Source organism: Pseudomonas sp. IB20 (assembly GCF_009707325.1).
In the GTDB taxonomy this organism is placed as follows: Bacteria; Pseudomonadota; Gammaproteobacteria; order Pseudomonadales; family Pseudomonadaceae; genus Aquipseudomonas.
The window spans coordinates 5,138,190-5,195,220 of the sequence record NZ_CP046103.1 but is presented as its reverse complement, the minus strand read 5'-3'; the positions used below and the strand labels follow the sequence as shown (position 1 = coordinate 5,195,220).

General features: G+C 61.9%; 48 protein-coding genes and 3 pseudogenes (2 of these 51 only partly in view). 21 read left to right on the top strand and 30 right to left on the bottom strand.

The window, feature by feature from the left end; all coding sequences use genetic code 11:
• The 11 genes and pseudogenes from GJU48_RS24300 to tssA all read right to left on the bottom strand — a co-directional run.
• A pseudogene (locus tag GJU48_RS24300) lies at positions 1-1,059 on the bottom strand (RHS repeat-associated core domain-containing protein) (its annotated part extends 2,975 nt beyond the left edge of the window); the annotation flags it as partial.
• Between the two features lie 12 nt (positions 1,060-1,071).
• The gene (locus GJU48_RS24295; protein ID WP_094953197.1) at positions 1,072-1,506 is read right to left on the bottom strand and encodes a DcrB-related protein; all 435 of its coding nucleotides are present in this window, start codon (positions 1,504-1,506) and stop codon (positions 1,072-1,074) included.
• 15 nt (positions 1,507-1,521) lie between these two features.
• The gene (locus tag GJU48_RS24290; RefSeq protein WP_094953196.1) at positions 1,522-3,462 is read right to left on the bottom strand and encodes a type VI secretion system Vgr family protein; all 1,941 of its coding nucleotides are present in this window, start codon (positions 3,460-3,462) and stop codon (positions 1,522-1,524) included.
• A gap of 170 nt (positions 3,463-3,632) precedes the next feature.
• Positions 3,633-6,311, bottom strand: coding sequence for a type VI secretion system ATPase TssH (gene tssH, locus GJU48_RS24285; protein ID WP_094953195.1), 2,679 nt, complete (start codon positions 6,309-6,311; stop codon positions 3,633-3,635).
• A complete protein-coding gene (gene tssG, locus GJU48_RS24280; RefSeq protein ID WP_094953193.1) occupies positions 6,304-7,347 on the bottom strand; it encodes a type VI secretion system baseplate subunit TssG in 1,044 nt (347 codons plus the stop codon). The genes tssH and tssG overlap by 8 nt, the downstream gene beginning before the upstream one ends.
• Entirely contained in the window at positions 7,311-9,170 is a 1,860-nt protein-coding gene (gene tssF / locus GJU48_RS24275) for a type VI secretion system baseplate subunit TssF (protein ID WP_094953191.1), read from the bottom strand. The genes tssG and tssF overlap by 37 nt, the downstream gene beginning before the upstream one ends.
• Positions 9,167-9,682: a type VI secretion system baseplate subunit TssE gene (tssE, locus tag GJU48_RS24270; protein ID WP_005792513.1), complete on the bottom strand. Its 516-nt coding sequence runs from the start codon at positions 9,680-9,682 to the stop codon at positions 9,167-9,169. The genes tssF and tssE overlap by 4 nt, the downstream gene beginning before the upstream one ends.
• A gap of 93 nt (positions 9,683-9,775) precedes the next feature.
• On the bottom strand, positions 9,776-10,264 hold the full coding sequence (locus GJU48_RS24265) for an Hcp family type VI secretion system effector (RefSeq protein WP_078739799.1): 489 nt from the start codon (positions 10,262-10,264) through the stop codon (positions 9,776-9,778).
• 162 nt (positions 10,265-10,426) lie between these two features.
• Positions 10,427-11,923 carry a type VI secretion system contractile sheath large subunit gene (tssC, locus tag GJU48_RS24260; RefSeq protein WP_094953189.1) on the bottom strand — a complete coding sequence of 499 codons (1,497 nt, stop codon included), beginning with the start codon at positions 11,921-11,923 and terminating at the stop codon, positions 10,427-10,429.
• A 2-nt stretch (positions 11,924-11,925) separates the two neighbouring features.
• Positions 11,926-12,432, bottom strand: a complete 507-nt coding sequence (gene tssB / locus GJU48_RS24255) for a type VI secretion system contractile sheath small subunit (protein WP_010168268.1) — start codon at positions 12,430-12,432, stop codon at positions 11,926-11,928.
• Positions 12,433-12,486: 54 nt separating this feature from the next.
• Positions 12,487-13,497: a type VI secretion system protein TssA gene (gene tssA / locus GJU48_RS24250; protein ID WP_155296087.1), complete on the bottom strand. Its 1,011-nt coding sequence runs from the start codon at positions 13,495-13,497 to the stop codon at positions 12,487-12,489.
• 403 nt (positions 13,498-13,900) lie between these two features.
• On the opposite strand from tssA, the pseudogene tagH reads away from it, so the two are divergent.
• From tagH to GJU48_RS24185, 13 genes and pseudogenes are all read left to right on the top strand, one after another.
• Positions 13,901-15,224, top strand: a pseudogene (gene tagH, locus GJU48_RS24245) (type VI secretion system-associated FHA domain protein TagH).
• Between the two features lie 56 nt (positions 15,225-15,280).
• Positions 15,281-15,790: a type VI secretion system lipoprotein TssJ gene (tssJ, locus tag GJU48_RS24240; RefSeq protein WP_094948686.1), complete on the top strand. Its 510-nt coding sequence runs from the start codon at positions 15,281-15,283 to the stop codon at positions 15,788-15,790.
• Between the two features lie 18 nt (positions 15,791-15,808).
• On the top strand, positions 15,809-17,143 hold the full coding sequence (gene tssK / locus GJU48_RS24235; RefSeq protein ID WP_094948687.1) for a type VI secretion system baseplate subunit TssK: 1,335 nt from the start codon (positions 15,809-15,811) through the stop codon (positions 17,141-17,143).
• A gap of 6 nt (positions 17,144-17,149) precedes the next feature.
• Positions 17,150-18,439: a DotU family type VI secretion system protein gene (locus tag GJU48_RS24230; RefSeq protein WP_094948688.1), complete on the top strand. Its 1,290-nt coding sequence runs from the start codon at positions 17,150-17,152 to the stop codon at positions 18,437-18,439.
• A complete protein-coding gene (tssM, locus tag GJU48_RS24225) occupies positions 18,436-21,936 on the top strand; it encodes a type VI secretion system membrane subunit TssM (protein ID WP_094948689.1) in 3,501 nt (1,166 codons plus the stop codon). The genes GJU48_RS24230 and tssM overlap by 4 nt, the downstream gene beginning before the upstream one ends.
• Positions 21,933-22,586 (top strand): type VI secretion system-associated protein TagF, encoded by a 654-nt coding sequence (tagF, locus tag GJU48_RS24220; protein ID WP_094948690.1) that lies wholly within the window; start codon positions 21,933-21,935, stop codon positions 22,584-22,586. The genes tssM and tagF overlap by 4 nt, the downstream gene beginning before the upstream one ends.
• Positions 22,587-23,306: a PP2C family protein-serine/threonine phosphatase gene (locus tag GJU48_RS24215; protein WP_094948691.1), complete on the top strand. Its 720-nt coding sequence runs from the start codon at positions 22,587-22,589 to the stop codon at positions 23,304-23,306.
• Positions 23,303-26,287 (top strand): serine/threonine-protein kinase, encoded by a 2,985-nt coding sequence (locus GJU48_RS24210; protein WP_094948692.1) that lies wholly within the window; start codon positions 23,303-23,305, stop codon positions 26,285-26,287. Before GJU48_RS24215 ends, GJU48_RS24210 begins: the two co-directional genes overlap by 4 nt.
• Positions 26,287-26,991, top strand: coding sequence for an ABC transporter ATP-binding protein (locus tag GJU48_RS24205; RefSeq protein WP_094948693.1), 705 nt, complete (start codon positions 26,287-26,289; stop codon positions 26,989-26,991). The genes GJU48_RS24210 and GJU48_RS24205 overlap by 1 nt, the downstream gene beginning before the upstream one ends.
• On the top strand, positions 26,991-28,175 hold the full coding sequence (locus GJU48_RS24200) for an ABC transporter permease family protein (protein ID WP_094948694.1): 1,185 nt from the start codon (positions 26,991-26,993) through the stop codon (positions 28,173-28,175). Before GJU48_RS24205 ends, GJU48_RS24200 begins: the two co-directional genes overlap by 1 nt.
• Complete coding sequence (locus GJU48_RS24195; protein ID WP_094948695.1) at positions 28,168-29,880, top strand: formylglycine-generating enzyme family protein; 1,713 nt, start codon at positions 28,168-28,170, stop codon at positions 29,878-29,880. Before GJU48_RS24200 ends, GJU48_RS24195 begins: the two co-directional genes overlap by 8 nt.
• Positions 29,881-29,964: 84 nt before the next feature.
• Positions 29,965-30,888: a type VI secretion system-associated lipoprotein TagQ gene (tagQ, locus tag GJU48_RS24190; RefSeq protein ID WP_094948696.1), complete on the top strand. Its 924-nt coding sequence runs from the start codon at positions 29,965-29,967 to the stop codon at positions 30,886-30,888.
• A gap of 124 nt (positions 30,889-31,012) precedes the next feature.
• Positions 31,013-31,393 carry a helicase gene (locus tag GJU48_RS24185; protein ID WP_094948697.1) on the top strand — a complete coding sequence of 127 codons (381 nt, stop codon included), beginning with the start codon at positions 31,013-31,015 and terminating at the stop codon, positions 31,391-31,393.
• A 141-nt stretch (positions 31,394-31,534) separates the two neighbouring features.
• Here the strand turns inward: GJU48_RS24185 and GJU48_RS24180 are convergent, their stop codons facing one another.
• From GJU48_RS24180 to exbB, 6 genes are all read right to left on the bottom strand, one after another.
• Entirely contained in the window at positions 31,535-32,929 is a 1,395-nt protein-coding gene (locus GJU48_RS24180) for an aminoacyl-tRNA deacylase and HDOD domain-containing protein (RefSeq protein WP_094948698.1), read from the bottom strand.
• A gap of 77 nt (positions 32,930-33,006) precedes the next feature.
• A complete protein-coding gene (recG, locus tag GJU48_RS24175) occupies positions 33,007-35,082 on the bottom strand; it encodes an ATP-dependent DNA helicase RecG (protein ID WP_094948832.1) in 2,076 nt (691 codons plus the stop codon).
• Between the two features lie 8 nt (positions 35,083-35,090).
• Positions 35,091-36,011: a hydrogen peroxide-inducible genes activator gene (locus GJU48_RS24170; protein WP_094948699.1), complete on the bottom strand. Its 921-nt coding sequence runs from the start codon at positions 36,009-36,011 to the stop codon at positions 35,091-35,093.
• A 302-nt stretch (positions 36,012-36,313) separates the two neighbouring features.
• Positions 36,314-37,063, bottom strand: a complete 750-nt coding sequence (locus tag GJU48_RS24165; protein WP_094948700.1) for an energy transducer TonB family protein — start codon at positions 37,061-37,063, stop codon at positions 36,314-36,316.
• Positions 37,060-37,485: a TonB system transport protein ExbD gene (gene exbD / locus GJU48_RS24160; protein ID WP_094948701.1), complete on the bottom strand. Its 426-nt coding sequence runs from the start codon at positions 37,483-37,485 to the stop codon at positions 37,060-37,062. The genes GJU48_RS24165 and exbD overlap by 4 nt, the downstream gene beginning before the upstream one ends.
• A gap of 6 nt (positions 37,486-37,491) precedes the next feature.
• Positions 37,492-38,472, bottom strand: coding sequence for a tonB-system energizer ExbB (exbB, locus tag GJU48_RS24155; protein ID WP_094948702.1), 981 nt, complete (start codon positions 38,470-38,472; stop codon positions 37,492-37,494).
• Positions 38,473-38,660: 188 nt separating this feature from the next.
• On the opposite strand from exbB, the gene GJU48_RS24150 reads away from it, so the two are divergent.
• On the top strand, positions 38,661-39,512 hold the full coding sequence (locus tag GJU48_RS24150) for an SDR family oxidoreductase (RefSeq protein ID WP_094948703.1): 852 nt from the start codon (positions 38,661-38,663) through the stop codon (positions 39,510-39,512).
• A gap of 123 nt (positions 39,513-39,635) precedes the next feature.
• Here the strand turns inward: GJU48_RS24150 and GJU48_RS24145 are convergent, their stop codons facing one another.
• The 6 genes from GJU48_RS24145 to GJU48_RS24120 all read right to left on the bottom strand — a co-directional run bounded on the left by GJU48_RS24145 (position 39,636) and on the right by GJU48_RS24120 (position 44,946).
• Positions 39,636-40,379 (bottom strand): hypothetical protein, encoded by a 744-nt coding sequence (locus GJU48_RS24145; RefSeq protein ID WP_094948704.1) that lies wholly within the window; start codon positions 40,377-40,379, stop codon positions 39,636-39,638.
• 56 nt (positions 40,380-40,435) lie between these two features.
• Entirely contained in the window at positions 40,436-40,816 is a 381-nt protein-coding gene (locus tag GJU48_RS24140) for a RidA family protein (protein WP_003176922.1), read from the bottom strand.
• A 38-nt stretch (positions 40,817-40,854) separates the two neighbouring features.
• Positions 40,855-42,960 carry a bifunctional GTP diphosphokinase/guanosine-3',5'-bis pyrophosphate 3'-pyrophosphohydrolase gene (gene spoT, locus GJU48_RS24135; RefSeq protein ID WP_017735756.1) on the bottom strand — a complete coding sequence of 702 codons (2,106 nt, stop codon included), beginning with the start codon at positions 42,958-42,960 and terminating at the stop codon, positions 40,855-40,857.
• Between the two features lie 60 nt (positions 42,961-43,020).
• Positions 43,021-43,284 carry a DNA-directed RNA polymerase subunit omega gene (rpoZ, locus tag GJU48_RS24130; protein ID WP_003176920.1) on the bottom strand — a complete coding sequence of 88 codons (264 nt, stop codon included), beginning with the start codon at positions 43,282-43,284 and terminating at the stop codon, positions 43,021-43,023.
• Positions 43,285-43,451: 167 nt separating this feature from the next.
• On the bottom strand, positions 43,452-44,072 hold the full coding sequence (gene gmk, locus GJU48_RS24125; RefSeq protein ID WP_010168203.1) for a guanylate kinase: 621 nt from the start codon (positions 44,070-44,072) through the stop codon (positions 43,452-43,454).
• A gap of 10 nt (positions 44,073-44,082) precedes the next feature.
• Entirely contained in the window at positions 44,083-44,946 is an 864-nt protein-coding gene (locus GJU48_RS24120; RefSeq protein WP_094948705.1) for a YicC/YloC family endoribonuclease, read from the bottom strand.
• Positions 44,947-45,163: 217 nt separating this feature from the next.
• Between GJU48_RS24120 and rph the strand changes: the two genes are divergently transcribed.
• Together rph and GJU48_RS24110 are read left to right on the top strand one after the other, a co-directional pair.
• Positions 45,164-45,886, top strand: a complete 723-nt coding sequence (gene rph, locus GJU48_RS24115; RefSeq protein ID WP_094948706.1) for a ribonuclease PH — start codon at positions 45,164-45,166, stop codon at positions 45,884-45,886.
• A 22-nt stretch (positions 45,887-45,908) separates the two neighbouring features.
• Complete coding sequence (locus GJU48_RS24110) at positions 45,909-46,277, top strand: DUF4870 domain-containing protein (RefSeq protein WP_094948707.1); 369 nt, start codon at positions 45,909-45,911, stop codon at positions 46,275-46,277.
• 58 nt (positions 46,278-46,335) lie between these two features.
• Here GJU48_RS24110 and GJU48_RS24105 read toward each other — a convergent pair whose 3' ends face one another.
• Positions 46,336-47,115 carry an exodeoxyribonuclease III gene (locus GJU48_RS24105; RefSeq protein ID WP_003195493.1) on the bottom strand — a complete coding sequence of 260 codons (780 nt, stop codon included), beginning with the start codon at positions 47,113-47,115 and terminating at the stop codon, positions 46,336-46,338.
• An 82-nt stretch (positions 47,116-47,197) separates the two neighbouring features.
• Between GJU48_RS24105 and pyrE the strand changes: the two genes are divergently transcribed.
• On the top strand, positions 47,198-47,842 hold the full coding sequence (pyrE, locus tag GJU48_RS24100; protein WP_063033848.1) for an orotate phosphoribosyltransferase: 645 nt from the start codon (positions 47,198-47,200) through the stop codon (positions 47,840-47,842).
• A 156-nt stretch (positions 47,843-47,998) separates the two neighbouring features.
• Here pyrE and argB read toward each other — a convergent pair whose 3' ends face one another.
• The 4 genes and pseudogenes from argB to coaBC form a co-directional block, all read right to left on the bottom strand.
• Positions 47,999-48,904, bottom strand: coding sequence for an acetylglutamate kinase (gene argB / locus GJU48_RS24095; protein ID WP_015886532.1), 906 nt, complete (start codon positions 48,902-48,904; stop codon positions 47,999-48,001).
• Positions 48,905-48,923: 19 nt separating this feature from the next.
• A pseudogene (locus GJU48_RS24090) lies at positions 48,924-50,321 on the bottom strand (phosphomannomutase/phosphoglucomutase); the annotation flags it as partial.
• 264 nt (positions 50,322-50,585) lie between these two features.
• Positions 50,586-51,041, bottom strand: a complete 456-nt coding sequence (gene dut / locus GJU48_RS24085; RefSeq protein WP_016975923.1) for a dUTP diphosphatase — start codon at positions 51,039-51,041, stop codon at positions 50,586-50,588.
• A 5-nt stretch (positions 51,042-51,046) separates the two neighbouring features.
• A complete protein-coding gene (gene coaBC / locus GJU48_RS24080; RefSeq protein ID WP_048723622.1) occupies positions 51,047-52,255 on the bottom strand; it encodes a bifunctional phosphopantothenoylcysteine decarboxylase/phosphopantothenate--cysteine ligase CoaBC in 1,209 nt (402 codons plus the stop codon).
• Between the two features lie 143 nt (positions 52,256-52,398).
• On the opposite strand from coaBC, the gene radC reads away from it, so the two are divergent.
• Positions 52,399-53,073, top strand: a complete 675-nt coding sequence (gene radC, locus GJU48_RS24075) for a RadC family protein (protein WP_094948710.1) — start codon at positions 52,399-52,401, stop codon at positions 53,071-53,073.
• Positions 53,074-53,103: 30 nt separating this feature from the next.
• On the opposite strand, the gene GJU48_RS24070 is transcribed toward radC, so the two are convergent.
• Complete coding sequence (locus GJU48_RS24070; protein WP_094948711.1) at positions 53,104-54,696, bottom strand: ABC transporter substrate-binding protein; 1,593 nt, start codon at positions 54,694-54,696, stop codon at positions 53,104-53,106.
• 458 nt (positions 54,697-55,154) lie between these two features.
• On the opposite strand from GJU48_RS24070, the gene rpmB reads away from it, so the two are divergent.
• Both rpmB and rpmG read left to right on the top strand, forming a co-directional pair.
• Entirely contained in the window at positions 55,155-55,388 is a 234-nt protein-coding gene (rpmB, locus tag GJU48_RS24065; protein WP_003176907.1) for a 50S ribosomal protein L28, read from the top strand.
• Between the two features lie 11 nt (positions 55,389-55,399).
• A complete protein-coding gene (gene rpmG / locus GJU48_RS24060) occupies positions 55,400-55,555 on the top strand; it encodes a 50S ribosomal protein L33 (RefSeq protein WP_003176906.1) in 156 nt (51 codons plus the stop codon).
• Between the two features lie 66 nt (positions 55,556-55,621).
• Here the strand turns inward: rpmG and GJU48_RS24055 are convergent, their stop codons facing one another.
• On the bottom strand, positions 55,622-55,984 hold the full coding sequence (locus tag GJU48_RS24055; protein WP_094948712.1) for a cupin domain-containing protein: 363 nt from the start codon (positions 55,982-55,984) through the stop codon (positions 55,622-55,624).
• Positions 55,985-56,214: 230 nt separating this feature from the next.
• Between GJU48_RS24055 and GJU48_RS24050 the strand changes: the two genes are divergently transcribed.
• On the top strand, positions 56,215-57,031 hold the 5' portion of the coding sequence (locus GJU48_RS24050) for an aldehyde dehydrogenase (protein ID WP_094948713.1). Its footprint extends 677 nt past the window's final position; 817 of the gene's 1,494 nt are visible here — the first part of the coding sequence; the start codon lies at positions 56,215-56,217; its stop codon lies beyond the right edge, outside the window.

Here is a 57,031-nt window from a genome sequence, read left to right as displayed (position 1 = left end):
GACGCACACTTCGTAGGGCACGCTCCACCCGGCGCCAAACAAGCTGCCTTGGCGTTCGTCGCGGCTGTTGTAGAAGCGTTGCCAGTCAATTGGGAAGATGCCGGGCAGCACGAAATCCAGTTCCTCGACATCGCCGAGTATCTTCGCGCCCGTCGCAGCATGTACCGGGTTCGACGAACCCATCGCGGCATTGGCCGCAGCCCCCATGGCACTGCTGATGGCCATTGAGGTGGCACCGCTGACCAACATGCACGGAAGCTTGCTGAAAAATTTTCCCTTGCCACCCTTGAGCATCAACAACGCCGTGACCGCCAACCCAACACCCGGCGTTTTGCCGCTGCGAATCTCACGCACCACCACCGAGCCGCCGCCGATGGTCACGTTGGAGGAAATCAGCCCCGACGACACCACTGTTGCATCGCACGTACTGCGGTCACCGCTGCGCACCGCCGGTTGGCCATTGACCGTGACCTTTTCCGAACCTTCTGCGAGAAACTGCGGCGGCATCGGCGGGTGCTTCATGCACACGACCAGGTCCAGCGGTTTAGGCACGGCGCCCGGCGCGGGCGTCGCGACGGTGGGGCGCCACATTTGCGAGAAGAAACCCTCGGCCATATCCAGGTAACTGGGTTCCGGTTCAGGCTTAGGCGCTTCCAGCTCGGTGCCAGCCGGCGTGACATGGGAGCTGATCGCCCCGGCGGCACGGGCGGCGGGGATGTTGTTGGTGAGCGTATTGGTGGAACCGGTGAGAATGTTCGCTTGCACCGTGGGCGGAAACAGGGCGTTGCTGAAGCCGTCGCATATCTTGGTCAGCCCTTTGTCCGCTCCGCTCTTGCTCATGGCGAGGCCGACAATCGTGCCAACCACCGCGCCCAGTAGGAAGCAGCCGAGGCCGCCGGTGGCCACGGTAATGCCGGTGGCCGCGACCACGGCAGCCGTTGCCACGGCAGTGATCGCAATATTGGCCGCCACTTCCAGCACACCACCGAGGATGTCCGCCATCATCGAAGTGTGGGAAAGCGCATCGCCCATCCGGGCCGCCCATAACGCGTCAGACATGTAGGCAGCTCATCAAGAAATAGCGTCGAACGACAGCGAGTTCTTAATCATCGCCCAATGCCCCGCCTCAGCATCCCCAAGCTTGTCCGCCTTCACATAACTCAAGGCGAGCATCTTGCGCGTACCTGGCAACACCAGGGCCAACTGGTACTGGAACACTTTGTCGTTGCCCTTGTTGAACTGGCTGCGCAGCTCAATCCCTTCCACCTCTTGGGCGGCGCCCAAACGCACGGTAACGCTCGGCTGGCAGCGTAAATCCTGCACCTGTTTTTCCAGGCGCTTGAGCTGGTCGTCGAAGTTGCTGTGCAGGGTTTCGCCTTCGCTGAGGAAGCTACGGCTGATGATCAAGGACGTGCCAAGTTCGGGGAACTTTAGGATATTGATCGACGCGTCCTGCAGCTCGCCCTCAGGCAGTTGAAACTGGAATTCGTTGATTCGGTACGTCATGGCAAGCAGGTCTCGTCAGGAGCTTTTAGGCGTGGGGAATGCGGCTTTGATGTTGGCGTCGATGCTGGTTTTCATGCCCTGGCCATCGGGCGTTGCGCCGGGGCCGCCGCCGTTGTTCAGGTGCAGGACGCCGCCGGTATTGAATTCGGCATCGCCGCTGGCGTGGAAGCTGATATTGACGCCGCTCAGGTTGATCTGCCCGCTGGCGTTCAACTCCAGAATGCTTTTACCGCAGACCAGGCGCAGGTTTTCGCCCACTTCAATCACGTAGCTCTGGCTGACGCTGTCGGTTTTCCTCTGGCCCACAGAAAGGATGTCTTCGTGCTTGACGATGCGCACACGGTTATTCCCAATCGTCACCGTCTCGTTATGCCCAATACTCTTATTGCGGTCATGCCCGACGGAGTGGCTTTCATCCACCTCCACCACGATGTCCTGATTCCTCTCGGCATGGATATACAACTGCTCCAGCCCCTTCTTGTCCTCCATGCGGATTTCATTGAAGTTGGCCGGCGTACCGCCCTTGCTCGAACGGCTTTTCATCCCGCTCTGGGTGGCGTTTTCCGGCAGGTCGTAGGGCACGGTCTGCTCGGCGTTGTACACCCGGCCGGTGATGATCGGCCGGTCGGGATCGCCCTCAAGGAAGCTCACAATCACTTCCTGGCCGATACGCGGAATCTGCATCGAGCCCCAGTTCTTCCCGGCCCAGGATTGCGACACGCGAATCCAGCACGAGCTGTTTTCGTTGGATTGGTCGTGGCGGTCCCAATAGAAGTGCACCTTCACGCGGCCATACTGGTCGGTCCAGATTTCTTCGCCTTTGGGGCCGACCACCAAGGCGGTTTGCGGGCCTTTGACGATGGGCCGGTGTGTATTCGCCAGCGGGCGGAAGCTTTGCTGGGCGTCGATGCAGGTCAGGCTGCTTTCGAACTGCGCCGAGCCCGAGCCGCCGCCACTTTCCAGGCTTTCCTGAACGATGTAGTAGCGACAGCCGACGATCAGGTATTCGCGGTTCTGGTCCTGGCGGCTGAAGCCGGTAAGGCTGAACAAGTGGCCGGAGCCGAGGCCACGGGCGTTGCCGCTGAACTCGATCTGCTCATGCAGGGTTTGCAGGGCTTCGATGCGGGTGCGTGCGTAGTGTTCGCCGTCTTCACTTTGAACATACGTGCCGGGGTAGTCGTACAGCGGGTAGTCGCCGGCGGTGTGCGGGCGCGGCATTGCCGAGCGTACGTCGATACTGGCGCTGGGGCGTTGGAAGTCGTAGTCATTGAGCTCCAGCGAGCCCGGCTGTACTTCGTGCGCCAGGTGCCAGTTGTGCATATGGTCGCGTTCGCGCTGCTGCTCGTCCTTGGGGTAGTACGGAATCGACGCGTAGCCCGGCACCGTGGTGTGGGCGCCGTAGGCGTCGGCCAGCACCAGCACATGGCGGTCCTGTTCATGGCGGAAGAAGTAGTAGATGCCTTCCTGTTCCATCAAGCGGCTGACGAAATCGAAGCTGGTTTCGCGGTACTGCACGCAGTATTCCCACTCGCGGTACGGCCGGCTCAGGGCGTCTTCGAAATCGGAAAAGCCCAGGTCGCGGAACACTTGCTTGATGATCTGCGGGATGCTCAGGTTCTGGAAAATCCGGCAGTCCGAGGTGCGGCTGAGCAACCAGAACCACGGCCTCAAGGTCACCTGGTAACTGGCGAACTGGCCCTGGTCGATGTTCTGACTGCACCGCGCGACGATGCCGTGGAAGTGCCGCTCGCTACCGTCCGCCAACTGCACGCCGACGCTCATCGGCTTGCCGAGCAACTGGTTGAGGTCGATGTTGGCGTCCAGCGAGGTCAGTTGCAGCTCATAGTTGAACAACCTGCCCAGCTCTTCACCGCCGCCCATTTCATTGAGCAACAGCACATCCGGCCCCAGAGGGCTGGTGATCTTGGCCAGGCGTGAGGCTTGGTTGAATAGCATCGGGCGTCTCGTAAATGACTTAATAACTGAAGAAACCGAATCCAAATGTGGGAGCTGGCTTGCCTGCGATGGCGGTGGATCAATCAACATCAATACTGAATGTCAGATCATAATGTCAGATCGCTATCGCAGGCAAGCCAGCTCCCACATTGACCGTATTCCAACAGTCGTTATTCGGCGTCGCTGAAGTCGTAGTGCAATTCATTATCCCGGCTGCTGATACGCACACCCGCCAGCGCCTTACCTTCGAGCATGCGCGTGAGGAACTCACGGCTCATGTCTGGCAGCAGGCTGTTGGTGAGGATGGTGTCGATCATGCGCCCGCCGCTTTCGGTTTCGGTGCAGCGCGAGACGATCAAATCGACCACCGCGTCGTCGTAGTCGAAGGCAACTTTGTGCGTAGTTTCCACGCGCTTTTTGATGCGGTTGAGCTGCAGGCGGGTAATCGCTTTGAGCATCTCATCGCTGAGCGGGTAGTAAGGAATCGTGACCAAACGGCCGAGCAGCGCCGGTGGGAAAATCTCCAGCAGTGGTTGGCGCAGTGCCTTGGCGATTTCTTCCGGCTCAGGGATATTCGCCGGGTCTTTGCAGACCTGGGAAATCAGCTCAGTACCGGCGTTGGTGGTCAGCAGGATCAGGGTGTTTTTGAAGTCGATCACCCGGCCTTCGCCGTCCTCCATCACGCCCTTATCGAATACTTGGAAGAAGATTTCATGCACGTCCGGGTGGGCTTTTTCCACCTCGTCCAGCAGCACCACGCTGTAGGGTTTGCGCCGTACCGCTTCGGTCAGCACGCCGCCTTCGCCGTAGCCGATATAGCCCGGTGGCGCGCCCTTGAGGGTCGACACGGTGTGGGCTTCCTGGAACTCGCTCATGTTGATGGTGATCACGTTCTGCTCACCGCCGTACATGGCCTCGGCCAGCGCCAGCGCGGTTTCGGTCTTGCCCACACCCGATGTGCCGGCCAGCATGAACACGCCAATCGGCTTGCTCGGGTTGTCGAGCCCGGCGCGGGAGGTCTGAATACGCTTGGCGATCATCTGCAGGGCATGGTCCTGGCCGATGATGCGTTTTTTCAGGTGCTGGTCGAGGTTGAGCACCGTCTCCAGTTCGTTGCGCGCCATGCGGCCCACTGGGATGCCGGTCCAGTCGGCGACCACCGAGGCCACCGCCTGGTAATCCACGGTCGGCAGGATCAGCGGGGTTTCGCCTTGCAAGGTGGTGAGGCGTTCTTGCAGGTCGACCAGTTGCGCGCGCAATTCGTCGCTCTCGTTGCTACCCGCATCGCTGTCCACAACACCGGCTTTCTCGCGCAAGGTCGCGCGGGTGGCGAGCAGCTCGTCTACCAGTGTTTTTTCTTCGGCCCAACGGCTTTCCAGGGTTGCCAGGCGTTCACGCTCGGCACTCAGCAAAGCTTCGCTATTGGTCTGGCGTGCGCCGATGGCGATGCCGATGGCATGCTCGCGGGCGATGATTTGCAGTTCGGTTTCCAGCGCTTCGATGCGACGGCGGCTGTCGTCCACTTCGGCCGGCACTGCGTGCAGGCTGATGGCGACGCGGGCGCAGGCGGTGTCCAGCAGGCTCACGGATTTATCCGGCAGCTGGCGCGCAGGAATGTATCGGTGCGACAGCTTCACCGAGGCTTCCAGGGCTTCATCGAGGATCTGCACTTGATGGTGTTTTTCCATGGTCGACGCCACGCCTCGCATCATCAACAGCGCCTTGTCTTCCGACGGCTCCGCCACCTGCACGACTTGGAAGCGGCGGGTCAGGGCCGGGTCTTTTTCGATGTGTTTTTTGTACTCGGCCCACGTCGTGGCAGCCACGGTGCGCAACGTACCGCGCGCCAAGGCTGGCTTGAGCAGGTTGGCCGCATCGCCCGTCCCGGCGGCGCCACCGGCACCCACCAGCGTGTGGGCTTCGTCGATAAACAGGATGATCGGCTTGGGCGAGGCTTGGACGTCTTCAATGACCTGACGCAGGCGCTGCTCAAACTCGCCTTTCATGCTGGCGCCAGCTTGCAGCAGGCCCACGTCGAGGCTGCGCAGCTCCACGTCTTTGAGCGCGGGCGGCACGTCGCCGGCGACGATGCGCAGGGCGAAACCTTCAACCACGGCAGTCTTGCCCACACCGGCTTCACCGGTGAGGATCGGGTTGTTCTGACGACGACGCATGAGGATATCCACCAGTTGGCGAATTTCTTCATCACGGCCGACGATGGGGTCGAGTTTGCCGCTGCGCGCCTGTTCGGTCAGGTCAACGGTAAAGCGCTTGAGCGCTTCCTGCTTGCCCATCGCGCTCGGCGCCATCGCGCCGCTGGCTTCGCCGGGCACGGCACCGGCGTTGAAGCCGTCACTGGCACTCAACGCATTCTCGGGCGAGTCGCCGACGTATTCGTCAAAGCGTTCGCTCAGGGCTTCGGCCTTGATCTTGTCGAATTCGGCAGACAAACCCAGCAACGCATGGCGCAGGCTCGGGGTCTTCAGAATGCCCAACACCAGGTAGCCTGTGCGCACCTGGCTTTCGCCAAACATCAGGCTGCCGTAGACCCAGCCGCGCTCCACGGCTTCTTCCACATGGGACGACAGGTCGGTGATCGACGTCGAACCACGCGGCAGGCGGTCCAGGGCCTCGGTCAAGTCACGGGCCAGGCGCGCCGGCTCCACGTTGAACTGGCGAATGATGCGGTGCAGGTCCGAGTCCTGCAGTTGCAGCAATTGGTGAAACCAGTGGGCCAGTTCCACGTACGGGTTGCCCCGCAACTTGCAGAACACGGTGGCGGCTTCGATGGCCTTGTAGGCCACGCTGTTGAGTTTGCCGAACAGTGCAGCGCGACTGATTTCACCCATGCTCTGGATTCCTTGAGGTGGTGGCGTGGTCGGCGTAATGCCGAGCCAGGATTAGGTCGTTGGCGTCATGCTCGGGTTGGCCGAGCCAGGTGTTGAAGCCCAGGCGGAACTGGCCATTGAGCTGCAGCGCCGGTACTTCGGGTTGTTGCAAAACCAGGTTCAAGTCCCAGTCCAATTCATGGCCCAGGTACTCGGCCACCCACGCCACCAGCTCGTTGAACGGCTGGCTGCCGGGCAGCATGCCCATGTAGTCATCCAGCTTGAGCGGGCCTAAGCGGATGCGGAATTTATGCTGGCGATCCCACACGTGGCTGCCCAGGCAAAAGTCCACGCCCAGTTGGTTGGCGCTGACACTCACGCGGCTGCGCTCGGGCAACTCCAGCCATTGGCCGACGTATTCTTCGATTTCCACCGGCAGGCCGAAGTACTCGCCGAGAATCGCCTTCAGGCCGTCCGGGTAACGGGTTTGCGCCGACAGGTGGCCGCTGTAATGCAGCTTCGCCGTGTCGGGAATCAGCCCCTGGTTGAGCAGGCTCGGCATGCCCCGGCCGCTCAGGGCGGCGAGGCGCGCCGACCAATAATCGTCATCCGGGCGATCGTGGCTGACCGTCGGCCGCGCTTCGGCCCAGGCCCGGTAAAAAAGGCTGAGCAGGCGGTGGTGGAACACATCCAAAAACTGTTTGCTGGTGCTGTCGGCGTTGTTGCGCTGACGCTCGCGCACGTACTCGGTGATGTGCAGCGGCAACGGGCCGTTGGGGCCGCCTAGGCCGAAGAAGAACTGCTCCAGCCGCGCGGGTTTGCCGTCGCTGCCGGGGTCGACCGAGGCCAGCGTGGCCGGGGCGAAGGTGCAATCCGCCTGTTGCCCCAGGCGCAGCGGGTCATCTGCCAGGCGCAGGGAATGGCCCAGGCGCGGCAGCTGCGGCGCTTCGCACTCGATACGGCGCAGCGCCTGGAAGAAATCGTATTCCCAGGGCTGCTGATGCATCGCATCCAGTGTGTTCACAGGGTCGGACGACGCCCGGGCTTGGCTTTCCATCGCATGATCTCGCCGCGTTCGGTGGTACGGATCACCGTCTCGGTAAAACTGTTGATCGACACGTAGCGTGCCAGGAAGCGCTCCAGCACCGCACCGAGCAGAAACACGCCGGTGCCGCGAAACGCGTTTTCATCGAATTCCAGGGTGATTTCCAGGCCACGGCCAAACACAATCGGGCCGGGCATCGGCAGGCGACGGGTCACGGCTTTACTGCTGACTTCGCGCAGGCCTTCGATTTGCAATTGCAGCGCCGCGTCGTTGCTGTCGCCATACAGGCGCAACAGTTCGCGCAAGGCGCCGGCGCCCTGGCCTTGTTCGCTCAGCGACAGGTAGTTGAGCGACAACTGGCTGATCAGGCGCCAAGCCTTGGCATCGTGGGCGTGGCTGGCGCGCGGGCGGCTCGGCCCGGCGACGCAGCGCACCGACAACACCGGCGCGCTGTCGGCCAAGGTGAAGTCGGTCTTGCCGCTGCCTACGCTCATGAACAGCGGCAAATCGCGGTTGGTGCACAGCGCCGTCACGCCGAGTTGGCGCAGGTCGTGGCGGTACGGCGCTTGCTGGCTGTCGACCAGGCTGACAAAGGTTTCGCTGCCCACATAAGTGGAGCGCGGGCCATTGCGGCGCTGGTCGCTGGACAACACGCGGGGCTCGCGGCGCAGCGTGTAGTAAGCCTGATCGCGCCCATAGCGTGACGGGTCGCGCACCGCATAGAACGGCAGGAACGGCTGCTCCGGCCCGGTGCCATGGCCGGCGATGCCGCTTAGCGAGTGAATCTCAAAATCCATCGGCCGTGTGCGGTCGGCGATCACATGGTGTTCGTTGACGCGGTCGGACAAATGAATACGGTCCACGCGTTTGGGGAACAGGTTGATCGCCGGGGTGCAGAACGGCATGAACTGCGCCGCGCCGACACTGCCTTCCAGGCTCGGCTCGTGGCGGTCGAACAGCACGATTAGCTCCAGCTCCTGGCCGTCGCAACGTTTGACTGCGCGGCTCAGCTCGGCAAATTCGACGAACAGGAAACGGTGGGGCAGGGCGAAGTATTCCTGCAACAGCCGATAGCCCTGGAACGCGCGGGCCACCACCGGCATAGCCGCGTCGGCGTCGTCAAAGCCCTTGGAACGCAGGGCGTCTTGCGGCAGGCGCTCGACCCAATCACCGCCGGGCTTGCGCGCAAACACCGCGCAGGCATTGCCCAGCAGTTGTTCGTAGAGGCGGAACGGCTGTTCATCCGCGCCGCTGAGGTACAGCGGCAGGCTGTCGAGGTTGAGGCTGTTGAACGGCAATTCGGCGCCGGTGCGCAGGGTCAGGCGCAAGCCGGCCTTGGCTTTCGGCTCGCTGGCGGCCAGGCGGCCGAGCACGGCGGCGGGGTTGCCGAAGTACTCGGCGCCGCTGACCTGCAACGGCCACAACGTCACCGGGTGTGCGGTGCGGTACTCGCAGCAGGTCTGGGTTTCGCGGCCCAGCGCGGCACGCAAGACGGTGTCGCGCGGCAGCGGAAAGCCGCTGGCCAGGGAGCCTTCGTCGGGGTCGGTCTGCAATTGCACCACGGTCATCGATGGCGTGGGCGCCAGGTAGTGCGGGTAAGCGATTTCCAGCAGGTTGTGGGTGAAGGTCGGGTACTCGGCGTCGAGCTTGAGTTGCACGCGGGCGGTGAGGTAGGCAAAACCTTCGAGCAGGCGTTCGACGTACGGGTCGGCGCAGTCCATACCGGACAAGGTCAGCCGACTGGCGATCTTCGGGTATTCCTTGGCGAACTCGGCGGCGCTTTCGCGCACGTGGTGCAGTTCCTGGTTGTACAGCTCCAGCAGGCGTGGGTTCATGGGCGCCTCCGCTGGTCGGCATTCACTACGCGCACATGGCCGGATTCCAGGTCGAGGTCGGTTTGCAGCAACAGGCGCAGCGGCACCGGCTGCGCCCACAGGTCGCCTTCGATCTCGAAACTCAGGGCGTTGTGGTTCATCTCGCCATGGCCGACGCGGGCTTTGACGCGCAGGGTGTGGCGCAAAATACGCGGCTCAAACGTGGCGATCGCCTGGTAAATCAGGGCTTCCAGGGCCTTGATGTCGACACTGGAGACGCTGTTGCCCGCGAGTGCCGGTAGGCCGTAATTGACCACCGAAGTACCGGCCGGGGTGTGCAGCGTGGCATCGGCATCCAGCAACGACGTGGTGTTGAGCAGCCACGCCAGGTCGCGCAGAACCGAGGCTTTCAATTGGGTCAGGGACAGCACGCGTTTGTCGGCGCTTTCCTTGGGATTGGTCGGGTCGTCGTCAGTCAACCGGTCCAGCAGGGACGGTTGCAGACGGTCGCGGGAAGCGATTTCAGTTACCACCAAAGCAGCTCCACGGACGGGTTGTGAGAGGGACGGTTTTTGCGCGGGGCATATGCCTGTGGCCGTGGCGGGGAGCCACGGCCGCCAGGGCTATCAGCGCTTGGTGTTGGAACGGATGTTCCAGCCAAACTTGATCGCGCCGCCGTCTTTGGTGCCGTCTGCTTTCTGCGGCTGGTAGTCGACCATCACTTGGGCGAAGTTCAGGGTGACGTTTTCAGTCAGGCGATCATCAGTGCCCGAGCCGCCGGTGCTCAGGGACGTGACCAGTACTTCTTCCAGGTTAATTATCATGTACTCGACCTGGCTTTCGCCCCCGGCCTTGCGCACGGTCAGCTTGACCTTGTCGATGTGCTTACCGCTGGCGCAGTGCATCATCAGGTTCGGCGAGGCTTTGTCGACGTACTTGGTCAGCGACAGGTCCTGGATATTCACCTTGCCTGCGCCGCCGCCACCGCCAACATGCATGTTGCCGGACTGGGCCATGCCCCAGCTCCAGTTCAGCACGTCGATTTCGTCCTTGTGGGCTTTGTCCATGGACTCGCCCTTGATGTCGCCGATCTTGATGAAAATATCAACAGCCATGTTTTCTCCCTGTGTGGTCTCAGCCACAGAATTTATTAACGCTGATCGTTCCCACGCTCTGCGTGGTAACGCATCCTGTGACGCTCGCGTCACTGGACGCGCGTCACTGGGACGCGGAGCGCCCCGGGCGGCATTCCCACGCAGAGCGTGGGAACGAGCGAGTTACGCGCTTTTCGCCGAAGGCAGCTTCGATACCAGGCGCAGCGACACGGTCAGCCCTTCGAGCTGATAGTGCGGGCGCAGGTAGAACTTGGAGTTGTAGTAACCCGGGTTGCCTTCGACGTCTTCCACGATCACTTCAGCGGCAGCCAACGGGTGCTGGGCCTTGGTGGTTTCGGTGGAGTGCGCCGGGTCGCCGTCGACGTAGTTGAGGATCCAGTCCTGCAACCAGCGCTGCATCTCGTCCTTCTCTTTGAAGGAACCGATCTTGTCGCGCACGATGCACTTCAAGTAGTGGGCGAAACGGCAGGTGGCGAACAGGTACGGCAGGCGCGCGGCCAGGTTGGCGTTGGCGGTGGCGTCCGGGTCGTCGTATTCGGCCGGTTTCTGCAACGACTGGGCGCCGATGAAAGCAGCGAAGTCAGTGTTTTTCTTGTGCAGCAGCGGCATGAAACCGTTCTTCGCCAGTTCCGCTTCGCGGCGGTCACTGATGGCGATTTCGGTCGGGCACTTCATGTCCACGCCACCGTCATCGGTCGGGAACGTATGGGCGGGCAGGTTTTCCACTTCACCGCCGGACTCCACGCCACGGATGCGCGAGCACCAGCCGTAGTGTTTGAACGAACGGTTGATGTTCACCGCCATCGCGTACGCGGCGTTGGCCCAGGTGTATTTGGAGCTGTCGGCGCCGTCGGTGTTTTCTTCGAAGGCGAAGGCTTCCACCGGGTCGGTCTTGGCGCCATACGGCAGGCGTGCCAGGAAGCGCGGCATGGTCAGGCCGATGTAGCGCGAGTCTTCCGATTCACGCAGCGAGCGCCAGCCGGCGTATTCCGGGGTGGTGAAGATCTTGGTCAGGTCGCGCGGGTTCGACAGTTCTTGCCACGAGCCCATGCCCATCACGGTCGGCGACGCCGCAGCGATGAACGGGGAGTGCATGGCGGCGCAGACTTTCGACAGCTCGCCCAGCAGTTCCACGTCGGGTGGCGACTGGTCGAAGTAGTAGTCGCCTACGAGGCAACCGTAAGGTTCACCGCCGAACTGGCCGTATTCTTCTTCGTACATCTTCTTGAAGATCGGGCTCTGGTCCCACGCGGTGCCCTTGAATTTCTTCAGGGTCTTGTGCAGTTCGGGCTTTGCGATGTTGAGCACGCGAATCTTCAGCTGCTCATCGCTCTCGGTGTTGTTGACCAGGTAGTGCAGGCCACGCCAGGCGCTTTCCAGCTGTTGGAAATCCTGGTGATGGATGATCTGGTTGACCTGGGCGGTGAGCTTGGCGTCGATGGCGGCGATGATCGATTCAATCGACTTGATCGCGTCATTGGACACCAGGTCCGTCTGTGCCAAAGCCTGTTCGGCCAGGGTGCGCACAGCGGTTTCAACGGCTTCGCGGGCACGCTCGGTCTTGGGTTTGAATTCTTGCAGCAACAGCGATGCGAACTCGCTGGTTTCCTCGGTTGCGCCCAGGTTCTGAGCGCCTTCGCGGGCGGTATTCTCGGTCATGATTATTGATCCCCAGCAGGCTTCGGCGCGCTCGCAAGGGCCTGCAGCAGTGCCGGGTCCTTGATCGCTTTCATGATGATTTCTTCAGCGCCGGTCTTGCCGTCCATGTAGGTCAGCAGGTTGGCCAACTGGGTACGGGCTTCGAGCAGCTTGTTCAGCGAGTCGACCTTGCGCGCCACGGCGGCCGGGCTGAAGTCGTCCATGCTTTCGAAGGTGATGTCCAGGCTCAGGTTGCCTTCGCCGGTCAGCTCGTTCGGTACGTGGAACGCCACGCGCGGCTGCATGGCCTTGAGGCGCGAGTCGAAGTTGTCGACGTCCACTTCAAGGAACTTGCGGTCGGCCACGGGCGCGAGCGGTTCGGCAGGCTTGCCGGCGAGGTCGGCCATCACGCCCATCACGAAGGGCAGCTGGACCTTTTTCTCGGCGCCGTAAAGCTCGACGTCGTACTCGATCTGCACTCGAGGCGCGCGGTTGCGCGCGATGAATTTCTGAGAACTTTGCTTCGCCACGTTGCTGCTCCTGGTCGCTTGAGCGACGGTGTTGTTACTGCACAGCCGGGCGGCTTACTCGCCGTCCGGGCCACGCAGGTTTTCAAATTGGGACATGCCGTCGGGAATCAGATTGCGCACGATGGCTGCAAAGTCGGCATGCACCAGATTCTTCGCCCGGTTTAACAGCACCGGCAGCGGGCTCGAAGGCTCGTGCCGGGTGTAGTACGCAAGGATCTTGTCGAGGCTGCGCAGCACGTCATCGCGGTTGGCGATGTCGCCGGTCGGGCGTGGTGCTGCGGGGGCAGCGGCGTATTCAACCGAGGGGGCATTGTCGTCACTGACGGCCTCGGGCTCGCTGCTGGTGTCGCTGTTCGGTACGAATTGGTTGAGGACTTGCAGCGCCTGCTTGAGCGGTTGCTTCAACAGGCTGAGGTCCACGCCCTGGGCCGAACCGACCTGGTCGCTGACTTGTTGTTCGATGGCTTCGCAGGCGGCACGTGCGGCGCTCACGGCGTTGCGGGTGGCTTGCAGTTGTTCGGGGTCGCTGTCGAGGAACGCGGCGTTGAGTTGCTGGGAGCCGAGCTGTTCGTCGGGGAAACTCATCAAGCCGCTGGCGTTCAGCGCGGCGCGCAGGCTCACGGGGCCGAAGGTGCGCGAGCGCGTGAGGATGCTTTCGCGCAGCAGGCGAATGGTCGCGTCGCTGGTCAAGCCGGACAGGGCATTGATGCGTACGGTGGGGTCGTTATCGTCGTCGGCATCCAGGCGCGGGTGCAGGTCGGCCCAGTATTCGCGCAGCAGGGCGTTGATCAGCGTGAGGGCATCGGCCAGCCCGGCCACGCCTTGGAGAGCGAGGGAGCTTTGCAACAGGAAATGGGGATGGAGCCTGCGCTGCAACAAGTCGAGGCTTTGCTGCTGGATGCTGCGCCAATCCGGCGGTTCAGCGGGCAGGATAGAATCGCCCATGCTGCGCTCGGGTTGGCCCTTGGCGGCACGCTCCAGGTGGAGAAAGTCCGCGTCATATTCCATGTCTTCGCCACACGGCGAAGTCGCGGAAACGGCGGTGAGCAGCAACGGCACATCCACTGAAATTGATCTCCCTATCAGCCCGTTAAATGGCGGGCAATGCATGCACTAGTTGCACGATGAACTAGGCATGTTTTCTTGGACATACTGGAACTTTGAATTCGAGTTGATTTCAAAGTGCCATCATTGGTATTCAAGAAGTTGTGCATTTTTGGTGTAGTAGTTAGGCCTTGTCAAGGTAAGCTATTCGCCCTCTGTGACAGATGTGCGGTGTTTAACAACCTGCGCGACTGGTGAGTCGAGTGGTGCACCAGAATAGGATTTTTGTCATGGAGCCCAGTTAAGATCAGCGATCATGCTGGCATTAGCAGGCTGTGAGGGTCGATTTCACGACCTAGTGGGGTCTCTGGGGAACCGTCGCCCCGGGAATCGACTGCGCGCGAAGTATCAGCAAGGAGGCAAGATGTCGCTGTGTTTGACTATTACTAGTTATCACAAGATTACCCCTGGGCAGTGCCCCGAAAAGTCCATGAACCAGGGCTCGATGGCTATCGGCCGCAGCTCGGATAATGACTGGGTATTGCCTGATCCAGAGCGCCTGGTTTCCTCGCAACACTGCGTTATTCAATACAAAGATGGCCGTTATTATTTAACCGATAACAGCACCAACGGCGTTGAGCTGGTTAATGCCGGTGTCCGTCTGCGCAGGGGCAACAGCGAGCCGCTGCAAGATGGTGAGCTGATCCGCATCGGCGATTACGAAATCCAGGCGCGCATCGACTTCAACGTGCAAGCCGTCGACAGCCAAGCATTTGCCGGTGATTCGCCGAACAGTTTTGAAGCGCTGATGGGCGCTGTCGCCAGTACGCCGGTAGCCACACCGGTGATCGCGCCGCAGTTCCAAGGCGCCTCGTCGATGGACACGCTGCCGGACCTGTTCGACTTCCTCAGCCCCACCGCCGTGCCACCACCGACCGTGGCGGACCACGTGCCTTCCGAGCAACACGACTTCCGCCCGCCGACGCCGGTTGCCGTGCCGGTGGTTGAGAGGCCGTTGATTGAGAGACCGGTGGTATCCGGTTCGGTGATTCCCGAAGACTGGGATCTGTTTGGCGACACGCCGGCACCGGTCGTCAGTGCACCGCCCCGCCGCCCCGCCACCTGTGGTCGAGCCCGCGCTCCCCGTGGCCGACAGCCAACAGCCCGACCTCCTGCAAGCCTTCCTGCGCGGCGCTGGCCTCGACCAATTGCGCCTCGACAAAGCCGACGCTTGCGCACAGATGGAAAGCATCGGCCGCAGCTATCGGCTGATGGTCGAAGGCCTGATCGACGTGTTGCGTGCCCGCGCCAGCCTCAAGGGCGAATTCCGCATGCAGCAGACGATGATCCAGCCAGCCGAAAACAATCCGTTGAAATTCGCACCGAATGCCGACGAAGCCTTACTGCTGCTGCTTCGTCATGGAAACCAAGCGTTTATGGCGCCGGACATCGCCGTGCGCGACAGTTTCGATGACCTGCGGGCCCACCAGTTGGCGGTGATGGCCGGTGTGGAAGCGGCGATCAAACACCTGCTCGCGCGTTTTGAACCGGCGCAGTTGGAGGAGCGCATGGGCAAGCCCGCCGGGCTGTCGAGCCTTTTCAACGGCTCACGCCAGGCCCAGTACTGGCAGCAGTTCACCGAGCTCTACAGCAATATTTCCCGCGAGGCCCAGGAAGATTTCCAGGACCTGTTCGGCCGCGAATTCAGCCGAGCCTACGAAGAGCACAGCGCACGACAGCGTCGTTAACGCGGGGTGCGGTAATGGATAAAACGGATAGCTAAGTACGTCATTGAGGACGCAGGATGATTCCCAGGTTTTTACTCGCAGCTGCTACGGCGCTGCTGCTGACGGCGTGTGCCAAGGATGCCGCTAAGCCCGAGGCGGCCGCCGAAGCTGAGGCCGACACCGCCGCCATCGAGCTGCATTTTCACGCGATTTCCGGGCTCAACCCTGGCGCCAACGGCCAGGCCGCGCCGGTTCGCGTGCGCATCTTCGAACTGAAAAACGCCGCCACCTTCAGTCGCTCCGACTACTTTGCGCTGGCTGATCGTGCGCAATCCACCCTCGGCCTAGACCTGCTGGACCAGGACGAAGTGATGGTGCAACCCGGCCAGCAACTGAGCATCCAGCGCGACCTCGACCCGTCCACACGCCAGATCGGCTTGCTGGTGGGCTATCGCGAGTTGGACCGCGCGCAATGGCGCACGGTGCTCACCGTGCCGGCGCGCCAATACACCGAATACCAGATCAGCCTCGATGTACGCGCGGTGCGCGCCGACGTCGTGGTTCCCCCATCCAGCCCTGCCCAATAACAAGCAATCGGAGCCCCCATGTCCTGGAACAATCGCGTGGTCTGGTCGGAAGGCATGTTCATCGGAACGCAGCACTTCCAGCAGCATGACCGTTACCTGGAAAACCTGATCGACGCCCGCAGCCGCCCGTTGTCCGCCGGCGCCTGGGGTTTCTCCGAGTTGCTGATCGACCAAGGCCTGCTGGCCCAGGGCAAGCTGGCGATTGTGTCGGCGCGCGGCCTGTTGCCGGATGGCACGCCGTTCAATATTCCCCAGGACGACCTGGCGCCGAGCCCGCTGAATATCGATGACAACCTGCGCGATGGCCTGGTTTACCTGGCCTTGCCGCTCAAGCGTGCGGGCGCGCGTGACACGGTGGACGACGGCGAAGACCTCGGCGGCGCCCGCTATGTCAGCCAGGTACGCGAAGTGCGCGACGACAATGCCCCGTTCGAAAACCGTGCGCCGGTGGCCGTCGGTTCCCGCGCGTTGCGCCTGCTGACTGCGCAAGATGGCATCAGCGACTACGCCGCCATCGGCTTGGTACGCATCAAGGAAAAACGCGCCGACCGCGCGCTGGTGCTGGATGACACCTACATCCCGCCGGTACTCGACGTGGCCGCGAGCAAACCGTTGACCGCGTTTCGCAGTGAACTGCTGGGCCTGCTGCATCAACGTGGCGAAGCCTTGGCCGGCCGCGTGGTCGCCTCGGGCGCGGGTGGTGCGTCGGAGATTGCCGACTTCATGCTGCTGCAACTGGTCAACCGCGCTCAGCCGCTGCTCCAGCATTTCAGCCAGTTGAGCCCGCTGCACCCGGAGCGGTTTTTCAGCGAACTGGTGAGCCTGGCCGGTGAGTTTTCCACCTTCTCGACGTCAGGCCGACGCCCCCAGGAATACCCGCAATACCAGCACGACGACCTGGCCCTGAGCTTCACCCCGGTGATGGCCGCCTTGCGTGAGGCGTTGTCGATGCTGATCGACAGCAAGGCCACGCCGATTCCGATTGTGGAGAAAGCCTACGGCGTGCACGTGGCCATGCTCGCGGACAAAACCCTGCTCGACAGCGCCAGTTTCATCCTGGTGGTGCGTGCCGATGTGCCCGGCGAAACCCTGCGTGCGCGCTTCGGCCAGCAGAGCAAGGTCGGCTCGGTGGAACACATCCGCGACTTGGTCAACCTGCAACTGCCGGGTATCGGCCTGCTGCCGCTGCCGGTGGCGCCACGCCAGATTTCGTATCACGCAGGCTCCACCTATTACGAATTGGACCGCGGCAGCGAGCACTGGCAACAGCTGAACAACTCCGGCGGCTTTGCCTTCCACATCGCCGGGCAGTTCCCGGGCTTGAACCTGGCCTTCTGGGCGATCCGAGGATAATCCGCGATGCATCCCAATGATGATGACCGCACCCAGTTCATGCCGCGCCCGGGTGGCCGTGCGCCAGAACCTGCGCGTGCAGAACCTGCGCCTCTGTCGATGCCGGCTGCGCCGATCCTCACCGGCAAAAGCCAGGGCCTCAACCCGCTGGAAAGCGCCGCCGGCCCGTTGCTGGCGCTGTTGACGCGCCTGCGTAACACCATCGCCCACCCGGCACCGGCCAGCCTGCGTGCGCAGTTGCTGGCCTACCTGCGCCAGTTCGAAGAGCGCGCCGAAGCCGCCGGTGTGGCGCGCAACGAAGTACTGCTGGCGCGTTACGCGCTGTGCACCGCGCTCGATGAAGCGGTGCTCAGTACGCCGTGGGGCAGCACCAGCGACTGGGGCAAGCAGAGCCTGTTGATCACCGTGCACAACGAGGCCTGGGGCGGCGAAAAAGTCTTCCAGTTGCTCGATCACTGCCTGCAAAGCCCGCGCGAGCGCCTCTACCTACTGGAGCTGTTGTACCTGTGCATGTGCCTGGGTTTCGAGGGCCGTTACCGCGTGATGAACGACGGTCGCAGCCAGCTGGAAGCTTTGCGTGAGCGCACCGCCGCCGCCATTCGCAGCGCCCGTGGCGAACACGAGCGCGAACTGTCGCCGCACTGGCGCGGCGTGACCGTGGCGCGTGACCGCCTGGCGCAATTCATGCCGCCGTGGATCGCCGTGGCCATCGGCCTGGCGCTGTTGTTGGCGCTGCTGTTCGGCTTGCGCATGAAACTGGCGTCGGATGCCGAGCCGGTGTTCAAGAACATTCATGCCCTGGGCGAGATCCCGGTGCAGGCCATCGACCGTCCGGTGGCGCAGCCGAAAGTCATCGAACGGCCGCGCCTGGCTGGTTTTCTGGTGGAAGACATCAAGGCTGGCCGCGTGGCGGTGGAAGATAAAGTCGACCGTTCCGTCGTGACGATCAGGGGCGACGAGCTATTTGCGTCCGCCAGTTCCAGCATTGTTGATGACTACCAGCCGCTGATGCTGCGCATCGCCGACGCCATCCGCAAGGTCAAGGGCCAGGTGCGCGTCACTGGGCACAGCGATAACCGCCCGATTGCTACGCTGCGTTTCCCGTCCAACTGGGCGTTGTCCGAAGCTCGCGCCAAGTCGGTGTTGGAGATCCTGGCGGCCAAGACCGGCCAGGCGGACCGCTTCAGCGCCGAAGGCAGAAGCGACACCGAGCCTGTGGCCACCAACGCCACCGCAGAAGGCCGTGCCCGCAATCGTCGGGTTGAAATCACCGTATTGGCGGAGGGCGTCGAGTGAAGGCGTTTTTCAGTTTCATGATTCGCTGGGTGATCCCCGTACTGGGCCTGATCGCCCTGAGCCTGATCATCTGGTTTGTGGGGCCGTTGCTCGACGTGTTGGTGCCGGAAGGGCGGCGCTGGGCGCTGATCATTTTGGTGTTCGCGGTGTGGATCGCTTACCGCGTATTCCGCATCATCCAGGCCCGCCGACAGGCTGCCGAAGTGATGCGCAGCCTGGCCGCGCAAACCCCAGTCGACCCTAACAACGCCGCGACTGCCGAAGAGTTATCGACCCTGCGCCAGCGCATGGACGAAGCCCTGGCGCTGCTGAAAAAGGCCAAGCTCGGCGGTGATGAACGCCGCAACCTCTACGAGTTGCCGTGGTACGTGATCATCGGCCCACCGGGTTCGGGCAAGACCACGGCGCTGGTCAATTCCGGCCTGCATTTCCCGCTGGCCGCACAGTTGGGCGCCGGTGCGGTGCGCGGCGTCGGCGGCACGCGCAACTGCGACTGGTGGTTTACCGATCAAGCCGTGTTGCTCGATACCGCCGGGCGCTACACCACCCAGGACAGCAACTCGACGGTGGATAAAGCCGCGTGGCTGGGCTTCCTCGACCTGCTGAAAAAGCAGCGCTCGCGCCGGCCCATCGATGGTGCTTTTATCGCCATCAGCCTGTCGGACCTGTTGCTGGGCAGTGATGCCGAACGTGCCGCCCATGCTGCGGCGATCCGCTTGCGTATCCAGGAGCTGTACACCCAGTTGGGCGTGCGTTTCCCGATCTACTTGATGCTGACCAAACTCGACCTGGTGCCGGGTTTCATGGAGTTCTTCGACAACCTGAGCAAGGAAGACCGTGCCCAGGTGTGGGGCATGACCTTTGCCCTGGATGACGGCAAAAACAGCGACAGCCCGTTGGCGGCGCTGCAAAGCGAATTTGCCGGGCTGGAACAGCGCCTCAACGAACGCTTGGTGGAGCGCCTGCAACAGGAGCGCGACCCCGCGCGGCGCGACCTGATCTACGGCTTCCCGCAGCAATTCGGTGCCTTGAAGGATTGCCTGCAGAGCTTCCTCGAAGGCGTATTCAAACCCAATGCCTTTGAAGAGCGCGTGCTGCTGCGCGGCGTGTACTTCACCAGTGGCACCCAGGAAGGCAGCCCGATTGATCGCTTGATCGGCGCCATGGCCCAGAGCATGAACCTGGACCGCCAGCACCTGGCGCGCCAGAGCGGCACCGGGCGCAGTTACTTTATCGAAAAGCTGTTCACTGCCGTAGCGTTTGCCGAACGTGGGCTGGTGGGGGTGAACCCGAAGGTCGAGCGTCGGCGCAAATGGATCGCACGGGGTGTGTTGGCGGCCACCATCGCTTTGGTGGTGGTGGTCAGTGGCCTGTGGTGGGTGAGTTACCGCGCCAACCAAGCCTATATCGCCCAAGTCGACCAGAAGGTCGCGCCACTGGGCCAGACGGTGCAGAACCTCAGCCCGGCGCAGCGTGAGGTTCTCGCTGTGCTGCCGTTGCTCAATGCGGTGAAGAACCTCGCCGGTGAGTCGCCAAGCTGGTCCGAAGGGCTGGGCTTGTATCAAGGCGACATGCTCGAAGCCGAGTCCGCCAGCGTCTACCGCAAGCTGTTGATCGCCGTCTTCGCGCCACGCTTGGTGACGCGCATCGAAGAGCAACTGCACGGTGGCGGCAGTTCCGACTTCCTGTACGAGGGCCTTAAGGCTTACCTGATGCTTGCCGACGCTGAGCATTACGATCCGGACTTCATCAAGGCCTGGATCGCCCTGGACTGGGACCGCAACCTGCCGCGCGACCTGCCGGCCGATCAGCGCCAGGCGTTGAGCGGGCACTTGCAGGCGCTGTTCGAGCGTCACCCGCCAAACGCGCGGCTTGACCCGCGGCTGATCGATGACTTGCGTCGGCAACTGCAACAACTGCCGGTGGCCCAGCGCGTGTATGACCGAGTTAAACGTCAGAAGCTGCCCGAAGGCATCCCGGACTTCCGTCTCAACGAAGCCGCCGGCCGCGATGCTGCGCTGGTGTTCAGCCGCAAAAGTGGCAAGCCGTTGGGTGAGCCGCTGAGTGGGTTCTTCACCGCCAAGGGCTATCGCCAGGCGTTCCTGCTGAGCAGCCTGAACCAGACCGGCACCCTCGCCGAAGAGCAATGGGTGCTCGGGCGTGAGCAGGCCGACCAGCAGAACGTGGTCAGCCTCGCCGCCGACGTGCGCCGCCTGTACTTCCAGGACTACCAGCGCCAATGGGACGCCTTGCTCGCGGACATCGACTTCGTGCCGATCACCAGCGTGGCCCAGGCCGCCGATGTGCTGCGGGTGATTTCCGGCCCGACCTCGCCGCTGAAAAAGCTGCTGGTGGCCGTTGCCAAGGAAACCGACCTGCAAGCCGAAGAGCGCCAATTGGCCGCCAAAGGCGTGCCGGTGGAAGGCGGCGTCGACAAGCTCAAGGAGCGCCTCGGCAGCCTGCTTGGCCAGGAGCAACCGACGGCCAATGCGCCGCAGGCAGCGGATGATCCGGTGACCGCGCACTTTGCCGAACTCAACAGCATCGTCAGCAAGAATGAAGGCGAGCCGGCCGCTATCGACGGCCTGTTGGCAGACATGAACGCGCTGTATGTGCAGGTCAGCGCCATGGTCGGCGCCAGTGGCGATGCCTTGCTTGGCGAGGCGAAGAACCAGGCGGCGGCAGCGGCCACGCGGGTCAGCCTGAATGCCGAACGCCAGCCGCCGCTGGTGCAGGGCATGGTCAAGTCGGTGGTCAACTCCACCACCAACAGCATGATGGGCGGCGTACGTAATCAACTGAACGCGGCCTGGGTCAGCGAAGTGGTCAACGTGTACCGCCAGTCGCTGGCCGGGCGTTACCCGATGTCGCCGGGCAGTGCTCGCGACGCGACGCTGGATGACTTCGGCCAGTTCTTCGGCGTGGGCGGGGTGATGGACAACTACTTCCGCAAATACCTGCAGCCTTACGTGGACACCTCCGCGCAGACCTGGCGCTGGCAGCCGGGTGCGGCGCAGAAGCTCGGGATTGCGCCGGGTGTGCTGCAAACCTTCCAGCGTGCAGCAACTATTCGTGACGCGTTCTTTAGATCGGGGGGCACCCAGCCGATTGTGCGTTTCGAGCTCAAACCGGTGTCGATGGACCCGACCATCACTCAGTTCCTGCTCGACCTCGACGGCCAGCAAATCAGCTACGACCACGGCCCAAGTCGCCCGGTGGCGATGCAATGGCCGAACCCCGGCAGCATCGGTGTGGTGCGCATTTCGATCATGCCGCCATCGGCCAGCGGCCGTTCGGGCGTGACCCTGGACGGCCCGTGGGCCTGGTTCCGCTTGCTGGAGCAATCAGACCTCACCGCCGGCAACTCGCCGGACCGCTTCAACCTGCGCTTGCGGGTGGACGGCGCGAGCATCGCCTACGAGCTGCGCGCCAACAGCGCCTTCAACCCGTTCAGGAGCCGCGTGCTCAGCGGCTTCAGCCTGCCGGAGCGGTTATGACCACGCTGGGTTTCTACGGCAAGTTGGCCAGCCGCGGTGACTTCGTCAGCCGCGCCTTGCCGCAGAGTTTTATCGGCCCGTGGGACAGCTGGCTGGCGGCGGGTTTGCTCGCCAGCCAGAACAGCTTGGGCGGCGACTGGCTCAACGTGTACCTGGTCAGCCCGCTGTGGCGCTTTGTGTTGGCGCCGGGTGTGTGCGGGCCGGATGCGGCGGCGGGCGTGGTGATGCCGAGCATCGACCGGGTCGGGCGGTACTTTCCGTTGGCGGTGGTGGCGTTGCTTGATCACGACACCAACCCTGCGTCGCTGGTCGGCGGGCCGGACACGTGGTTTGAGCAGGCTGAAGAATTGTTGCTCAGCACGCTGGATGCCGGCGCGACTTTCGAAAGCTTCAACGACAGCCTCGACAGCCTGGGAATGCCGGCCAGTGAACCGCGTGCGGTAGACAGCCGCTTTGCCGGCCTGCAACGCGTCGCCGCCACCGTGCCCCACAGCCGCATGACCGCGCTCGCCGAACAGGCCTGCGAGGGCGCGAGCCTGTGGTGGGGTCGTGGCTCGCAGGTGATTTCCCCAGGTTTATTGCGGTGTCAGGGCTTGCCTGCCGCCAGCGATTTTGCGCAGTTTTTGCTCGGACAAGAAGGTGTGGTGTAGATGGGGTCGACGTTCAAATCCGCGAGCAAAAGCCATGTGGGCATGGTCCGCCAGGTCAACGAAGACGCGTGCCTGGACCTGCCGGAGAACCGCCTCTGGGTGGTGGCCGATGGCATGGGCGGGCATGCGGCGGGGGACTACGTCAGCAGCCTGATCGTCGACAGCCTGCGCAATGTGCCGGTGGGGCGTTCCCTCGACGAATACTCGGCGGCCCTGCGTAATGACCTGCTGCGCATCAACGCCGCCGTGCGCGAAGAAACCGCCAACCGCGGCGTGACCATGATGGGCAGCACCGTGGTGGTGCTGGCCGCACGTGGCTTGCGCGGCGTGTGTTTGTGGGCCGGTGACAGTCGCCTGTACCGCCTGCGTGACGGCGTGCTCGAAGGCATCTCCCGCGACCACAGCTACGTGCAAGACCTGCAAGACAGCGGCCTGCTCAGCGAAGCCGATGCCCGCGTGCACCCGCGCGCCAATATCGTCACCCGCGCGATTGGTGTGGAGGCGCAGCTGGAACTGGCCGTGGTCGACCTGCTGATCGCCCCCGGCGACAGCTACCTGCTGTGCAGCGACGGCCTGAACAAGACCGTCGAAGATCACGAAATCCGCGACGTACTCAGCCATGACGCCCCGGATGAAATCGTGCGCAGCCTGGTGCACCTGGGGCTTAACCGGGGCGCGCCGGACAACATCACCGCCATTGTCGTGAAGGTTTCGCCATGAGCATCGTGATTCCGGGTTATGACATCGAAGGCGGGATCGGCGAGGGCGCCATGGCCAGCGTGTACCTGGCGACTCAGCGTTCGCTGGAGCGCAAGGTGGCGTTGAAGGTGATGGCGGCAGCGTTGGCGGCCGACCCGAGTTTTTGCGAGCGTTTCCTGCGCGAGGGCAAGACCCTGGCGCGCTTGTCGCACCCGCACACGGTGACCATCCACGACATTGGCAACGTCGGTGAGCTGTATTACATGGCCATGGAATACCTGCCCAACGGCACGCTGAAAGAGCGCATCGCCGCCGGCCTGACGCCGGAGCAGGGCGTGACGCTGATCCGCCAGATCGCCTCGGCGCTGGGTTATGCGCATGCCCAAGGCTTGGTGCACCGTGACGTCAAACCGGCGAACATTCTGTTTCGCGCTGACGGCACCGCCGTGTTGTCGGACTTCGGCATCGCCAAGTCCCTGGACGACCGCACCCAGTTTACTCAAGCCGGGTTTGCCGTGGGCACGCCGAGCTACATGAGCCCGGAACAGGCGCGGGGCCAGGAGATTGATGGTCGCGCCGACCTCTACGCGCTCGGCGTGGTGCTCTATGAAATCCTCGTCGGCAAGCTGCCTTACACCGGCACCGATGCGCTTTCCACGGCGCTGGCGCACCTGACCGAACCGCTGCCGGAATTGCCGGTGCACCACGGCCGTTATCAAGACGTGCTGCGCAAACTGTTGGCCAAGGACCCGGCGGAGCGTTTCCCGGATGCGGCGGCGTTGCTGCGCGCGCTGGACCAACTGCCGGCGGACTCGCCGGAAGCCACGCTGGTGCGCCCGTTGCCGATTCCGCTGAGCTTCGACTTGGCCGGTATGACGCCCGTGTCGATCGACATTCCGACCGACAAGCCCCAGCCGCAGCCGGTGCGCCAGCCGGTGGTGACGCCGACGCAACACCACGCCGTGTCCGAGCAGCGCCGTGGGCCGGTGCTGGCCCTGGCTGGCGTCGCGGTGGCTGTCGCGCTGGCCATCGGTGGCGCGAGCTACTGGTGGTTGAGCAGCGGCGATACGCCAGCGGCGCCGCCCACCGCTGTGGTACCGAAAACGCCACCGCCTCCTGAAGTAAAAACAGCCTTGGCTGATATGGACGGCGGCCAGCGACCCTTGCTGATGGCGGGTAAAAAGACCCTGTTCCAGCGTGTGCTCAGCAAGCCGGGCGCCAAGCTGTCCCATGACGCCGGTGGTGCAACTGACGAAGGGCTGCCTGCGTTTTCGGTGCTCTACGTGTACCAACGCAAAGACGTCGATGGCAGCCCGTGGCTGCGTGTGGGCGCTGCCACCGATGGGCGCAGCGATGGCTGGTTGCCGGCCGCCCAGGTCAGCGACTGGAAGCAAAGCCTGGTGCTCAAGTTCACCGAGCGCTCGGGCCGGGCGCCGGTGATGTTCCTGCGCCAATCCAGCGAGGTGGAAAAGCTGTTGGCTGATCCTGCTGCCGCCAAGGGCGTATTGGCCAAGGCGCAGAAGAACAGCGAAGACAATCAGCAGGTCCTGGCGCTGGAGCCGACCGCCAGTGCGGTCCCACAAGACCAGTTTTACCTGCTGCCGATCTTCGACTCCAAAGAGAGCTTCGACGAAAACGGCCAGCCGGTGCAGTTGCTCAATGTGGCGTCTATCGACCCTGGCAGCGCTGCCGCCAAACCGGCCGCCCGAGCGATCAACACCCACGCCGACGCCTTCCGCACTGCCGTGGTACTGGTGGTGGACACCACCGTGTCGATGCAGCCTTACATCGACCAAGTTCGCGACGTGGTGCACGAGCTGCAAACCCGCATCGCCGAACGTGGTGAGTTGGACAGCGTCAGCTTCGGCCTGGTGGGTTTTCGCAACAGCATCAAGAAAACCCCGGGCCTGGAATATGTGGCCAAAACCTTGATCACACTGGATCAAGGCCGCGACCCGCAACGCTTCCTCGACATGGCGCGGCAGGTCAAAGCGTCCACTGTGTCCAGCCACTCGTTCAACGAAGACGCGTTTGCCGGGGTGATGCAGGCCGTGGATGGCATGGATTGGTCCGGCTATGGCGGGCGCATTATTCTGCTGGTCACCGACGCCGGTGCGCTGCGCAAGAACGACCCGTTCGCCACCACCCAGATGAACGAGGCCGAAGTGCGCCAGGCGGCGCTGGGCAAGCAGATCAAGATCTACGCCCTGCACCTGCGCACCGACGCTGGCAAGAAAACCCATGCCGGTGCCGAAAGCCAATACCGCGTGCTCACCGCTGACGCCAACCCGCAGATCGGCGACCTCTATACACCGGTGCCGGGTGGCGATGTGCGCAAGCTGGGTGAGCGTGTCGATGAGATCGGCAGCGTGTTCGCCAACCTCGTGCACCAAGTGCGCAGCAACACCCCGCAACCGGTGCCGCTGCTGAGCGCCGCGCCGACCTTGGCCGACAAGTCCGCCGCCGTCGGCTACGCCATGCACATGGACTTCCTCGGCCGCAAAACCGCGAGCCAGGCGCCGCAACTGGTCAGCGCCTGGACCGCCGACCGCGACCTGACCAACCCGGCGCTGCCGGCGTTCCAGGTGTGCGTGATGCTGACCAAATTGCAGCTCAACGATCTGCAGCAGTCGCTGAAACTGATCGTGGATGCAGCGCGCAAAACTCAGACCTCGCCCAAGGGTTTCTTCCAGGAAATCGCCAGCGCCTCGGCCTACATGAGCCGCGACCCACAGGCCCTGCGCAAGGGCGGCAACTTGGCCGACGGCGGCATCCTCGGCGAATACCTGGAAGGCCTGCCGTACCGCAGCAAGTCGCTGAACATGACACAGGATTTGTGGTTGTCGTTGAGCGTGGCCGAGCAGGAAGACTTTATCGACGAGCTGGATTCGAAAATCCGTCTCTACGAAACCTTCCACAATGACGTGGCCAACTGGGTCCGTTTCGGCGATGCCGAGCCGGGCGATGCGTTGTACCGCGTGCCATTGTCGACGCTGCCGTAATGCTGAACCTGCGCGCAGTGCACAAAAGCCGCGGCGTCGGCAGCCAGCGCTACAGCCTGGTGATTCCGGCGCTGGCGCTGCGCGCGGGCGAGCAGTTGGCGATTGTCGGGCCGAGCGGCTGTGGCAAAAGCACCTTGCTCGATGTGCTGGCGCTGGTGTTGGCGCCGGATCAGGTTGGCCAGTTTGAATTTGATCAGACCGATATCGGCGCTCTGTGGCGTGCTGACCAGCAATCTGCCTTGGCCCAGCTGCGCAGCAAGCACCTGGGCTATGTGCTGCAAACCGGTGGGTTGCTGGGGTTTCTCGATGTGCGCAGCAATATTGCCTTGTCCCGGCAACTGCTGGGCCTGAAGGACGACGGCAGCGTCGCGCGTCTGGCCGAGCAGTTGGAGATTAGCGACCAGTTGGCGAAGAAACCGGCCGCGCTGTCGGTGGGCCAACGCCAGCGCGTGAGCTGCGCCCGTGCCCTGGCGCATGCGCCGCAACTGGTGCTGGCGGATGAACCGACCGCGTCGCTTGACCCGCTTAACGCTGAGCGCGTGATGCAGGCGCTGCTGGCTCAGGCCCGCGAACACCACGCGGCCTGCGTGATCGCCACCCATGACGAACCGCTGGCCCGTGCCAGTGGCTTGCAGGTGCGGCGCATCAGTTGTCGTCGTGATACTGACGGCGGCATCACGGCGACCCTTGGGGAGGCGTGCTGATGCGCATCGGCTTGGTGGCGTCTCTGGCCTGGCAGGATTACCGCAACGACGCCTGGCTGTCGGCCTGTTCGGTGTTGGCGCTGGTGGCGGTTATTGCGCCGTTGTTGGTGTTATTCGGGCTGAAATTTGGACTGGTTAGCAGTTTGACCGAACGCTTGGAGACCGACCCCGCCACCCGTGAAATTATTCCGTTGGGTGGTGGTCGATTCAACGCAGCGTTTATCCAGCAGCTTGCCCAGCGTAGCGATGTGGCCTTTGCCGTGCCGCGTACACGGCAGATTGCGGCAACGGCGCAGGTGGGCACGCTGACCCTGGAAATGCTGCCGACGGCACCGGGCGATCCGTTGCTCGGTGGTTTGCCGCTGCCCACGGGGCTGGAGCAGATCGTGCTGAGCCACACCGCCGCGGAAAAACTCGCGGCGCGGCCGGGGGATTGGTTGGAAACCAGCTTTGCGCGGCAAGTGGCCGGGCGCGTCGAAGCCCAGCACACGCGGCTGCAGGTGCTGGCGGTATTGCCATTGGACGCGTTTGCGCGTGACGGTTTGTTTGCCGATTTGGCCCTGTTGGAAGCGGCGGAAGATTACCGCGATGGCCGGGCAGTGCTGGCTTTGGGCTGGGAGGGTGATGCAGCCGGTGTGAGCGAGCAGCGGGTATATCCGGCGTTTCGCTTGTACGCCCGCAACCTCACCGATGTTGAGCCGCTGCGGGTGTTTTTTGCCGGGCAGAACCTGTTGGTGTCGACCCAGGCGCATACCATCGCCCAGGTGCAGTCGTTGAGCCGCAACCTGTCGATCGTATTCTGGATCATTGCCGGGCTGGCCTTGGCCGGTGCGTTTGCGGCGATCTTCGCCGGCGCACTGGCGGCCGTGGCGCGCAAGCATCGGGAATTGTCGGTGTTGCGCCTGTTGGGGTTTTCCACCGCCGGGCTATTGCTGTTTGTGGTACTGCAGGCGCTGTACAGCGCAGGCTTAGCCGCCGTGCTCAGTGCTGGGCTGTATGGCGTGGCCGAGGCAGGTTTGAATAAATTATTTGTGCAGGTGCCGGGCGAATACGCCAGTCACCTGCTGGCGCGTCACTACGGACTGGCCCTGGTTGCAATCCTCGGCGTCAGCGCCGTGGCGGCGGCCTGTGGTGGTTGGCGGGTGGCGCGTATCCAGGCTTCTGAAGGAATCAGAGATGTATAAGTTATTGGGCGCCTGTGTGGCGCTGAGCTTGGCCTCGCTGGCGTGGGCTGATGAGGCGAGTGACAAACTCGACAACCCCAAACCGTTGCCCGACGACGTGAGCCTGCCGCTGCCGTGTGAAGGCAATATGGTGTTCCGCTACGCCTACGTGCTGGCCCAGGGCACCTTGGATGACCGCGAGATCAGCCTCGGTTATCCCTTTGCCGAAGGTGAGGCGGGTTATCAGCAGTCGTTTATTTCCGGCTACCGCCGCGACTTTATCAACGGCCAATTCACCCTCAAGGACTTGCCCAAAGACTGGAACAAAGTCATCGCGCCGTTGATGCCTAAGACCGACGCCAAAACCCCGCTCAAACCGATGCTGTACTTCATTGGTAAGTACGAAGTGACCGCACGCCAATACGCCCAGGTGATGTCTCAGGCGCAGTCGTTGGCCAGCGGTGAGCCGGCACCTGCCTGCGATGCGCCTACCGGTATGGCCGCGCGGTTGCCCAAAGTGAAACTGTCGCGCTTTGAGGCTGAGCGTTTCTCGGCGGTGTACAGCGCCTGGCTGATGAAATATCACCGTGAGCTGCTGCCGGTCAGTGGTCGTGGTTCTTCGGCTGAAGACGGTGGCCTGGGTTTTGTGCGCTTGCCCACCGAAGTGGAATGGGAGTTTGCCGCACGCGGTGGCCAGGCGGTTAGCCGTCAGGACTTGGAAGGCCGGCTGTTTCCACGCCGTGTCGAAGGCAGCGAAAGCGACGGCCCGCTGGGTGATTACGCGGTGTTCAACCAAGTCGCCGGCGGCACCGGCCAGGCTGCACGCTTGATGCCCATCGGCACCAAACTGCCCAACCCGATTGGTCTGTTCGATGTGATCGGCAATGCGGCGGAAATGGTCCAGGAATCCTTCCAGCTGGTGCACGCCGGGCGCCGCCAGGGCACCTACGGCGGCTTTGTGGTCAAGGGCGGCAACTACCTCGAAGGCGAGGGCACGCTGTTTACTGGCATGCGCCGCGAGTACCCATTGTTTGCCGCCGACGGAACCGAGCAAAGCAACGAGACCACCGGGTTTCGCGTGGCGATTGGCGCACTGTCGGCGCCGCGCTCGCGCTACAAGGAGCTGTTCGCCCAGTGGCAGAAAGAAGGGCGCCTGGCCGCGCTGACGGATGCCATCGACGACGCTCAGGACCCGACCAAACGCCTGGACAGCATCATTGCTGCCAGTGTCGACCCCAAGCTGCAAGCCGAGCTTGGGCTGGTCAACGAAGAGCTCAAGCGCAACGTCTCGCTGATCGCCCAGCAACGCGAAGAGGCGGCGGGCAACTTGATTCAGTCGGCGGCGTTGGTGGCCGAGACCATCAGCAACTACAACATTCGCCTGGCCAACTTGCAGAAGAGTCGCCAGCAGGCGCTGGACAACAAGGACGCGGCCAGCGCGCAGCTGTTTGATATGGCCATCACCAATGGCCGCAGCGCCCTCGACGGCGCGGTGGCGATCTACATCGACAACTTGGCCACCGGCACGCGCTACACCGATGCGGTGATCCAGGCGCAGTTTCAACGAATCAAGGAAGAGTTGGATCGCAAGCCAGTGCTCGGTAAGAGCCTGGTGACGCGCGCGACACTGTTCGTTCGCCATGTCGGCAACTACCGCAAACAACAGCGGGCCGACCCGGCAACGATCTTGAAGGAATTGCTCGCAGCGAGCGGTCAGCGGTCTTGATCGCTGGTTGTATGGCGAGCTTGGAAGGGACTCAGGCGGCGGTGGGCCGTGCTGGGCAAGTCAAACTTAAAAGAGAACACACCTATGCTTTTTTCCCGTAAGGCGGTTTCCAAGCGTCACCTGCTGCTGATCGCGGCCGGTTTCAGCACCGTGTTAACTGGCTGCGCCACGTCGCCGTCCTCCAAGGTCGCGTCGAGCACCAAGGTCGAGTACTACCCGAACTGCTACGAGCCGGTGCAGCACCTGCGCGCGACGGATTCGGACATGACCAAATCGGTCGTCACCGGCGCGGCCCTCGGCGCGGCCGGCGGTGCACTGCTGGGCGCGCTGACTGGCGACTCCGAAAAGCGCGGCCGTAACGCTGCCATCGGTGCCGCGGGCGGCGCCTTGGCTGGAGGTGCGGCGGGTTACTACACCGAGCGTCAGAAGCAGATCAGCGATGACAACCAGCGCATTGCGTCGTACTCCGCGGACTTCAACAAGAGCGCTTCCGACATCGACCGCAGCACCGCGTACGCCAAGGCGTCCCAGCAGTGCTACCAGAGCGCGTTCACCAAGCTGGTTGCCGACCGCAAAGCCAAAGCCGTCAACGACACTGAAGGCCGCAAGCGCCTGGCGGAAATCGTAGCGGGCTTGAAGGAATCCAATGACCTGATCGTTGCGGTCAACGGCAAAGCCAGCGAAGACCTGAACAACTACACCCAGGCTTACGAGAAAGACCTGCAACAAGTGGGTGTGCAGCGCAACGACGTGGTGACGGTAGCGACCGCCGACACGACGCCGCCGGTGGTGCCGGCCAAAGGCAAAAAACCCGTAAAACCAGCGAAGAAGGCATCGCTGCCAACCGTGCCGAAAGAAGCGGTGACTACCGAGAAGAGCATTCGGACGGTCCAGGCCAAGCAAGCTGAAAGCAAGCAGGTCGCCAGCGCTGGTAAAGCGCAGATCGAAGGCACCTGCCGCGATCCAAACCTGGCCGACTGGGCGCCGGTACCTTGCCCTAACGTTTAAGCAAGATGCTGCTATAAGCGTTAAACGCCAGCCGATCTCCCGCTAAAGCGCGAGATCGGTGGCGTTCTATAGGCAAATTGTTACACTGCTGCGGCCACTTAATAATGATACCGAGGCCGCGTGCATGAAATTTCGTCTTCTGCTGTGGGTGCTTGGCCTGATGATGGGCAAAGCCAGCCGCACCAACCCTGCTTTCCAGCAACAGCTGGGTGACAAAGACCTGGCGTTCCAGTTGCAAACCCTCGACGGCAAAGTTGCCCGTCACTTCATCGTCAAAGACCAGCGCATCACTAGCCGCTCAGGTGTTCACCCGGAGCCTGCGTTTGCTATCGCCTTCAAAGATGCCGCCTACGGCTTCGCCACGATGCAGGCGAAGAACAAGCAATTGGCGTTCATGACGGGGATTCAAGACAAGTCGATCCAGATCAAGGGCAACCCGGCGCTGGTGATCTGGTTCCAGGGGCTGACCAAGTATTTGAAACCGAAGAAAAAGAAGAAGGCCTGAAGGGTTTCTTCAGTTGTACCGAGTTGAATTCATCGCGGGCAAGCCAGCTCCCACCGTTGACTGCATTCCACCGTTGGAACTCGGTCAAAGGTGGGCGCTGGCTGGTCTGCGATAGCGGTGTAACAGGCGACCGATTTACCCTTAGTTGAACTGCGATGCCAATTCGCGCAACAGCACCTCGGCATCCAAGACCTTGGCGACCACTTCCTCAGCCTTCTCACGGCTCAACCCCAGACGCTCCAGCAGTGCATCGGGAATCGCCTCATCCGGCCCCGAGCCAATGCCACGGCTGCGTAGCAAGCGCACCGACAAGCACACCAGGTTCGGATATTCAGCATACTGCCCGTCATAGGTCGGGTCGTGCTGGAAGCGTAGGGCGGTGGACAGTTCGTCCGGCATGTCCCAGTAGCGCATCAGCCAGGCGCCGATCTGCTCGCGGCTGATGCCCAGCAAGTGTTGCTCGACATAGCTGTGGCACAGGTGCGGGTTGACCTCCAGGTGACGGCAGATCAGCGAGAAGTGCGGCGGGAATACGTGGGCCAGCAGCAGGTAACCGAAGTTGTGCAGCAAGCCGGCCAGGTACGTCAGGCCGGCTTCCGGGCGCTGGGCGCGCGGCATGGCGCGGGTCAGGCCTTCGATCACGGCGGCGGTGTAGATCGACTGGTGCCAATACGGCGTTGCTTGGTGCGGATGGTCTTTGGGCAGGCTCAGGGTTTTACCCAAGGCCAGGCCCAGCGCCAGGTTGATCACCAGATCAAAGCCCAGCACGCGCACGATGGCGTCTTCCACTGAGCGAATCTTGCCCGGTGAGGCGTAGTACGGCGACGCAGCCCAGCTCACCACTTGGGCGGCCAGGGCCGGGTCGGTTTCCACCACTCCGGTGATGTCATCGATGGTGGCGTTGGGATCGACGCGCAGCTTAATGATCTTCTGCGCTGTGTCGGCCAGCGGGGGAATCTCGATGGTGGCTTCCAGGCGCTGCTGGATGCGGCGGGCAGTGAATGCCTGCATCGCTTGGGTGATTTCCTCGCGGTCATCATTGGGGCGGTCGAGGTTGGGGCGGATGTTGCTCAACGGCTCGCCGAACTGCGCGGCGCTGGCCTTGGTGAGCATGGTCTTGAAGTCGCCGCTGGCGATTTCCAGCAGCAACCCGGCTTCGCCCGAATGCACCAGCAGGCTCGGCTCGCTGAGCAGGCTGCCTTCGTACAGGCAAGGCGAGCTGGTCAGCGCCGGCAGGCCCGGCAGCAGGTTCAGGTCATGCTTGGCCAGCATGCGCTCGACGCGGTCCGGCGACACGGCCGTGAGGCGGCGACCGGTGAGTTCGGCGAGACGGTTGAGGTCGAGCAACTGGCTCTGCGGGAACAGCACCATGAGTGCGCCAACGGCATCTTCCAACAGCACTGCCTGGATCTTTCGAGCGGGATTCAGGCCGGCGTGTTCCGTCACTTCCGTGTAGGGGATGGCGAGCTTTGCGAGCAGAGCCCGAATGACCGGCGGGGTGGTCAGTGGGGCTGTGGCGAGGGCTACTTCTGACATGGCCTGATCCAATTTCGTACAGTCACCGAAGTATAACCAGCTTGTTACATGTGTTGGTCGGATAAGTGAGGCAGGCGTCACACTTGGCCGTATTGCTGCCCATGCCGTAGCCAACGATCGAGCAACGGGCTGACGTGATCCGGCCAGCGCTCAAGCAGCGCCTGCGCCGCATCACGCACGGCGGGCAGCAGGTCGGCGTCACGCATCAGGTCGGCGACCTTGAATTGCAGCAGGCCGGTCTGGCGGGTGCCGAGCATTTCGCCAGGGCCGCGCAGTTCGAGGTCTTTTTCGGCGATGATAAAACCGTCGTTGGTTTCGCGCATGATGCCCAGTCGCTGACGACCGATCTGCGACAGCGGCGGATGGTAGAGCAGTACGCAATGGCTGGCGGTGCTGCCCCGGCCGACGCGGCCGCGCAATTGGTGCAGTTGCGCGAGGCCCAGACGCTCGGGGTTTTCGATGATCATCAGGCTCGCGTTGGGCACGTCCACACCCACTTCGATCACTGTGGTGGCGACCAGCAGTTGCAGGTTACCGGCTTTGAATTCGGCCATCACTGCGGCTTTTTCCGCCGGCTTCATGCGGCCGTGGATCAGCCCGACCTTGAGTTCGCCCAAGGCACTGGTGAGGTCTTCAAACGTAGTTTCGGCGGCTTGGCAGGTTAGCTCTTCGGACTCTTCAATCAGCGTGCACACCCAGTACGCCTGACGGCCTTCGGCGCAGGCACCGCGCACGCGCTCGATCACTTCCACGCGGCGGGTGTCGGTGACCAGCACGGTGTTGACCGGCGTACGGCCGGGCGGCAGCTCATCGAGGATCGAGGTGTCGAGGTCGGCGTAGGCGCTCATGGCCAGGGTGCGAGGGATCGGCGTGGCGGTCATGATCAACTGGTGGGGGTTCATGCGCCCACCCACACCTTTCTGGCGCAAGGCCAGGCGCTGTTGCACACCGAAGCGGTGCTGTTCGTCGATGATCACCAGCGCGAGGTTCTTGAACTGCACTTCGTCTTGGAACAGCGCGTGGGTGCCCACCACCATCGGTGCGCCATTGGCGATCTGTTCCAGCGCTGCTGCACGGACCTTGCCCTTGAGCTTGCCGGCCAGCCACGCCACTTCCAGGCCCAGCGGTTCAAGCCAGCGCTTGAAGGTGATGAAGTGCTGCTCGGCGAGAATTTCGGTAGGCGCCATCAGCGCCACTTGGTAACCGGCTTCCAGCGCCTGCAAGGCGGCGAGGGCGGCGACCACGGTTTTGCCGGCGCCCACGTCACCCTGGATCAGGCGCAGCATCGGTTCTTTCTGGCTGAGGTCGTAGGCGATTTCATTGCCGACCCGCTGCTGGGCACCGGTCGGCGCAAAGCCCAGGTTGGCCAGGTATTGCGCTGGCAGGCGCGTGGCCTTGGGCATCGCCGGCGCACGCAGGGAACGCATGCTTTCGCGCAGGCGCTGCTGAGACAGTTGATGAGTCAGCAGTTCTTCGAAGGCCAGGCGATGCTGAGCCCAGTGATGACCCAAGGCCAGTTCGTCGACATCGGCGTCGGCGGGTGGGTTATGCAGGTAGCGGATTGCATCGTCCAGGGGCGCCAGTTGGTAGTCGCGGGCCAGTTCCACTGGCAGCCAGTCGGGCAGGCTTTTCGGGCCGAGCATCGTCAGGGTCTGCATGCACAGCTGGCGCAGGCGCTGCTGGGTCAGGCCTTCGGTCAGTGGGTAAATGGGCGTGAGCGTGGTGTCCACCGGCGGCGGCTCGTCGCCGGTGATGGCGCGGTACTCCGGGTGGTAGATTTCCAGGCCCGACGCGCCAGGTCGCGCTTCACCGTAGCAACGCACGCGGGTGCCACGCTTTAGGCCTTCCTTTTGCGCATTGCTGAAATGGTAAAAGCGCAGGCTCAGGCCACCGGTGCCGTCTTGCAGGCGCACCACCAAACTGCGGCGTTTGCCCATCACCACATCGGCGCCACTGACGGTGCCTTCGACCACCGCGTCCTGCCCAGGGCGCAGATGGCCGATGGGCACTACGCGCGTGCGGTCCTGATAGCGCAGGGGCAGGTGGAACAGCACGTCCTGGAGGTTCTCCAGGCCGACCTTGGCTAGCTTCTCGGCCATGGCTTCACCGACACCCTTGAGTGCGGTCACCGACACCTGCGACAACTCGGTCATACGTTTACTTAGCTCGCAGCGGGCGGCTTGGCCACCGAGCACAGGCGGATCGAGTCACCGAGGATCTCAATGGCTTTCGGGCGTGGAAAGCTGGCGCGCCAGGCAATCGCCACGGTACGGAACGGCACCGGGGGCGTGAGTGGGCGCACTTCGATCACGCCGGGGGCGTAGTGGTGGCTGTCCACTGCCGACAGCGGCAGGATCGAAATACCCAGGCCGGACGCGACCATGTGGCGAATGGTTTCCAGGGAGCTGGATTCCACCGTGGTGTGTTTGGCGCCGTCGTTGCCCTTGGTCAGGGTCGGGCAGGCTTCCAATACCTGGTCACGGAAGCAGTGACCTTCGCCGAGCAGCAGCAGGCTCTTGTCGTTGAGCAGGCCGGCGTCGATGGTGTCTTTTTGCGTCCACGGGTGGGAAGCCGGCATCAACACGTAAAACGGCTCGTCGTAGAGCGGCAGGGTCAGCACGTCTGCCTCGTTGAAGGGCAGGGCGATGATGATTGCGTCCAACTCACCGTTGCGCAGTTTGTCGCGCAGTACGTGGGTGAAGTTTTCTTCGATATACAGCGGCATCTGCGGCGCGACGCGGTGCAGTTGCGGGATCAGGTGCGGGAACAAGTACGGGCCGACGGTGTAGATGGCGCCGACTTTCAACGGTGCGGTCAGCTGGTTCTTGCCGGCCTGGGCCAGCTCGCGAATGCTTTGGGCTTGTTCCAGGACCTTCTGGGCCTGGGCAACGATGCCTTCGCCTACTGGCGTGAGGCGCACGGCGCTCTTGCTGCGCTCGAAAATCAGCACACCGAGTTCGTCTTCAAGCTTTTTCACACCCACCGACAGCGTCGGCTGGCTGACATGGCAACGCTCGGCCGCGTGGCCGAAGTGCTGCTCTTGGGCGAGGGTCACGATGTAGCGTAATTCTGTAAGAGTCATAGCGGGCGTCCATGAGGTTGCGAGCCAAGCATACCGGCTGCAATCGATAGACGCACGTTATCAGAACTTTGGTGGGGATTGAGCGGGGAGTGTGGGAGATTTTGCAGAAGGTGGTGAGGGTTGCCCCTCACCATTCTCATTTTTAGCGGCGGCGCTTCTCGATGTTGTAAACAAAACGGCGGAGCCAAGCATACCGGCTGCAATCGATAGACGCACGTTATCAGAACTTTGGTGGGGATTGAGCGGGGAGTGTGGGAGATTTTGCAGAAGGTGGTGAGGGTTGCCCCTCACCATTCTCATTTTTAGCGGCGGCGCTTCTCGATGTTGTAAACAAACGGCGCGACGATTTCGACGCTGCCGCCTTTCAACATGTCGGCCGGTGGCTTGGGCAATGGCTGGGCACGACGGATCATGTCCAGGGTTGCGCGGTCCAGGTCGGCGTTGCCGGAGCGGCCCACCAGCTCGTAGGACAGCACGTTGCCTTCTGCATCGACCACAAAGCGCAGGCGGTTCAGGCCTTCCTTGCCCCGCTGTTGGGCGCCTGGCGGGTACTTCTTGTACTTCGCCAAGTGCGCCAGCAGGGTGCCTTCCCAGGAAGCTTTGGCCGCGACCTGCGCCGGCGATGGGCCGGGCACGGGTTGGGCGGATTTTTCCGCCGGCGCGTTGGTCGGTGGGGTTTCGCTCGGTGGGTCCTCGGAAGGTTTTTCCTTGGGCGGCTCGGGCTTCTTCTCCACAGGCTTGGGCGGCTGCGGTTTGGGTTTGGGCTTGACCGGCTTGGGCACCTGGATCGTTGGTTTAGGCGCCTCGGCCATTTTCGGCAAAGGCAGCTCTTCCACCGGCGCGGGCGGCTGTGGCGGTGTGACCACCTTTGGCGGCGCTGGCGGCGGCGGTGCCGGCATCGGCGCCAGGTCGATGACCATGGCCGCTGGAGGCAACGTCACCTGATGCGGCGCGGACCATTGAAGCGCGATGATGATCGCGACGGCATGCACGCCCAGCACGACGGCGAGGCTGGTGCCATAACGCGTCAGTTTGTGGCGCGTCGTGATCATTTCTTGGCTGCCGTCTCAAGTCCGACCAGGCCGACCTTGAGGTAGCCGGCTGCCCGCAGGGCATCCATCACGCTCATCAGGTCGCCGTAGTCCACGCCCTTGTCGGCCTGGAAGAAGATCGTCGTGTCTTTCTTGCCTTGGGTCTTGGCGTCGAGCACCGGGCCCAGGGTTTCAGCTTTGACTTCTTCTTCGCCCAGGAACAGGCGTTGGTCCGCCTTGACGCTGAGGAAGATCGGTTTCTCCGGCCGCGGCGCAGGCTTGGCGCTGGACGCGGGCAGGTCGACTTTGATGTCCACGGTCGCTAGGGGCGCCGCCACCATGAAGATGATCAGCAGCACCAGCATCACGTCGATAAACGGCGTGACGTTGATTTCGTGGTTCTCGACGAGGTCGTCGTCGCTTTGATTCAAATGCAGGCCCATGGCCGATTACCCCACTTTCACCATGTGCGGTTGCGAGCTGCGCTCGGTAGGCAGGTGATCGAGGTCGCGGCTGACCAGCAGCAGGACTTCTGCCGACGCGTCCGATACCTGGGCTTTATAGCCGGCAATCGAACGGGCGAAGACGTTGTAGATCACCACCGCAGGAATCGCGGCAACCAGGCCCAGGGCGGTTGCCAGCAGGGCTTCGGCGATGCCTGGGGCAACGACGGCGAGGTTAGTGGTCTGGGTTTTGGCGATGCCGATAAAGCTGTTCATGATGCCCCACACGGTGCCGAACAGGCCGACGAACGGCGCGGTGGAACCGATGGTGGCCAGCACGCCGGTGCCGCTGCTCATGTTACGACCGCAGGCTGCAACCAGGCGCTCCAGGCGGAAGCTGACGCGTTCCTTGATGCCTTCTTTTTCGCGGGTGTTGGCCGACAGGCGCATTTCTTCAAGCGCGTCGTGTACCAGCAGGTTGGCCAGAGTGCCCTTCTTGGTCGCGGTGTCGCTGGCTTCCTTGAGGGTGGTGGCTTTTTTCAGGTGGACGATTTCAGTGCGCAGGCGACGTTTGGCGCCCAGCAGCTCGAAGCCTTTGCCGATCCAGATGGTCCAGGTAATGATCGAGGCGATAGCCAGGCCGATCATCACGGCTTTCACCACCACGTCGGCATTCTGATACATGCCCCATGGCGACAGGTCGTGTGCCATGCCCAGGCTGTTGTCTTCTTCCAACACTACGCCGGATTCGTCAGCGGGTGCAGGATCAGCAGCCTGAGCCGGGTCGGTCGCAACCGGTGTGGCAGCAGGAGCCGCCGGGGTTGCAGCGTTCTGCTCGGCAGCAGCCGGAGCGGCTGGGGCGGTAGCGTCAGCGAATGCGGCGGTCGGTGCCAGCATTACGCTGAACAGCAGCGCAGCAATCGCACGCCAGGCGCGGGATGGGCTGTGAAGCTTGGTTGGCGAAGCGGGTTTTGTATGACGTGTCATGCTGGCCGGACCTAAGAGAAAAAATGAGTGATCGTCCTGCCAGACCCTGATGGGTCGAGGACAAATGGGAGGTTATTATTGCAAGTAATTCTTGTTAACAAAAGTAATACAGTTACTTTATTTGTCCTTTTCCTGGCCGCAGGTCATCTGCGAAGGCTAATCTAGACCTTTGAGAACGGAGTTTTATGATGTCTGCGCCTTCTGTTGTAATTGCCGGTTGCGGCGATGTGGGTAGTCGGCTGGCTAGCCAATTACTGGCCTCGGAATGGGAGGTTCACGGGTTGCGGCGGGACATTTCGCGCCTGCCCGACGGCGTGATCGGCATCGCTGGCGACCTGTTCAAAAAGGATTGCCCTGACACCTGGCCGATTGGCGGGGTGGATTACCTGGTGTATTGCGCCGCCGCCACCGACCACGATGAGGCCGGCTATCGCGCGGCTTACGTGCAAGGGTTGCAGCATGTGTTGGAGTGGTTGAACGATTACGGTCAGGAACCCAAACATTTGCTGTTTGTGTCCAGCAGCAGTGTGTATGGCCAGCAGCATGGTGAGTGGGTCGATGAAACGTCCGACACCCAGGCGAAAGGCTATTCCGGCCAGGTGATGCTGGAAGCTGAGCAAGTGGCCCTCAACAGCGGCATTCCGGCGAGCATCGTGCGGTTGACCGGAATCTACGGCCCCGGCCGCGAATGGCTGTTGACCCAAGTGCGCCAAGGCTATCGCGTGGCGGTTGATCCACCTTTATACGGCAACCGGATTCACGCGGATGACGCAGCGGGCTTGCTGGCCTTTTTGCTGCGGCATGTGGAGCAGGGCGGTTCGCTGGATAAGGTCTACATCGGCGTGGACGATGCGCCTGCGCCATTGGCGGAGGTGGTGGGCTGGTTGCGCGACTATTTGGGCGTGACTGAGTGGGCTGACGACGCCAGCGTGCGTCGGGCGGGCAGTAAACAATGCAGCAATGCCCGAGCCAAAGCGTTGGGCTGGGTACCGACGTATCCGACCTATCGCGAAGGGTATGCGGCGATATTGAAAGGCTGAAACGCAGTTAAAAAATGTGGGAGCTGGCTTGCCTGCGATGACGGTGTCACATCCAACACGGTGTGACCGATACACCACTATCGCAGGCAAGCCAGCTCCCACATTCAGATCTGCGTCATGCGGTTATTTCTTTTCAAGCAACCACTGGCGTGGCCCCGGCGTAAACGAAGGCACTTCATCCGTTTGCGCGGTGTTCACCGCCTGGAAAATCTCCAGTTGCTTGCCTTTGCGGGCGAAGATCCACGGGTTGCCCTGACCGTTCAGTTGCAGCCAGATGCTGTCATAGCCGCCGCTCATGGAGGCGCAGTCACCCGCCAGGCACAGCGAGTACCGATCGACACTTGGCAAGCCGGCGACCTTGCCGTCAGCCTGGAACTGTACCGTGGCGCCGTCGCCGGTGCCGTCGGTGATCTTCCAGTCGCCGCCCAAGTAGGCTGCATACAGTGCGCGTTCGAAGTTCGCACCCAGCGGCGCGCCTTCGGGGGCTGGGTCTTTGGCGCGGGCAAACAGTTGCTCAGGCTCATTGTCGTTGGCCACTTGCAGCAGTTGCTTGCCTTTACGCTTGAGTTCAGTGGCGGAGCTGCCGTAGAAATCGACGCTCCAGGCGCCGGGCTTCTCACTCAGCAGCTTGCCTTCGGCGACTTCAAAACCGTTGTAGTAGCGCGCCTGCAAAGCCTTGGTGTTGACCTCCCACTCGAGGTTCGGGCCAAAGGTTTGCAACGCTTCACGCAAAGGGCCGCCCTTGGCTGCCGCGTTGATGGCGGCCTGGTTGATCCAGGTGCCGCTCACATCTAGGTCGGCGGGGTTGCTGGCGCAGCCGCCGAGCAACAGGGCGAGCGTTGATAAGGCTACAAGCGCTTTGCGCATTACGAAATCCTTCTGAAACGAAGTCGGCGCAGCCTGTGAAAGCTGCGCCGGGTGTTTTACTCGATGACCAGAATCGCGTCCATCTCAACCTGTGCGCCCTTTGGCAGGGCGGCAACGCCGATGGCGGCGCGGGCTGGGTACGGCTGTTCGAAGTACTTGCCCATGATCTCGTTGACCTTGGCGAAGTGGCTCAGGTCGGTGAGGAAGATGTTCAGCTTGACGATGTCCTTGAACGAACCGCCGGCAGCTTCGGCAACCGACTTGAGGTTCTCGAAGACTTGTACGGTCTGTGCTTCAAAACCTTCAACCAGTTCCATGGTCTTTGGGTCCAGTGGAATCTGGCCGGACATGTAGACGGTGTTGCCCGCCTTAATCGCCTGGGAGTAAGTGCCGATGGCGGCCGGGGCCTTGTCGCTGGTGATAACAGTCTTGGTCATGTGTGACTCCTTGTAAGAGATGATGACTATTTGAAGCGCTACGCACGCATGCGGGTGATGCGAATCACCCCGGTCAGGGCGCGCAGCTTCTTGATCACGCGGGCCAGGTGCACGCGGTCGTGCACGCTGACGACCAGTTGGACTACGCTGATGCGGCCATCGCGCTCATCCATGCTGATTTTCTCGATATTGCCGTCGGCCGCGTTGACGCTGCTGGCCAGCAGGGCGATCAGGCCGCGCTGGTGCTCCAGCTCAACGCGCAGCTCGACGTTGAATTCGCCAGTCACATCCTTGGCCCAGGAGAGCTGGATGCATTTCTCTGGGTTGTGGCGGATTTCGGTGATATTGCGGCAGTTGTCCAAGTGCACGACCATGCCTTTGCCTGCGGACAGGTGGCCGACAATCGGGTCGCCCGGGATCGGCGTGCAACATTTGGCGTAGCTGAGCACCAGGCCTTCGGTGCCGCGAATTGCCAGCGGGCCTTCGGGGCTTGGCAGCTGTTCGCCTTCGCCAAGCAGGCGGCGGGCGACCACATAGGCCATGCGGTTGCCCAGGCCGATATCTTCCAGCAGGTCTTCGATGGTTTCCTGGCGATACTCGTGGAGCATCGCTTGCACACGCTCGGCCGGGATCTTATCCAGGGCGCTGTCGAAACCGTTGAGCACCTTGTTCAGCAGGCGTTCGCCGAGGCTGATGGATTCGGAGCGGCGTTGCAGCTTCAGGGCATGGCGGATGTGTGTGCGCGCTTTGCCGGTAACCACGAAGTTGAGCCAGGCCGGGTTCGGGCGCGCGCCAGGTGCGCTGACGATCTCGACCGTGGAGCCGCTTTGCAGCGGCTCGGACAGCGGCGCGAGACGACGGTTGATCCGACAGGCGATGCAGCTGTTGCCGACGTCGGTGTGCACGGCGTAGGCAAAGTCGACCGCCGTGGAGCCTTTGGGCAGCTCCATGATCCGGCCTTTGGGCGTGAACACGTAGACCTCGTCCGGGAACAGGTCGATCTTCACGCTTTCGATAAATTCCAGGGAGTTGCCGGCACGTTGCTGCATTTCCAGCACGCCTTTGACCCACTGGCGGGCGCGGGCATGGGTACCTTTTGGCTGCTCGTCGCCGCTGGATTTGTACAGCCAATGGGCAGCGATGCCGTTGTTGGCCATCTCTTCCATTTCCCGCGTGCGGATCTGGATCTCGATTGGCACCCCATGCATACCGAACAGCGTGGTATGCAGCGACTGATAGCCGTTGGCCTTGGGAATCGCGATGTAGTCCTTGAAGCGGCCCGGCAGGGGTTTGTACAAATTATGTACAGCGCCCAGCACGCGGTAGCAGGTATCGACCTTGTCGACGATGATCCGGAACGCGTACACGTCCATGATCTCGTTGAAGGCCCGGCGCTTGCCGCGCATCTTCTTGTAGATGCCGTAGATGTGTTTCTGCCGGCCGCTGACCTCGCCTTCGATCTCGTCGATCGCCAGGCAATGGCTCAGGGACTCTTCGATCTTGTTGACGATTTCCTTGCGGTTGCCCCGGGCGCGTTTGACCGCCTGGTAGATGCGCGCCGAGCGCATCGGGTGCATGGCTTTAAAGCCGAGGTCTTCGAATTCGATACGAATGGCATGCATGCCCAGCCGGTTGGCGATGGGCGCGTAGATTTCCAGGGTTTCCTTGGCGATGCGCCGGCGTTTTTCGCCGGACAGCACTTCCAGCGTGCGCATGTTGTGAAGCCGGTCGGCCAGCTTGACCAGGATCACCCGAATGTCTCGGGCCATGGCCATGGCCATCTTCTGGAAGTTTTCCGCCTGGGCTTCGGCCTTGGTCTCGAAGTTCATCTGGGTCAGTTTGCTGACCCCGTCGACCAGTTCGGCCACGGTTTCGCCAAACTGCGCGCTGAGCGCTTCCTTGGCGATGCCTGTGTCTTCGATCACGTCATGCAGCATCGCGGCCATCAAACTCTGATGGTCCATGTGCATGTCGGCAAGAATATTTGCCACCGCAAGAGGATGCGTGACATACGCCTCGCCACTGCGCCGGCGTTGGCCGTCGTGGGCTTGTTCGGCGTAGAAATACGCTCGGCGGACCAGGTTGACCTGGTCTGGGCCGAGGTAGGTCGATAAGCGATCGGCGAGGGCGTCTATGCTCGGCAAAGGATTAACTCCTGCCGTTGGCTGTGACCCCGCGCCGTGCTACGTCGACCAGGCATAGGCTTAGACGGCCTCGTTGGACTCGTCCTCGAACGCTGCAAACAGCGGTTCGTCTTCAACGATCTCGGCGTTGGCGATGAACTCGTAGCTCATCAGGCCTTCAGCGATTTCACGCAGGGCTACAACGGTAGGCTTGTCGTTTTCCCACTGGACCAGTGGCTCTTTGCCGCCAGTGGCCAGTTGACGGGCACGCTTGGTAGAGAGCATGACCAGCTCAAAGCGGTTATCCACGTGTTCTAGGCAGTCTTCAACGGTTACGCGGGCCATGGTATTCCTCGGAGCGAATGCAAGATGCGCGCTGCCCGGTTGGGCGAGCGGACTAAACAGTTTAAAAAATCACCAGCGTTTAGGGAAGCGCTGATTTTTCCCGTGCCCTCGAAAAACCGCTACAAGTGCCAATGTAAAGCCCTTGCAGCGGTTTTGGGAAGAGCCAATCAGCCGAGCAGTTCGGCGAGTAATTTGCCGAAACGCTGCTGTTGGCGCTTTTGCTGGAGCTGATTGGTGCGGAAAATCGCCTTCAAATCGTCCAAAGCGTGGGCAAAATCGTCATTGATGATCAGGTAGTCGTAGTCGACGTAGTGGCTCATTTCGCTGACGGCTTCACGCATGCGGCCTTCGATGATCTCGTCGCTGTCCTGGCCACGGTTGGTCAGGCGCTGGTGCAAGGCTTCGAGCGACGGCGGCAGGATGAAGATCGAGCGGGCTTTGGGCATCAGCTGACGCACTTGCTCGGCGCCCTGCCAGTCGATTTCCAGGATCAGGTCGTGGCCTTCGTCCAGGGTCTGCTGCAGATGGCTTTGCGAAGTGCCGTAGAGGTTGCCGAAGACTTCGGCGCGCTCGAGGAAGTCGCCGTGCTCGATCATCTTCACGAACTCGGTACGCTCGACGAAGTGATAGTGCACGCCGTTCACCTCACCCGGGCGCATGGCGCGGGTGGTGTGTGAGACCGAGATGCGGATCTGCTCGTCAGCGTCGGTCAGGGCCTTGACCAGGCTGCTCTTGCCCGCGCCCGAAGGGGCGGAAATGATGTAAAGGGTGCCGGTGCTGTGGGTCATGGAAGTTGCCTTACTCAATATTCTGTACTTGTTCGCGCATCTGCTCGATCAACACTTTGAGGTTGACCGCAGCTGTCGTGCTGCGCGGATCAAACGCCTTGGAGCCCAGTGTATTGGCTTCGCGGTTGAGTTCCTGCATCAGGAAGTCCAGGCGCCGACCGGCGGCACCGGCGGACTTGAGCACGCGGCGCACTTCGAGGATGTGGGTGCTCAGGCGGTCGAGCTCTTCGGCCACGTCACTCTTCTGCGCCAGCAGGACCATTTCCTGCTCCAGGCGCGTCGGGTCGAGGTCGGCCTTCATGTCGGTGAAGCGGTCCAGGACCTTCTGGCGCTGGGTAGCGAGCATCTGCGGCACCAGCTCGCGTAGGGTGACCACGTCATCTTCAATCGAGGTCAGGCGCTCGTTGATCAGGCGCGCCAGTTCGGCGCCTTCACGTTCGCGGCCGGCCTTGAGCTCCTTCAAACCCTGGGTGAACAGGGCGAGGGCTTCGGCGTTGAGGGCTTGCGGGTCGGTGGCGTCGGCTACCAGTACGCCGGGCCAGGCCAGCACTTCCAGCGGGTTCAGCGCGGCGGGCTGCTTGATCAGGCTGGCGATGGTTTCGGCGGCGGCGACCAATTGCGCAGCGCGGTCGCGGTCGACCTGCAGCGGTTTGCCGGTGGTTTCTTCGGTAAAGCGCAGGGTGCATTCCAGCTTGCCACGGGAGATACCCTGGCGCAGCGCTTCACGTACCGCACCTTCGAGGTCACGGAAAGATTCCGGCAGGCGCAGGTGCGGCTCCAGGTAACGGCTGTTGACCGAGCGCAGTTCCCAGCTCAGGGTGCCTTGGACGCCGGCTTTTTCGACGCGGGCGAAGGCGGTCATGCTGTGCACCATGGAGGTACCTCGCGATGCAGTCCCGAAAATACGGGCTGGTGGGTAAATTGAAGCCGACAGGCTGCGAAGGCGCAGGATTGTAGCGCAGTGAGGCGGACGCGCCCAAACAATGGGCGCCAGGCCAGCCATTCGTAACCGGATTTTTTAGAAGTGCCCCGAAACGGTTCGCGGCTCTATAATGCTCAGCAGTTTTTCGTCCTCCGTACAGGTATCCCCTATGAAACGTCCAAGTGGTCGCGCTGCCGATCAGCTCCGCTCGATCCGCATCACCCGCAACTACACCAAACACGCCGAGGGATCTGTACTGGTCGAGTTTGGCGATACCAAGGTGATCTGCACCGTCAGCGTCGAAAACGGCGTGCCGCGTTTCCTCAAGGGCCAGGGCCAGGGTTGGTTGACCGCCGAGTACGGCATGCTGCCGCGCGCCACCGGCGAACGTAACCAGCGTGAAGCCAGCCGCGGCAAGCAAGGCGGCCGCACCCTGGAAATCCAGCGTCTGATCGGTCGCTCCCTGCGCGCAGCCCTGGACATGTCCAAGCTGGGCGACGTGACCCTGTACGTCGATTGCGACGTTATCCAGGCTGACGGCGGCACCCGCACTGCCTCCATCACCGGCGCCATGGTGGCCCTGGCTGACGCACTGAAAGTGATCAAGAAGCGTGGCGGCCTGAAAGCCGGCGACCCGCTCAAGCAGATGATCGCCGCCGTGTCGGTTGGCATGTACCAAGGCGAGCCTGTGCTGGACCTGGACTACCTGGAAGACTCGGCCGCCGAGACCGACCTGAACGTGGTGATGACCAGCACCGGTGGTTTCATCGAAGTGCAGGGCACCGCCGAAGGCGCGCCATTCCAGCCGGCCGACCTGAATGCCATGCTGGCCCTGGCCCAGAAAGGTATGACCGAAATCTTCGAACTGCAGAACGCCGCGCTGGCTGACTGAGCCGGCCTCAAGGAGAAGCGCCATGAATGACAGTCAACTTCCCGTGCCCACGCCTTCCTACGAAGTGCGTCAGGGAGCAATGTTGTGTCACCTCGCGGCGTTTCTGGGGTTTGTGTTCCCCTTCGGCAGTGTCGTAGGGCCGCTGATCCTGTGGCAGATGAAGAAAGAAGTGGACCCGTTCATTGATGATCAGGGCAAGGAAGCCTTGAACTTCCAGATCACCGTAGCCATTGCTTGGCTGGTTTGCATCGTGTTGGCCTTCGCGGTTATCGGCTTTTTCCTGATGACTGCCTTGGCGATTGCGACCGTGGTGCTGACCATCATCGGTTCGATCAAGGCCAACAAGGGGATCGCCTATCGCTATCCCTTTACCTGGCGGCTGGTCAAATAATGAGCACCCACAAAAAAACCGACAGCGATGTCGGTTTTTTTGTGCCTGGAAAAAGACCTTAGATGGTCAGTGTCCAGTCGTAGTCCACGATCAGCGGCGCATGCTGCGAGAACCGTGGCTGACGCGGCAGGCGTGCGCTGCGAACAAAGCGGCGCAGGCCAGGTGTCAGCAGCTGATAGTCGAAACGCCAGCCCAGGTTGAGCATCTCAGCCTGTTCGTTATCCGGCCACCAGCTGTACTGGTCGCCTTCGCGGCTGACTTCGCGCAGGGCATCGACATAACCCATGTTGCCGACAATCTCGTCCATCCAGGCACGTTCCGGCGCCAGGAAGCCCGGGGATTGCTGGCTGTCGCGCCAGTTCTTGATATCCAGCTTTTGTTGCGCCACGTACAGCGAGCCACAGTAAATGTACTCGCGACGTTTGCGTCGCTGTTTATCCAGATAACGGGCGAAATCGTCCATTAGCTTGAACTTCTGGTTCAAGTCTTCATCGCCGTTCTGCCCCGAAGGGAGCAGCAAGGTCGCGATGCTGACCTTGTCGAAATCGGCTTGCAGGTAGCGCCCGTAGCGGTCGGCTGTCTCGAAGCCGAGGCCGCTGATGACCGCCTTGGGTTGCAACCGCGAGTACAAAGCCACGCCACCTTGGGTGGGCACTTCGGCATCGCAGGCATAAAGGAAGTAGCCATCCAGTTGGAAGGCTGGGTCGTCCAGTTCAAAGGCGGAGGCGCGGGTGTCCTGCAGGCAGATGACGTCGGCATTCTGTGCTTGCAGCCAACTGAGCAAACCACGCTCGACTGCAGCCTGAATACCATTGACGTTCACACTGATGATCCGCATAAATGGCCCCAAAAATCGCGTGCGTGTATGATACACGCCGTCTACCTAATTAGCTAAATCCGTGGTATCTGAGGCTTTTTTCATGCAGGCGTATCAACGCGATTTCATTCGTTTTGCCATCGATCGCGGCGTTTTACGCTTCGGTGAGTTCACTTTGAAGTCCGGGCGCACCAGCCCTTACTTCTTCAATGCAGGCTTGTTCAACTCGGGTTCGGCCCTGGCTCAGCTGGGTCGTTTCTACGCGGCAGCCATCGTTGAAAGCGGTATTTCCTTCGACGTACTGTTCGGCCCAGCCTACAAGGGCATCCCTCTGGCGGCCGCGACTGCCGTGGCGTTGGCGGAACATCATGGGCTGGATTTGCCGTGGTGCTTCAACCGCAAAGAGGCCAAGGCTCATGGCGAAGGCGGCAGCCTGGTCGGGGCTCCACTCAAAGGCGACGTGCTGATCATCGACGACGTGATCACGGCCGGCACCGCCATCCGTGAAGTGATGCAGATCATCGCTTCCCAGGACGGTGCCAAGGCTGCCGGTGTGTTGATCGCACTGAACCGCCAGGAGCGCGGCAATGGCGAATTGTCGGCGATCCAGGAAGTGGAGCGTGATTTTGGCATTCCGGTAGTGAGCATTGTGTCGTTGAACCAGGTGCTGCAGTTCCTGGAAGACGATCCGCAGCTCAAGCAGCATTTGCCGGCGGTCAAGGCGTACCGCGAGCAGTTCGGCGTCTGACACCGAAACCCATCCGGCACGCGGACCCGCGTGGGAGCTGGCTTGCCTGCGATAGCATCACCTCGGTACAACTGATTTCAGCCACATTTGGATCGAGTACCAACAAAAAAGGCCCCGCTCAATTTGATTGAGCGGGGCCTTTTTGTTTTCTGCCGATTAAGGACGCTTGCGGTTGCTGATCAGCGTGCCCACACCGGTATCGGTGAAGATTTCCAGCAGGATTGCATTTGGCACGCGGCCATCCAGAATCAGCGAGCTACCCACGCCGCCTTGCACTGCTTCCAGTGCGCAACGGATCTTCGGCAGCATGCCGCCGTAGATGGTGCCGTCGGCGATCAACTCGTCCACTTGCTGGGTAGTCAGGCCGGTCAGCACCTTGCCTTCCTTGTCCATCAAGCCGGCGATGTTGGTCAGCAGCATCAGCTTTTCAGCTTTCAGCGCCTCAGCCACCTTACCGGCTACCAGATCGGCGTTGATGTTGTAAGACTCACCATTGGCACCCACGCCGATTGGCGCGATCACTGGGATGAAGTCGCCTTTGACCAGCAGGTTCAGCAGGTCGGTGTTGATGCCGATCACTTCGCCTACCTGGCCGATGTCGATGATTTCCGGCTGGGTCATCTCCGGCGTCTGACGGGTAACGGTCAGTTTTTTTGCGCGGATCAACTCCGCGTCCTTGCCGGTCAGGCCGATGGCGCTGCCGCCATGACGGTTGATCAGGTTGACGATGTCTTTGTTGACCTGGCCGCCGAGGACCATCTCCACCACGTCCATGGTCTGCGCGTCAGTGACGCGCATGCCATCGATGAAGTGACTCTCGATCGACAAGCGCTTGAGCAGGTCGCCGATTTGCGGGCCACCACCGTGCACCACCACCGGGTTGATCCCGACGGCTTTCATCAACACGATGTCGCGGGCAAAGCCGGTTTTCAGCTCGTCGCTTTCCATGGCATTGCCGCCGTACTTGATCACCAGCGTCTTGCCGACGTAGCGTCGAATGTAAGGCAACGCTTCGGACAGGACCTTGGCAGTATTGGCAGCGGCTTCGCGTTCGAGGGTCATTCAGGGCTCCGGTAAAAAATCAGAACGGTAATTGGAGATCAGGGGCAACACGTTTCAACTGGGCGTGGAACACGTCCTTGATGCGCTGCAACTCAGCCTCGGTATCCGCCTCGAAACGCAGGACCAGCACCGGTGTGGTGTTGGACGCGCGAACCAGGCCCCAGCCTTTGGCGTAATCGACTCGCACACCATCAATGGTGGTCAGGTTGGCGCCTTCACCCCATTGCGCATCGTGCAGTGCGTCAATGATGCTGAATTTGCTCTCCTCGGTCACATGGATATTGATCTCTGGCGTAGAAATATCATTCGGAAAGGTCTGAAACAGCTCCTGCGCCGTAGATTTTTCCTTGCTGAGGATCTCCAGCAGACGGGCGGCGCTGTAAATGCCGTCGTCAAACCCGAACCAGCGCTCTTTGAAGAACACGTGGCCGCTCATTTCACCGGCCAACAGCGCGCCGGTTTCCTTCATTTTCTTTTTGATCAACGAGTGGCCAGTCTTCCACATGAGTGGGCGACCGCCGTATTCCTTGATCAGCGGGGTGAGGCGGCGGGTGCATTTCACGTCGAAGATGATTTCGGCGTTGGGGTTGCGGGCCACCACGTCGCGGGCAAACAGCATCAGCAGGCGGTCGGCGAACACGTTCTCGCCGGTGTTGGTCACCACGCCGACTCGGTCGCCATCACCGTCAAAGGCCAGGCCTACATCGGCGCCGGTTTCCTTGACCTTGGCGATCAGGTCCACCAGGTTTTCAGGCTTGCCCGGGTCCGGGTGGTGGTTAGGGAAGTTGCCGTCGACGTCGCAGAACAACGGGACCACTTCGCAGTTCAGGGCTTCGAGCAGTTGCGGGGCGATCACGCCGGCCGCGCCATTGCCGCAGTCCACTACCACTTTCAGGCGACGCGCGAGTTTGACGTCGCTGGTGATTTCGTCGGAGTAGCGCTGAAGAATGTCGACCTTGGTGATACTGCCGGTGCCGCTGGTCAGATCGTTGGTCTTCAGGCGGTCGTGCAACGCCTGGATTTGCTCGTTGGCGAGGGTGTCACCGGCGATGACGATCTTGAAGCCGTTGTAGTCCGACGGGTTATGGCTGCCGGTGAGCATGACACCGGACTTGCCGGCCAGTACGTTGGCTGCGTAGTACAGCGCAGGCGTCGGCACCAGGCCGACGTCGCTGACGTGGCAGCCGCTGTCGGCCAGGCCCTGGATCAATTGTTCTACCAGCTCCGGGCCGGACAAGCGGCCATCACGGCCAACCGAGACGTTAGGCTCGCCCTGGGCCAGGCTCTGGGAGCCGATGGCGCGGCCGATCCAGTAAGCGGTTTCGGCGGTCAGGGTCTTGGGCACCACGCCACGAATGTCGTAGGCGCGAAAGATGCTGTCGGGGAATGTCGGGGCTACTCGGGCTGCGGTACTCATCGCGAGGTGAAACTCCATCTGAAGGGGGCAAAGCTGGCCTGAATGTGGCTGACCGGCGGGCTCAAACTGAAGGGTATGACGACTTTTTTGGCAGAGAGTTCGTGGTGCAAAAATGCCATCGGCGCTCGCGCCTCATGCTTTACTCCACGTAATGCATTGATTCTAATGGGGAAATATCGATCATTAGGTCCGCGCATTCTTCGTCCTGAAAAGCCTTGCGGTGGCGTCGGGCCGGACAAGGGTGCCCGGCCTGTTTCAGCTTAGTCAGTGACTGCCGGAATGCCCAAAACCGCCTGCGCCGCGCTGGGTCTCGTCGAACTCCTGAACCAGTTCGAAGTGCGCCTGCACCACCGGCACCAGTACCAGTTGGGCGATGCGTTCGCCGACAGCAATGTTGAAGGCGGTTTGGCCACGGTTCCAGCACGATACCATCAGCTCGCCCTGGTAATCGGAGTCGATCAGGCCAACGAGGTTGCCCAGCACGATACCGTGTTTGTGGCCCAGACCGGAGCGCGGCAGGATCAGTGCCGCCAAGCCCGGGTCGCCCACATAGATCGACAAGCCGGTGGGAATCAGAATGGTCTGGCCCGGCTCGAGGACCGTGTCTTCCTTGAGCATGGCGCGCAGGTCCAGCCCGGCGGAGCCTGGGGTGGCGTAGGCCGGCAGTGGGAATTCGTTGCCGATGCGGGGGTCGAGAATCTTGGCTTGCAAAGCGTGCATGTAAATTAAACCTGGTTCAGCCGTTGGGCGATAAATGAGATCAGTTGGCGGGCAATCTTGCCCTTGCTGGTCTGGGCGAAAACGGTGGCGTGCAACTCGCGGTCGATCACGCTGATGGCATTTTCCTCACTGTTGAAGCCGATGCTCGGGTTGGCGACATCATTGGCAACGATCAGGTCGAGGTTTTTATCTTTCAATTTGCGTGCGGCGTAGTCCAGCAGATGTTCGGTTTCGGCGGCAAAGCCGACGCTGAACGGGCGGTCTGGGCGCGTGGCGATAGTTGCCAGAATGTCCGGGTTGCGCACCATTTGCAGGAGCAGGCCGTCGCCACTTGTAGGGTCTTTCTTAAGCTTTTGCGGGGCGACGACTTCCGGGCGGTAGTCCGCGACCGCTGCCGACGCGATAAACAGATCGCAGGGAATCGCTGCCTCACAGGCCGCCAGCATGTCTCGGGCGCTGACTACGTCGATGCGCGTGACCCGATCAGGCGTCGGCAAATGCACCGGACCGGTGATCAAGGTGACGCGCGCGCCTGCCTCGACCGCCGCTTCCGCCAAGGCAAAGCCCATTTTTCCTGAGCTATGGTTGGTGATGTAGCGCACCGGGTCGATGTTTTCCTGGGTCGGGCCGGCAGTGATCAGCACGTGCTTGCCGGTCAGGGCCAGGTGCTGGAAGCACTCGGCGGCGCACAGCGCCAGGTCGGTGGCTTCGAGCATGCGGCCCATGCCGACATCGCCGCAGGCCTGGCTGCCGGACGCGGGGCCGAACACTTTGAGGCCTCGGCTTTGCAGGAGTTGGGTGTTCGCCTGGGTGGCCGGGTCGCGCCACATGGCCTGGTTCATGGCCGGGGCAATGGCGACGGTGGCGTCGGTTGCCAGAACCAAAGTGGTCAGCAGGTCATCGGCGATGCCTTGGGCGAGGCGGGCGATCAGGTCGGCGGTTGCCGGGGCGATGAGTACCAGGTCGGCCCATTTGGCCAGCTCGATATGGCCCATCGCGGCTTCTGCCGCCGGGTCCAGCAGGTCGAGGTGAACCGGGTGGCCGGACAGGGCTTGCATGGTCAGCGGGGTGATGAATTCACTGCCACCGCGGGTCATGACCACGCGCACTTCGGCGCCTTGGTCCAGGAGCCTGCGAACCAGCTCTGCGCTCTTGTAGGCGGCAATGCCGCCGCCGACGCCGAGAACGATGCGTTTCCGATACAGACGCTGCATTGGTTTGCCTTTCCAGTTCAGTGATGCCAGTTCAGTGACGCCTGCGATGCCCCCTCCCCAGGGGAAATCGCACGCAAAAAAGAGGGCTTAAGATAACACAGCGTCCGCGAGGCAACAGCGGCGCACACGCACACGGAGGTGGGATGAGTATTCGCGATTGGCCTGTGGCGGAACGTCCACGGGAGAAACTTTTGGAATGGGGCGCGGCAAGCCTGTCGGATGCCGAGCTGTTGGCGATCTTCCTGCGTACCGGGGTTTCCGGCAAAAGCGCGGTCGACTTGGCACGCCATTTGTTGGCGCAATTCGGTGGCCTTCGCCCATTGTTGGAGGCCAGCCAGACGCTGTTCAGCAGGCATTTGGGGCTGGGGCCGGCGAAATTTGCTCAGTTGCAGGCCGTGCTGGAAATGTCCCGGCGCCATATGGCCGAAAGCCTGCGCAAGGAGTCGGTGCTGGAAAGCCCCTTGGCCGTGCGCGATTACCTCAAGGCGTTGTTGCGTCATGAGCCCCACGAGATCTTCGGCTGCCTGTTTCTCGACTCAAAGCACCGGGTGCTGGGCTTCGAGGCGTTGTTCCAGGGCACCATTGATGCTGCCGTGGTTTATCCCCGGCAAGTGGTCAAGCGCGCACTTGAGTACAACGCGGCAGCATTGATCCTGTGCCACAACCATCCTTCGGGGAGCGTCGAGCCGAGTGCGGCTGATCGAAAATTGACCAAGTTGCTGCAAAAGGCCTTGGAAGTCGTGGATGTGCGGGTGCTGGATCACATCATCGTGGGCGATGGCGACCCGCTGTCGATGGCGGAATACGGGTGGCTGTAGCCCCGCCCCCCATTGGGGCGGGGCGGGTGCTTAAGGCTTGATGCTGACCTTGGAGTAATCCTGGCGCCCGAACGGGCTTACCTGATACCCCTCGACATTCTTGCGGGCCAGGGCGAACGCGGTCGGGTGCGCCAGCGGCAGCCACAAGGCCTGCTGCTGGATCTGCGCCTGAGCCTGTTGGTACAGCTTGCTACGCACGCCTTGCTCGCTGGTGGTCTTGCCGGCGCTGATCAGTTTGTCCAGCGCGGGGTCGCAGTAGCGCGCGAAGTTGGTACCGGATTTTACTGCCGCGCAGGAGAACTGTGGGGTGAGGAAGTTATCCGGGTCACCGTTGTCGCCGGCCCAGCCCATGAACAGCAGGTCATGTTCACCGGCCTTGGCGCGGCGAATCAGTTCGCCCCACTCGATCACGCGAATCTCGGCCTGGATGCCGATCTTGGCCAGGTCTGCCTGCAACAGCTGTGCACCGAGGTTGGGGTTGGGGTTCAGCAGGCTGCCGGTTGGGCGGGTCCAGAGGGTGGTTTTGAAGCCGTCCTTGAGCCCGGCGCGGTCTAGCAGCGTCTTGGCCTTGGCGATGTCGTGTGGATAACCCGGCAAGTCCTTGGCATAGCTCCAGGTATTGGGTGGGTAAATGCCATTGGCCGCTTCGGCGGTGCCTTCAAACACGGCTTTGAGGTAGCTGTTTTTGTCGAACGCCAGGTTGATTGCCTGGCGCACTTCGGGCTTGTCCAGTGGTGGGTGCTGGCTGTTGATGGCCACGAAGGCAGTCATGAAGGCGGCGGTTTTTTCCACCTTCAATGCCGGGTCTTTCTCGGCTTCGCCTACGTCTAAAGGCTTAGGCGATAGGGCGATCTGGCATTCGTCACGGTGCAGTTTCTGCAGCCGCACGTTGGCATCCGGGGTAATGGCAAAGATTAAGTTATCCACAGCCGGTTTGCCGGCGAAGTACTCCGGGTTGGCTTTGTAGCGAACCACCGCATCTTTCTGAAAGCGTACGAACACAAACGGACCGGTGCCGATCGGCTGGCTATTGAGCTTTTCAGGCCTGCCGGCCTTGAGCAGCTTGTCGGCGTATTCGGCCGGGTAGATCGAAGCAAAGCCCATGCTCAGGGCGGCGAGGAAGGTCGAATCGGCGTGATCGAGAGTGAAGCGCACGGTCAGCGGGTCGAGGGCGTCGATTTTCTTGACCAGTGTCGGCAATTGCAGCGACTGCGCATGCGGGAAACCGCTCTGCGCGATCTTGTGCCACGGGTTGGCCGGGTCGAGCATGCGTTCAAAGCTGAAACGCACGTCTTCGGCGGTCAGGCTGCGGCTTGGGGTGAAGTATTCGGTGCGGTGGAATTTCACGCCTGGGTGCAGCTTGAACGTGTATGTCAGGCCATCCGGCGAGACTTCCCAGCTGTCCGCGAGGCTCGGCACCAGCTTGCCGTGGGTGGCGTCGTAGTCCACCAGGCGGTTCATCAGTACGTCGGCCGAGGCATTGGTGGTGGTCAGCGAGTTGTATTGCACCACATCGAACCCTTCGGGGCTGGCCTCGGTGCAAACGCTCAAACTGGTAGCCGCCAGGGCCGTCGGCGCGATAAATAGAGGGACTAGCAATAGCGGTAGGGCTGCGAGGCGCATATTTGGTTTCCTTTGCAGATCGAAGGCCCATCTGCGAGTGCAGTCTGGAAAAAGCCTACCGTAGTGGTCTGATTGATAAATGACTAGCCCATTTTTGCCTGTGCTTTTGGCCCAAATGCTGTTTTGATGGCGCCTCAGCGCGTTTCGCCGTGCACTTCACCGTGCGTGCGGGCGCTGTAAATCATTCTGTGCGACGAGCGGTCGGCTTTCACTGCGGCCCCTCCTGGCAACGGTTCAGGCGTCTGTCGCCGAGATTTACGCCGGTAAAAACACACGGGCTGTTGTTGCATTGGGGTCTTTCTGGTATAAAGCAGCGCTCTTTTCTAGGGGCCCGGTTCCTTCACTGTAGGTGTAGCCGGTAAGACCCTTAAAGAAACGCGGCGCCTGGCGCCAAATGACTGAGAGATTAAGCGGCCAACCCATGCCGGGTTGGGCATGTGGTTTTAGAGGGCTGAGGCATGTCGAGAGTCTGTCAAGTTACCGGTAAGGGTCCGGTGACTGGGAATAACATTTCCCACGCAAATAACAAAACCCGTCGTCGTTTCCTGCCGAACCTGCAGCATCACCGCTTCTGGGTTGAAGAAGAGAAACGTTTTGTTCGCCTGCGTGTATCTGCCAAAGGCATGCGTATCATCGACAAGCGTGGCATCACTGTCGTGCTGGCCGAAATCCGCGCCGCTGGCAAGATCTAAGGAGCTCTATCATGCGTGAATTGATTCGAATGATCTCTAGCGCCGGTACTGGTCACTTCTACACTACCGACAAGAACAAGCGTACTACCCCGGACAAGCTCGAAAAGAAAATGTTCGACCCGCGCGTTCGCAAGCACGTGATCTACAAAGAAGGCAAAATCAAGTAATTGATTTTCTTCCTTGTGAAAAAAAGCCCGCATCTCACGATGCGGGCCCGCCTGTGACGCTCCGCATCAGGCTTTCTGTTCGAACACCACGTAGATCTTGCGGCACGGCTCCAGCACTTCCCAGGTGCCGCTGAACCCGGCGGGGATCACGAAGCGGTCGCCGGCACGCAAGGTCTTGGCGTTGCCATCGGCATCGCGCAGTACCGATACGCCCTGCACGATCTCGCAGTACTCATGCTCGGTGTAATTGACCTTCCACTGCCCGACTTCGCCTTCCCAAACCCCGGCACTCATCTGGCCGCACGGGCTGTTGTAGTGGTTGTAGAGCGTTTGCTCGGGGTCGCCCTTGAGGATTTTTTCGGCGGCAGGCCGGTAGCGTTCGGGGGCGGTGTTGGCTTGGTTGAAGTCGACGATGTCCTGGATGCTCATGTGCGTGTCCCGTCTGGCCTGCGGTTGGAGAGCCCAAAGTCTATGTTTATTAAAATGAACATCGCAAGGGTGTTTGCCGCCGTTGTGTCAAATATATTGAAACACCCCCAGCCGCTGGTTTAGGGTGGCAGCTGCCTTGAGCCGAACAGCAGGCTGGCCGGGCAAGAATTCTTTGAGGCTGCCGGGGGACATCACCTGGCCCTTGTATTCAATAAGAGGAGGACACTCGCATGACCACCCTGCCCCGTGCCGACTGGGAACAACGCGCCAAGGATCTGAAGATCGAAGGCCGCGCCTATATCAATGGCGAATACACCGCCGCCGTTTCCGGTGACACGTTCGAATGCATCAGCCCGGTCGATGGCCGTCTACTGGCCACCGTTGCCAGTTGCGACGCCGCCGACGCCCAGCGCGCTGTAGAAAATGCCCGCGCCACCTTCAATTCCGGTGTCTGGTCGCGCCTGGCACCGGCCAAGCGCAAGGCCGCCATGATCCGTTTCGCCGCGTTGCTCAAGGCCAATGCCGAAGAGCTGGCGCTGCTTGAAACCCTGGACATGGGCAAGCCGATCAGTGATTCGCTCGGTATCGACGTCCCAGGTGCAGCCAATGCCCTGAGCTGGAGCGGCGAGGCGATCGACAAGATCTACGACGAAGTTGCCGCCACCCCGCATGATCAACTCGGCCTGGTAACCCGCGAGCCAGTCGGCGTGGTTGGCGCCATCGTGCCGTGGAACTTCCCGCTGATGATGGCCTGCTGGAAACTCGGCCCAGCGCTGTCGACCGGTAACTCGGTCATCCTCAAGCCGTCCGAAAAGTCCCCGCTGACCGCCATCCGCATCGCGGCCCTGGCCGTTGAGGCCGGTATTCCAAAAGGCGTATTCAACGTGCTGCCGGGCTACGGCCACACTGTGGGTAACGCACTGGCGCTGCACATGGACGTCGACACGCTGGTGTTCACCGGCTCCACCAAGATTGCCAAGCAACTGTTGATCCGCTCCGGCGAGTCGAACATGAAGCGCGTGTGGCTGGAAGCCGGCGGCAAGAGCC

What these genes read in the sequence shown, in the direction of transcription:
- GJU48_RS24205 (WP_094948693.1), top strand. Translation starts at nt 26,287, where the DNA reads ATGCTGAACCTGCGCGCAGTGCACAAAAGCCGCGGCGTCGGCAGCCAG.
- GJU48_RS24150 (WP_094948703.1), top strand. Translation starts at nt 38,661, where the DNA reads ATGTCTGCGCCTTCTGTTGTAATTGCCGGTTGCGGCGATGTGGGTAGT.
- rpmB (WP_003176907.1), top strand. Translation starts at nt 55,155, where the DNA reads ATGTCGAGAGTCTGTCAAGTTACCGGTAAGGGTCCGGTGACTGGGAAT.
- GJU48_RS24055 (WP_094948712.1), bottom strand. Translation starts at nt 55,984, where the DNA reads ATGAGCATCCAGGACATCGTCGACTTCAACCAAGCCAACACCGCCCCC.
- tagQ (WP_094948696.1), top strand. Translation starts at nt 29,965, where the DNA reads ATGCTTTTTTCCCGTAAGGCGGTTTCCAAGCGTCACCTGCTGCTGATC.
- argB (WP_015886532.1), bottom strand. Translation starts at nt 48,904, where the DNA reads ATGACCCTCGAACGCGAAGCCGCTGCCAATACTGCCAAGGTCCTGTCC.
- recG (WP_094948832.1), bottom strand. Translation starts at nt 35,082, where the DNA reads ATGACCGAGTTGTCGCAGGTGTCGGTGACCGCACTCAAGGGTGTCGGT.
- GJU48_RS24110 (WP_094948707.1), top strand. Translation starts at nt 45,909, where the DNA reads ATGAATGACAGTCAACTTCCCGTGCCCACGCCTTCCTACGAAGTGCGT.
- pyrE (WP_063033848.1), top strand. Translation starts at nt 47,198, where the DNA reads ATGCAGGCGTATCAACGCGATTTCATTCGTTTTGCCATCGATCGCGGC.
- radC (WP_094948710.1), top strand. Translation starts at nt 52,399, where the DNA reads ATGAGTATTCGCGATTGGCCTGTGGCGGAACGTCCACGGGAGAAACTT.
- GJU48_RS24145 (WP_094948704.1), bottom strand. Translation starts at nt 40,379, where the DNA reads ATGCGCAAAGCGCTTGTAGCCTTATCAACGCTCGCCCTGTTGCTCGGC.
- gmk (WP_010168203.1), bottom strand. Translation starts at nt 44,072, where the DNA reads ATGACCCACAGCACCGGCACCCTTTACATCATTTCCGCCCCTTCGGGC.
- GJU48_RS24295 (WP_094953197.1), bottom strand. Translation starts at nt 1,506, where the DNA reads ATGACGTACCGAATCAACGAATTCCAGTTTCAACTGCCTGAGGGCGAG.
- exbB (WP_094948702.1), bottom strand. Translation starts at nt 38,472, where the DNA reads ATGACACGTCATACAAAACCCGCTTCGCCAACCAAGCTTCACAGCCCA.
- GJU48_RS24185 (WP_094948697.1), top strand. Translation starts at nt 31,013, where the DNA reads ATGAAATTTCGTCTTCTGCTGTGGGTGCTTGGCCTGATGATGGGCAAA.
- GJU48_RS24290 (WP_094953196.1), bottom strand. Translation starts at nt 3,462, where the DNA reads ATGCTATTCAACCAAGCCTCACGCCTGGCCAAGATCACCAGCCCTCTG.
- rpoZ (WP_003176920.1), bottom strand. Translation starts at nt 43,284, where the DNA reads ATGGCCCGCGTAACCGTTGAAGACTGCCTAGAACACGTGGATAACCGC.
- GJU48_RS24070 (WP_094948711.1), bottom strand. Translation starts at nt 54,696, where the DNA reads ATGCGCCTCGCAGCCCTACCGCTATTGCTAGTCCCTCTATTTATCGCG.
- GJU48_RS24165 (WP_094948700.1), bottom strand. Translation starts at nt 37,063, where the DNA reads ATGATCACGACGCGCCACAAACTGACGCGTTATGGCACCAGCCTCGCC.
- GJU48_RS24105 (WP_003195493.1), bottom strand. Translation starts at nt 47,115, where the DNA reads ATGCGGATCATCAGTGTGAACGTCAATGGTATTCAGGCTGCAGTCGAG.
- GJU48_RS24210 (WP_094948692.1), top strand. Translation starts at nt 23,303, where the DNA reads ATGAGCATCGTGATTCCGGGTTATGACATCGAAGGCGGGATCGGCGAG.
- tssC (WP_094953189.1), bottom strand. Translation starts at nt 11,923, where the DNA reads ATGACCGAGAATACCGCCCGCGAAGGCGCTCAGAACCTGGGCGCAACC.
- GJU48_RS24215 (WP_094948691.1), top strand. Translation starts at nt 22,587, where the DNA reads ATGGGGTCGACGTTCAAATCCGCGAGCAAAAGCCATGTGGGCATGGTC.
- tssJ (WP_094948686.1), top strand. Translation starts at nt 15,281, where the DNA reads ATGATTCCCAGGTTTTTACTCGCAGCTGCTACGGCGCTGCTGCTGACG.
- GJU48_RS24170 (WP_094948699.1), bottom strand. Translation starts at nt 36,011, where the DNA reads ATGACTCTTACAGAATTACGCTACATCGTGACCCTCGCCCAAGAGCAG.
- GJU48_RS24195 (WP_094948695.1), top strand. Translation starts at nt 28,168, where the DNA reads ATGTATAAGTTATTGGGCGCCTGTGTGGCGCTGAGCTTGGCCTCGCTG.
- GJU48_RS24120 (WP_094948705.1), bottom strand. Translation starts at nt 44,946, where the DNA reads ATGGTGCACAGCATGACCGCCTTCGCCCGCGTCGAAAAAGCCGGCGTC.
- tssG (WP_094953193.1), bottom strand. Translation starts at nt 7,347, where the DNA reads ATGGAAAGCCAAGCCCGGGCGTCGTCCGACCCTGTGAACACACTGGAT.
- GJU48_RS24265 (WP_078739799.1), bottom strand. Translation starts at nt 10,264, where the DNA reads ATGGCTGTTGATATTTTCATCAAGATCGGCGACATCAAGGGCGAGTCC.
- GJU48_RS24180 (WP_094948698.1), bottom strand. Translation starts at nt 32,929, where the DNA reads ATGTCAGAAGTAGCCCTCGCCACAGCCCCACTGACCACCCCGCCGGTC.
- rpmG (WP_003176906.1), top strand. Translation starts at nt 55,400, where the DNA reads ATGCGTGAATTGATTCGAATGATCTCTAGCGCCGGTACTGGTCACTTC.
- GJU48_RS24140 (WP_003176922.1), bottom strand. Translation starts at nt 40,816, where the DNA reads ATGACCAAGACTGTTATCACCAGCGACAAGGCCCCGGCCGCCATCGGC.
- exbD (WP_094948701.1), bottom strand. Translation starts at nt 37,485, where the DNA reads ATGGGCCTGCATTTGAATCAAAGCGACGACGACCTCGTCGAGAACCAC.
- coaBC (WP_048723622.1), bottom strand. Translation starts at nt 52,255, where the DNA reads ATGCAGCGTCTGTATCGGAAACGCATCGTTCTCGGCGTCGGCGGCGGC.
- tagF (WP_094948690.1), top strand. Translation starts at nt 21,933, where the DNA reads ATGACCACGCTGGGTTTCTACGGCAAGTTGGCCAGCCGCGGTGACTTC.
- tssF (WP_094953191.1), bottom strand. Translation starts at nt 9,170, where the DNA reads ATGAACCCACGCCTGCTGGAGCTGTACAACCAGGAACTGCACCACGTG.
- rph (WP_094948706.1), top strand. Translation starts at nt 45,164, where the DNA reads ATGAAACGTCCAAGTGGTCGCGCTGCCGATCAGCTCCGCTCGATCCGC.
- tssH (WP_094953195.1), bottom strand. Translation starts at nt 6,311, where the DNA reads ATGGGTGAAATCAGTCGCGCTGCACTGTTCGGCAAACTCAACAGCGTG.
- GJU48_RS24230 (WP_094948688.1), top strand. Translation starts at nt 17,150, where the DNA reads ATGCATCCCAATGATGATGACCGCACCCAGTTCATGCCGCGCCCGGGT.
- dut (WP_016975923.1), bottom strand. Translation starts at nt 51,041, where the DNA reads ATGCACGCTTTGCAAGCCAAGATTCTCGACCCCCGCATCGGCAACGAA.
- GJU48_RS24200 (WP_094948694.1), top strand. Translation starts at nt 26,991, where the DNA reads ATGCGCATCGGCTTGGTGGCGTCTCTGGCCTGGCAGGATTACCGCAAC.
- tssK (WP_094948687.1), top strand. Translation starts at nt 15,809, where the DNA reads ATGTCCTGGAACAATCGCGTGGTCTGGTCGGAAGGCATGTTCATCGGA.